The organism is Rhodovibrio sodomensis (genome assembly GCF_016583645.1).
Classification (GTDB): Bacteria; Pseudomonadota; Alphaproteobacteria; order Kiloniellales; family Rhodovibrionaceae; genus Rhodovibrio; species Rhodovibrio sodomensis.
Window position 1 is genome coordinate 1 of record NZ_NRRL01000071.1, and the last position, 40377, is coordinate 40377.

The following is a 40377-nucleotide window of genomic DNA, read 5'->3' on the forward strand; positions in this document are numbered from 1 at the left end:
TGGACACGCCCGCCGCCCCCCAGCCGGCCCCGCCGGCCGCGTTGATGTACGCGCTCCAGGAAGCCGGCGAAGCCAGGCGCCGTGGCGAGACGGTGTTGCTGACCCTGCTGGTGGTCGCCCCGCAGGACCTGAGCGATTGTCACCCGGCGGCGCTGGGCACGGCGGTGACGGCGCTGAAGCAGGTCGGGCTGGACGACGCGGCGCACACGCTGGCGGTGCAGGCGGCGATCTACCAGGGCGTCTGACAGCGGGCTAGAGCAAGATGAAGGTCGACGCGACCTTCATCGATTTTGCTCTAGCCCGCCCCCGCCCGCCATGGCTCCCTGTCCTGCGACGACACGGGGCCGGCGGCGGGCACGATCTTGGACCTTGGACGTGGCCGCTGGCGCCGGGTCTTTCTATATTGGGTGGGTGGGCCGAATTCGACGCGGCCCGGGTGTGGTGACGCGCCCGCCGACCGCCGCGGCCGGCCGGAGCGGCTCGGCAAGCCGGTGGCGGGCGCTCGTGATGGCTGGGATCGGCCATGACCAAGACGGCGAGCGATCGCCACGGCCCGGCGCAGACGATCCGATCGCGCGCTTACGGCCGGGAACGGGTGGAACTCGCGGTGACCCGCAACGGCTACCGGCGTGTCGACTGGCACGGCCGGCGCAGCTGGCTGGGCATCGATCCGGAGACCGCGCGGCAGACCTACCAGCGCTACTGCCTGCACGCCCTGGTCGTTCATGTCTCGCGCCAGGTCTGGCAGCGCGTCGCTGGCGATTAAGCGCGAATCGCTTGGCCCACACGCGCGCCGGGCGCATCGTTACGGTCGGCCGGGTTACGGTCGGCCGGAATGCCCCGTTCCGGCGCCCTGGAAGACGCTCCGACATGTCCGCCGACCTGCTGTCCCAGCGCGACCTGAACGCCGCCGACCGGTTCCTGGAGATGCTGGGCGGGGAGCGCGCGGCCGCGGAGAACACCCGCCTCGCCTACCTGCACGATCTGGGCACGCTGGCCGGGTTCCTGGGTCCGCGCGGCGAATGCCTGGAAACCGCGGGAGCGGACGACCTGCGCGCTTATCTGGGCTGGCTGGCGGCACAGCAGCTGTCGCCGCGCACGGTCGCCCGCCGCCTGTCGACTTTCCGGCAATTCTATCGTTTCCTGTTTTCCGAAGGGCGCCGGAGCGACGACCCGACCGAACCGCTGGACGGCCCGCGCCAGGGCCGCTCCCTGCCCAAGGTGCTGAGCGAGGCGGAGGTCGACGCCCTGCTGCAAGCCGCCGCGGCGCGAACCGGCGTCGAGGGCGTGCGCCTGACCGCGATGCTGGAACTGCTGTACGCCACCGGCCTCAGGGTCAGCGAACTGGTCGCCCTACCCGTCCATGCCGTCCGGCGCGACCCGCGCATGCTGGTGGTCCGCGGCAAGGGCGGACGGGAGCGCATGGTTCCGCTGAGCCAGCCGGCGCGCACGGCGGTCGGCGCCTGGCTGCCGGTGCGCGACGGCTGGCTGGGGACGCGCAAGAACGCCTACCTGTTCCCGGCGCGCCAGGGCGAGGGCCACCTGACCCGCGCCGCGTTCGCCCAGAAGTTGAAGAAGCTGGCCGGCACGGCCGGCGTGGATCCCGGCAAGGTGTCGCCGCACACCCTGCGCCACGCGTTCGCCACGCACCTGCTGGAACACGGCGCCGACCTGCGCTCGGTGCAGCAGATGCTGGGCCACGCCGACATCTCCACAACCCAGATCTATACCCATGTGCTGGACGCCCGGCTGAAGGCGCTGGTCGGCGCGCGCCATCCGCTGGCGGGCGTGCAGCTGGACGGCCTGCTGCAGGACTGACCGGCGCGCGGCGCGGCCGGGCCAGTCGGCGGCGCCCGCGGGCGACCGTCGCCGCGCCCGGCTTGCAAAGGTGCGGGCAAGGCGGCACGTTTTGCGCCCGCGAAAACCAGTTGGTCAGAGGGGTCCAGCATGAGCTTCAAGACGATCCACGAAGCCCCGGCGCGCCTGAACCGCAGCGAACTCGCCGTGCCCGGCAGCGCTGACAAGATGCTGCCCAAGGCGGCGGCGTCGGAGACGGACGTCGTGTTCCTCGACCTGGAGGACGCGGTCGCGCCGGACGACAAGCCGCAAGCGCGCAAGAACGTGATCCAGGCGCTTAACGAGCTCGACTTCGGCGACAAGACGGTGTCGGTGCGGATCAACGGCCTCGACACCCATTACATGTACCGCGACGTGGTCGACGTGCTGGAGAACGCGGGCGACCGGCTCGACCTGATCATGATCCCCAAGGTCGGCACGGCCGAGGACGTCTACGCGGTCGACATGCTGGTGACCCAGGTCGAGCAGGCGATGGGCCGCAAGAAGAAGCTCGGCTTCGAGCTGATCATCGAGACCGCGCTCGGCATGCAGAACATCCACGCGATCGCCGCCGCCAGCCCGCGCAACGAGAGCCTGCACTTCGGCGTCGCCGACTACGCCGCCTCGACCAAGGCGCGCACGACCGCGATCGGCGGGCCCAACCCGTACTACGGCGTGCTCACCGACACGCCGGAGGACGGCGGCGCGCGGGCCTACCACTGGGGCGACATGTGGCATTACGCGATCGCGCGCATGGTGGTGGCCGCGCGCGCCAACGGCCTGCGCCCGATCGACGGCCCGTTCGGCGACTTCTCCGACGCCGACGGCTTCCGCGCCCAGGCGAACCGCGCCTCCGTGCTCGGCTGCGAGGGCAAGTGGGCGATCCACCCCAGCCAGATCGCGCTCGCCAACGAGATCAACGCGCCCAGCGACAAGGACGTCGCGCAGGCCCGCGCGATCCTGGAGGCGATGGAGCAGGCGCAGAAGGAAGGCAAGGGCGCGGTCACGCTCAACGGCAAGCTGATCGACTTCGCCTCGATCCGGCAGGCCGGGCAGCTGGTCAAGAAGGCCGACATGATCGCCCGGAAGGGGTGAGCCGAGGGGGTTACGCTCGGCGCGGGCTTCTCATGCCGAGCGACCCTTCCCCTCTCCCTTGAGGGGAGAGGGAGGGACCCGCGCCCGACAGGGCGTGGGAGGGTGAGGGTGGGAGTCCCCGCCGGCCGCCGCGGAGTCCCACCTTCACCTACCCTCTCCCTTCAAGGGAGAGGGACCCGCCGCTAACGCCAGTTTCCACCGGTCCTGCACCTGTGCGTCTGTATTTCGAATAACGCGCCAGCGTCCCGAGTTCATTACAGAGGTTCCCGATGTCGCGCCTGTGCGCCAGCCTGCTCGCCGCCCTGCTGTTCAGCGCGCCGGCGGGCCATGCGACGAGCATCGAGGTGGACGCCTCGACCGCCCAGCTGCACGACGACCGGGACGTGACGTCGATCGGCGCACTGGCCTGGCGGGCGGGCTTTTCGCTGAGCTCCGACGCGCCGGCTTTCGGCGGGCTCAGCGACCTCGCTTTCACGCCCGACGGCCGGCTGCTGATCGCCGGCGACAAGGGGCACTGGTTCGACGCCCGGCCGGTGTTGGAGGACGGCCGGCTGGCCGGCCTCGCGGACGTGCGCATGGGGGCGTACCGCAAGCTGGACGGCGATCCGGTCACGGTCGGCCGGCACAAGGACGGCGAATCGCTCGCGCTGATCGACGGCGTGCCGGTGGTGGGCTTCGAACAGCTGCACCGCCTGCGCGCCTACCCGGACGGCCTCGAGGCCGCGGCTGTCCGTGTGCCCGAGCCCGGCGGCCTGGCGCGCGCCGGCGGCAACAAGGGCGCCGAGGCGTTGGTCCAGCTGGCCGACGGCCGCCTATTGCTGCTGGTCGAGGGACGCCTGGACGACGGCGACCGCGACTACACCGGCTGGCTGCGCGGGACCGATGGCCGCTGGCGCGCGCTGACCTTCGCCCGCCGGCCGGGCTACCAGCCGACCGGGGCGGCGCAGCTGCCGGACGGCGATCTCCTGGTCCTGACCCGCGCCTACAACCCGCTGGCCGGCGCGCGTGTACGCCTGCGGCACATCCCGCTGGAGACGGTCAAACCCGGCGCGCGGCTGGACGGGCCCGTGCTGGCGCACTTCCGCGCGCCCTATATCGTCGACAACTTCGAAGGGGTGGCGGCACGGACCGTGGCCGGGGAAACCCGCGTGTACCTGGTGTCCGACGACAACTTCAACTTCGTCCAGCGCACCCTGCTGCTGGAGTTCGCGCTGCGCCCGCGATAACGCGCCGACCAGCCGGACACACGCACAAGAATGGCCCGCGAGGGCGCACCCCGCGGGCCATCATGTCATCCAGGGAGGTGGCCTGGTTAGGCCGCGACGCCCTGCTGCTTGGCCTGGACCTTCTCGATCCGGCGCTTGATCTTCAGCGCGTCCGGGCCGAGGTCCTTGTCCTTCGAGGTCAGCAGGAACTGGTCGATCCCGCCGTTGTGCTCGATCGTCCGCAGGCCCTTCGCGGCGATGCGCACGCGCACCATCTCGTCCAGGGTGTCGCTGTACAGCGAGGTGACCTGCAGGTTCGGCAGGAACCGCTTCTTCGTCTTGTTGTTGGCGTGGCTGACGTTGTGGCCAACCTGAACCGCCTTGCCGGTGAAGCTGCAACGGCGTGCCATGGCGTTCGATCCCGCTTGCTTGCTCGTGGTGTGCGTGGTGCGTCGGCGGCCAGCGTCCAGGGCGCGGGTCGTGTCGCGCCAACCGGACGGCCCGGCTCCGGGCCCCAATACCTCAGCGGCCGGCACGCGTGCCAGCCAACGGACGCGGTTTCTAAGCGCTCGCGCGCGCGGCGTCAAGGCTGCAAGGCGTGGCGGTCATGCGGCGCCTTCCTGTCGATCGGTCCGGCCTTTTGCCGCGGCATCGTCCGTATCCGGCGCATGGCCGAGAAAGGTGCGGCGCAGCCGCCGCGCCGCCGCGGCGGCGGGCAGGTCGCCGGCTGTCACCGCGCGTTCCAGCTCCGGCAGGTCGCGGGCGACCTCCGGGTGCTTCTTGAACGCGGCGATCAGCGATTCCTCCAGCTCGTTCCACATCCAGGCGCGCGCCTGCCCCGCCCGGCGTTTGGCGAGGTCGCCGCTTGTGTCCATCGCCTGGCGGTACTCCCGAATCTTGGCCCAGACATCGTCGACGCCCCGGCCGGAGAGCCCAGCGGCGGTCAGCACCGGCGGCTGCCAGCTGTCGGAGGCGGGGCGCAGCATGCGCAGCGCGCTGCGGTATTCGCTGGCGGCCGCGTTGGCGGCGTTGGGATCTACGTCGGCCTTGTTGACGACCAGCAGGTCGGCGATCTCGGAGATGCCCTTCTTGATCCCCTGCAGCTCGTCGCCGCCGCCCGGCAGCAGCAGCAGCATGAACAGGTCGACCATGTCGGCCACGGCCGTCTCCGACTGACCGACGCCGACCGTTTCGATCAGCATGACGTCGAAACCGGCGGCCTCGCACAGCAGCATCACCTCGCGCGTCCGCCGCGCCACGCCGCCCAGCGTGCCGCCGGTGGGCGACGGCCGCACGAACGCGTGCCGGTGCCGGGACAGCTCCTGCATCCGGGTCTTGTCGCCCAGGATCGACCCGCCGGAGCGCGAGGACGTCGGATCGACCGCGAGCACGCCCACCCGGTGGCCCTGCTCGATCACATGCAGGCCGAAGGTCTCGATGAAGGTCGACTTGCCGACGCCCGGAACGCCCGAGATGCCGATGCGCGCCGAGCCGCCGGTAAGCGGCAGCAGGCGCTCCAGCAAATCCTCCGCCAGCTTGCGATGATCGTCGCGGGTGCTCTCCACCAGCGTGATCGCGCGAGCGAGCGCGCGCCGGTCGCCCTGGGGGATGCGCTCGGCCAGCGCCGCCGGGTCGTGCCGGCTCATCGCGTACTCCCGCCGCCGGGGGCACGGTGGCCGGCGCCCGCGTCGTCGTCGCCGTCGTCCTCCAGCGCCGGCGCGCCGGGGCCGAGCGGCTGGCCGTAGGAGAACTCGACGACGTTGCCGTCGGGATCGGTCAGGCAGACGAACCGGCCGACCGGATAGCCCTGGTCGACCGGCTCCATCATCAGGCAGCCACGCGCCCGGCCGACCTCCGCCATCTCGTCGACCGCCGCGGCGCGCTCGACCGCGAAGCCGATGTGCGAGAAATCGCCGGACGCGCGCTGGGCGCCCGGCCCGCCCGGCAGCAGCACGATCACGAAGCGGCCCTCCTGACCGCGCGCGGCCATCCAGACGACCCGGCCGTCATAGGACCCCGACGGCCGGGCGTGCACGATCCGCAGGCCGCAGACGTCCGCGTAGAACGCGATGCAGGCCTCAACGTCGGCGACGTGCAGGGCGATGTGGGTGATGCTTGGGGGCATGACGCCGATGAGCCTAGCGCGCGCCTGCGCGGCTGGCCAAGGGCGGCGGCGGGTCGGTTCCAGCGACGCGGGCGGCGCTAAACCTCGGCGGCCTTCTCGCTCGCCAGGTCGGCGAACTCGCGCAGGAAGACCGAGCCCTTGACCGTGCGCTGGACGAACACGCTGCGCTTGTCCGCCTCGTCCTTGCGCCGGCGCACGAAGCCCAGATCCTCCAGCCGGTCCACGGCGCGGGTGATCGCGGGCTTGGACACGCCCAGTGTCGCGGCCAGCCCGCGCACCGTGTGCGGCGGGTCGGCCATGAATACCTGCAGCAGCACCGCCATCTGCCGGGTGGTCAGGTCCGGCTGGCCGCGTGCCATGCCGGCCAGCACCACGGCGTGCCACAGCATCAACGCCTGTCTCGGATCCAACTGCACCGCTGCCACGACTCCCCCCTGGCTCCGCCACGACTCCGCCACCACTCCGCCCGCAACTCGTTACACGACCGCAACGATACTACCTGAGGTGGCGGGCGCTCGCCAGCGTCTTGGTTGGGCACGACCGACGTTTCGGCGGGTTCCCTCGACGCCATTGGAAGGTGGGAATAAGTCAGGACTGCCCTCCCACTGGAGGAGGACGGGGATACCTCGGGACTGCCGCCCCTATCCGACGTCGATTACCTTGCCCGGATTCATGATGTTCTGCGGGTCGAGGCTGCGCTTGAGGGTGCGCATCAGTTCGAGTTCGATCGGCGGCTTGAAGCGGGCGTTCTCGGCGACCTTCATCTGGCCGATGCCGTGTTCGGCGGAGATCGAGCCGCGGTACGACGCAACGATGTCGTGTACGGCGGCGTTCACCTCGTCCCAGCGGGCGAGGAACGCCTGCGTGTCGGCCCCCTTCGGCTGGGTCAGGTTGAAGTGCAGGTTGCCGTCGCCGAGGTGGCCGAACGGGACCGGGCGGACGCCGGGCACCAGCTCGTGCACCCGGGCGGTCGCCTCGGCCAGGAACGCCGGAACGCTGGACACCGGCACCGCGATGTCGTGCTTGATCGAGCCGCCCTCGTGGCGCTGAGCCTCGACCACCGCCTCGCGCAGGTGCCAGAAGGCTTGCGCCTGGCCGGCACTTTCCGCCGGGGCGGCGTCCAGCACCAGGCCATCCTCGTAGGCCTGCATCAGCGCGCTTTCCAGCGCGGCCTTGAGACCGCCGTCACCGTGGCCGCCCTTGGCCTCGACCAGGACGTACCAGTCGTATGCCCGGTCCAGCGGGTCGACGCTGCCGGCGACGTGCTGGAGCGACAGCTGGATGCCCAGGCGCGGGATCAGCTCGAACGAGGTCAGCGACTGCGCGGTCGCCTGCTGGCACCGGCCCAGCAGCGCCAGCGCGGCGTCGAGGTCGCGCACCGCGCAGACCGCGGTCGCGGTCTCCAGCGGCTGCGGCTGCAGCTTCAGCGTCGCCGCGGTGATGATCCCGAGGGTGCCTTCCGATCCCACGAACAGCTGCTTCAGGTCGTAGCCGGTGTTGTCCTTGCGCAGGGTGCGCAGCCCGTCCCAGACCCGGCCGTCGGGGAGCACGACCTCCAGCCCCAGCACCTGGTCGCGGGCGTTGCCGTAGCGCAGCACGTTCAGCCCGCCGGCGTTGGTCGCCAGGTTGCCGCCGATCCGGCAGGTCCCCTCCGCGGCCAGCGACAGCGGGAACAGCCGGTCGTGCCGCGCGGCCGCCGCCTGCAGGGTCTGCAGGATGCAGCCGGCCTCCACCGTCATGGTGTTGTTCAGCGGGTCGACGTCGCGAATCCGGGTCAGACGCTCGCTCGACAGGATCACCGCGCGGCCGTCCAGATCCGGCGTGCTGCCGCCGACCAGGCCGGTGTGGCCGCCCTGCGGGACGATCGGCGTGCCGGTATCGGCGCAGGCGCGCACCACCGCTGCGACCTCCGCCGTGGTGCCCGGCTTGACCAGCGCCTGCGCCGCGCCGGTATACTTGCGCCGCCAGTCGATCAGGCGCGGGGCCAGTTCATCCGCGTCCGTGACGATGTGACGCGGCTCCAGCACCTCACGCAGACGTGACAGGATTTCCGGCTGTAGCGACGGTTGAGCCATGCCCGGAACTTAGGCCACCCCCGCGGCGTTCGCCAGTAGGTGCACAATTGACATAGCTCGTGTGGCTATTAGGTCCGGCAGGCATCGACGCCTTCGCGCGGGCGCGCCCCTGCGCCGCCCCGCACCCCCTGCGCTGTTGCGACGCCAAAGCCGCACGACCCGGTCACCCCAACGTGCGAGGAGACCCCGTCCAACGATGGCCGAACGACGCCCATCCGCCGGTAAACGCGCCTTTAAAACGCTGCTGACCCTGCTGCTGATCGCAGGCGTCGGCGCGGGTGCGTTCTACGGCTACCGCGGCTACCTGCAACCGATGCTGGCCGGCGACCGCGCCCAGCAGGCCTCGGGCGGCGGCCGGCCGCCGCCCACCGTGACCGCATCGACGGCCGAGCGCAGCGCCTGGCAGCCCGCCCTGTCGGCGACTGGGACGCTGCGCGCCGAGCACAGCATCGCTGTCACCCCGGAGATCAACGGTGTCGTCGCCGAGGTCGGCATGAGATCGGGCGCGACGGTCGCCGAGGGCGACATGCTGGTGCGCATGCGGGCGCCGGAACTGAAGGCGCAGCTGGCGGCGCTGCGGGCGCAGCGCCGCCAGGCGCTGGCCGCGTACCGCCGGGCGGAACGGCTGTTCAAGCAGGGCAACACCTCGCAGGCCCGCCTGGACGAGACCCGCGCCCGCTATCAGAGCCTGGACGCACAGATCGCCGAGCAGCAGGCCCGGATCAACAAGAAGACGGTGCGCGCGCCGTTTGCCGGCCAGCTCGGGATCACCGAGGTCGATGTCGGCCAGTACCTGCAGGCGGGCCAGCCGCTGGTCACGCTGCAGGATCTGACCCCAATCAACGTCAACTTCAGCCTGCCGGAACAGACGCTGCCGCGGGTCAAGCCCGGCCAGACGGTTCAGGTGCGCGTCGACGCCTACCCCGAGACGCGTTTCACCGGCGAGGTCACGGCGATCGATCCGGCGATCAGCGAATCCACGCGCAATTACACCGTTCAGGCGGCGCTGGCGAATGAGGACCGCCGCCTGCGCCCGGGCATGTTCGCCCGCGTCAGCCTGCAGACGGGGGACCCGAAGCGGTTGGTCACGCTGCCGCAGACCGCGATCGTCACCAACCCCTACGGCTCCTCCGTCTTCGTCGTGCAGGACGGCGGCGCGGGGCCGCCGACGGTGACGCAGACGCGGGTTGAGACGGGCGGCCAGCGCGGCACTCAGATCGCCATCACCGAGGGCCTGAGCGGCGGCGAGACGGTGGTCACCAGCGGTCAGATCAAGCTGCGCGAAGGCGTGCCGGTACGCATCAAGGACGGGCCCTCGCCGATCGACGCCGCCGAGGTCCAGGTCGAGGAGCCGTAAGCGCCGTGCGATTCACCGACATCTTCATCAAGCGCCCGGTCCTGGCGACGGTCGTCAGCCTGCTGATCCTGGCGCTCGGCCTGCGCGCGCTGGCCCTGCTCAACGTGCGCGAGTACCCGGAGACGCAGAACGCCACGGTCACGGTCACGACCGCCTATCCCGGCGCCAGCGCGCAGCTGATCAAGGGCTTCATCACCACCCGGATCGAGCGCGCGATCTCGAGCGCGAGCGGGATCGACTACATCACCTCGACCTCGATCCAGGGGGTGAGCACGGTCCAGGCGCGCCTGCGCCTGAACTACGACCCGAACGAAGCGCTGACCCAAATCTCCGCCCAGATCGACAAGGTCCGCAGCGATCTGCCCGAGCGCGCCCAGGATCCGGCGATCAAGCTGTCGGTCGGCCAGACCACCGCGGCGATGTACATGGCCTTCTCGTCCGGCGAGATGGAAGGCAACCAGATCACCGACTACCTGCGGCGCGAGGTCCAGCCGAAGCTGGAAGCCGTGCCCGGGATCGAGGCGGCCAACGTGCTGGGCGGACGCACCTTCGCCATGCGGATCTGGCTCCAGCCCGACCAGATGGCCGCGCTCGACGTCACCCCGGCAGACGTCCGCCGGGTGCTGGCGGAGAACAACTATCTGGCCGGTGTGGGCAACACCAAGGGCCCGATGATCCGGGTGTCGTTGACCGCGGACACCAACGTTAGCGACCCCGAACAGTTCAGGCAGCTGGTGGTGAAGGAGCGCAACGGCACGGTGGTGCGCCTGTCCGACATCGCCAACGTGCAGCTGGGCGCGACCAACTACGACAGCGGCGCCCAGTACGACGGTAAGACCGCGACCTTCATCGGCCTGAACGTGCAGCCGGGCGCCAACCCGCTGACCGTGATCGGCGAGGTCAAGGACCGCTTCCCGGAGATCAAGCAGGCCTTCCCCGCTTCGCTGCAGGGCGCGATCGCCTACGATTCGACCGTCTACATCCAGGATTCAATCAATGAGGTGGTGAAGACCCTGGCGGAGGCGATCGCCATCGTCGTGGTGGTGATCTTCCTGTTCCTGGGCTCGATCCGCACCGTGGCGATCCCGGTGATCGCGATTCCGCTGTCGCTGATCGGCGCGTTCTTCATGATGTGGACGATGGGCTTCTCGCTGAACCTGCTCACGCTGCTCGCCATGGTGCTGGCGATCGGTCTTGTGGTGGATGACGCGATCATCGTGACCGAAAACATCCACCGCCACGTCGAGGAGGGGCTGAAGCCGTTCGACGCCGCGATCAAGGGGGCGCGCGAACTGGCGACGCCAGTGCTGGCGATGACCGGCACGCTGGCCGCGGTGTTCGCGCCGATCGGCTTCATGGGCGGCCTGACCGGCGCGCTGTTCAAGGAGTTCGTGTTCGCGCTCGCCGGGGCGGTGGTGATCTCCGGCATCGTCGCGCTGACGCTCTCGCCCATGCTGTGCTCCAAGATCCTGCGCCCGCACATCGGCAAGCAGGGGCTGGTGCACGGCCTGGATGTCGCGTTCAACAAGCTGAAGCAAGGCTACGAGAAGGTCTTGCACGTCGCGCTCAACGCACGCGTGCTGATCGTCCTGTTCGGCTTCGGCGTGCTGGTCGGCTGCTACTACATGTACACCAACCTGCCGTCCAAGCTGGCGCCGAAGGAGGACCAGGGGATCATCATCGCGCAGTCGACCGGCGCGCCGAACGCCTCGATCGGCCAGTTCCGGATGTGGACCGACCAAATCGTCCCAATCTTCAACCGGTTCGAGGCGACCGATCACATCTTCCAGCTGAACGGCCTGTCGGGCGGCACCTCCGCCGCGCCCAGCAACACCGGCATCGCCGGGCTGAACATGAAGCCGTGGACTGAGCGCGAGATCACCGCGATGGAGCTGAAGCCGAAGGTGCAGGCCGCGCTCGCAGAGATCCCAGGGATCCGCTCGGCCGCTTTCCTGCCGCCCCCGCTGCCCGGCTCCGGCGGGGGGCTGCCGGTGCAGTTCGTGATCGGCTCGATCCAGGACCCGGCGCAGATCTACGAGTTCTCGCAAGCGCTGACCGGGATCGCGCTGCAGAGCCCGCTGTTCGCCTTCGCGCAGTCCGACCTGAAGTTCGACCGGCCGAGCGTGAACGTGGAGATCGACCGCACCAAGGCGCGCGCGATGGGCATCGACATGGCCGAACTGGGCCAGACCCTGGCGGGCATGCTGGGCTCCAACTACGTCAACCGGTTCGCCCTACAGGGTCGCAGCTACAAGGTGATCCCGCAGGCCGAGCGGGAGGCACGGATCAACCCGCAGCAGCTGCTGGACTACCAGGTGCGCACCGGCTCCGGCGAGCTGGTGCCGCTGTCGACGGTGGTTTCGCTGAGCGAGCAACCGCGGCCGCGCAAGCTGAAGCGCTTCCAGCAGCTGAACGCGGCGACCATCTCGGCGATCCCTGCCCCCGGCGTGTCGATGGGCGAGGCCCTGTCGTTCCTGCGCGCGGAGGCGGAGGCGATTCTGCCGTCGTCCTACACGATCGGCTACAAGGGCGCGTCGCGGCAGTACGTCCAGGAGGGGCAGTCGCTGGTCTATACCTTCGGGTTCGCGCTGCTGACCATCTATCTGGTGCTGGCCGCGCAGTTCGAGAGCTTCCGCGATCCGCTGATCATGCTGGTCTCGGTGCCGATGTCGGTGGGCGGCGCGCTGCTCGCGATGACCTGGGCCGGGGTGTCGCTCAACATCTATACCCAGATCGGGATGGTCACCCTGATCGGCCTGATCGCCAAGCACGGCATCCTGATCGTGGAGTTCGCCAACCAGCTGCAGGTCGCGGGCTATTCCAAGCGCGAAGCGATCGAGGAAGCCGCGGGCGTGCGCCTGCGCCCGATCCTGATGACCACCGCCGCCACCGTGATGGGCGTGGTGCCGCTGATCTACGCCGTCGGCCCGGGCGCGGTCAGCCGGTTCCAGATGGGCCTGGTGATCGCCAGCGGGATCGGCATCGGCACGATCTTCACTCTGTTCGTGGTGCCGGCCTTCTACACCTACCTGGCCCGCCGCCACGAAGCCGAGCCCAGCAGCGCGGACGCCGTGCCGGCGGAGTAACCGCCGGCACCGGCTCTCCACTGTCGGGTTAAAAGCGTGCGGCTGCTTCGTCGAGAAACGCCGCGGCGTCTTCGGCCGTAGCTCGGCCGGCGGCGGAAGGCAGTTCCGCATCCATCTCCGCCAGGATCGCGCGAGCGTCGGCAATCATTTGCACGCCGGGGTCGGTGAAGACGATGGTACGCCGGTTACGCCGGCGTGCGTCCGGCCGCTCGGCGAGCAAGCCCAGTGCCGCCAGTTCCTTCACCTGCTTGTGCACCGCCTGGCGGGAGATCCCGGTGCGCCGGGCGATTTCGGCCGCGTGGTTCTCGCCGCACTCCAGTTCGGCCAAAAACGTCAAATGCCCAGCCGTGACACCGGGGTAGCCACGGTCGCGCAGACGCGCGACCAGCGTCTCGGTCAGCCGCTCCTGCAGCCGGCGGCAGGCCTGGAACAGCCGCAGCATCCGGCTATCGGCCATCGTCGGGGCGTGGCTCGCCCCGTCCGCCTCACGGTCGGCGCACGAATTCGTGTCCGCCGGCTTCGTCAACTTAGTTGACAACTTTTCTCCCGGGTGGAACGTCAACTCCGTTGACAATATAGGAGACTGATCGATGATCACCAACGTTTTGCGGGCCAACGCCGGCTCTTGTCTCGGCTTCGGGGCGCTGTTCCTCGCCTTGCCCGGCCCGGTCGCCGCCTTTCTGGGCAGCCCGCCGGTCTGGCCGGTCGCCGCGCTGGGCGCCGTGCTGCTGTTGAATGGGGCGCACCTGCTCTGGTCGGCGAAGCGCGGTCCAGGGCGCGTCGAGCTGCTTTACTTCGCCCTCGGCGACGCGGCCTGGGTGGCCGGGACGCTCGCGCTGATCGCGAGTGGCACCTGGATCACGACGGGCGCCGGCATCGCCGCAGCGCTCGCGGTCACGGCCCCAGTCGGCGTATTCGCCGTGCTGCAATGGAAAGCCGCCGGGCGACAGGCCATGCCGGCGGGCTGACGCGCGGCGGCGGGCCTTGGCGGCAATCCAGGATCTCATGCCAGCGGCCCCGTAGCGCGCGGAGCCGCAGCGCCCGAAGCGGGTCCCCTCTCCTCCACGTGGGAGGAGAGAGCCAGGGTGAGGTGGTCTGCACGGCATGGATGGCCGTGGTCCCACCTCCCCTAACCCCTCCTCCCACGTGGAGGAGGGGAATCGAGGCCCGTCCGACCTACCCTAGAAATCCAGATCCGCGTAGTGCGCCGGCGGCGGGAAGCCGGGGATGCTCTCGGCCAGGATGCCGCGCATCGAGGGCCGCGACTTGACCCGGGCGTACCAGTCCTTGGCGCCGGGGACGGCCTCCCAGGGCACATCGCCCAGGTAGTCGACGGCGGAGAGTTGCGCGGCGGCCGCGACGTCGGCCAGCGAGAAGCCGTCGCCGGCCAGCCAGGTGCGCCGGTCGCACAGCCAGGCGATGTATTCCAGGTGGTAGCCGACGTTGGCGTGGCCGCAGCGGATCGCCTGGCTGTCCGGCTGGCCGGAGCGCATCAGCCGCTTCAGGATCTTCTCGTCGACCAGGTTGCGCGTGACCTCCTCGTGGAACTTGGCGTCGAACCACCAGACCAGCCGGCGCGTTTCCGCCCGCGCGAACGGGTCGGCGCCCAGCAGGTCGGTCTCCGGGTACGCTTCCTCCAGGAACTCCGAGATCACCGGCGCCTCGGCGATCACGACGCTGTCCTCGACCAGCACCGGCACCTCGCCCGCCGGGTTCAGGCGCAGAAAGCCCTCCCGGCGCTGCCAGGTCTGCTCGGTCTTCAATTCGAACGCCAGGCCCTTCTCCTGCAGCTGCAGGCGGACCTTCCGGCATCCGGGGTGCAAGGGGGTGTGATAGAGCACGCGCATGGCGTCCGGTAGCCTACACGCTCGCGCCGCGCGGCGGAAGTGAGGGCGGCGCGCGACACATACCCGTTACAGGGTTGATATCGGCTTACGGCGAAATCGCTGCAGACCGCTTCGACGTTCAGCGTCACCTTCGCCGTCCTCTTGGCGTGCCCCCTGAAGGCAAGATCGCCGAAGGTGGCGCCACCGTCCGGCATCTGGTCTTAAAGCCCGCCGACCGCCCAGCCGAGCCCGGCCATCGCCAGGATCGAGCCGGCGACCGCGGAGATCACGGTCATCCGGCCGACTTCCGCGCGCGCCTCCGGGATCATCTCGGAGAAGGTCATCCAGAACATCGCGCCCGCCGCCAGGCCCAGGCCGACCGGCAGCAGCGGCTGGAACAGCCAGACGAAAATGAACGCCGGGATCGCCAGGATCGGCTGCGGCAGGGAGGAGAACACGCTCCACCAGCCGGCCATCAGGACCGACACGCCGCGCGGCACCAGCACGAGCGAGATCGCCAGCCCCTCGGGGACGTTGTGGATCGCGATCGCGATCGTCATCAACACGCCGAGGTCCTGGCCGCCGCCGAACGAGACGCCGACCCCGATGCCCTCCGCGGCGGAGTGCATGGTCATCACGCCCACGATCAGCAGCGCCTTGCGCGCGTCCGCCCCGGTCAGCTCGCCCAGCGTCAGGTCCTCGCGGGCGTGCATCAGCTTGTGGCTGTAGTACATGAAGACCGCCCCGAGCGCGATGCCGAGCAGGGTGCGCAGGGTCGACAGCTCGACGCCCGACTTCACCAGCCCGATCGAGGCGGCGATCATCAGCCCGGCGGCGACCGCGTTGCCGATCGCCTCCCAGCGGCGGGTCAGGTTGCGTACGAACAGGAACGGCAACGCGCCCAGCCCGGTCGCGATCGCCGTGATCAGGGCGGCGACGAAGACCGTCCAGACGCTGGTGTCGATCATGACGGGCGCGGCTCCGGGGGCTCTCGGCGATGACATGCGGCCGGCCCGCCTGACGGATGACTCGGCGCCGGACCGCCAGGGCGCACGGTGTAGCACAGACAGCCGCGCGGGCACGACTCCTATTTTAGAACGCTTCTAATCTCTATGGGCCATCGGACCCCGGCCGGTGTCGCGAATCCCTTAGAAACACCGCGCCACGGTTGCTATAGAGAGCGCCCGATCCTGGCCGGCCGTCCGCCCCGACGCGCCGGTCGCACGGGTACGCGGGCGTGGCGGAACCGGTAGACGCACGGGACTTAAAATCCCGGGGCCACAGGCCGTGGGGGTTCGAGTCCCCCCGCCCGCACCACGCGGATACTGCGGATTTTGCAGTTTGGACGGGTTGAACGAACGTCTGCCATGGTGCACTGGTGGTGCAACAGACAAGTGCAACAGACAAGAGCAGCACCGAGGCTGCAACATGGCGTCTATACAGAAGCTCAAGGATGGCGACGGACGAAACCGGTACAAGGTTCAAGTTCGGCGCAAGGGCGTTCGAACACAAACAGCTCGATTCGACCGAAAACGCGACGCTGAAGGGTGGGCCGCGCAACAAGAGGCGGCGATCCAGGAAAACCGGCACTTTCGGTCGGCTGAGGCGAAAAGGCGCACCGTCGCCGATCTGATCGATCGGTACGAGAAGTCGGTCCTTCCCCAAAAGCGATCCCAGGAACACCAGCGGCGACAACTGGAACGCTGGCGCGAGGAACTGGGCCATATCGTCCTCGCCGAACTGACGCCCGGAGCGGTAGCTGAAGCCCGCGACAACATCGCCGCCGACACCGTCCGCGGCGACCGGAAGAGAAGTCCGGGCAGCGTGAATCGTTATCTTGCGGCGCTGGGCCACGCTCTCAAAGTGGGTGCCGAAGAATGGGGGTGGCTCGAGCACTCGCCCATGAGCAGTGTGCGCAAGCTGAAAGAGCCTAAAGGGCGTGTTCGCTATCTCAACGAGACCGAGCGCGTCAGGCTACTGAACGCCTGCAAGGAGAGTCGCGAACCGCTCCTGTACCCGATCGTGCTGATCGCTATGCTAACCGGAATGCGGAAAGGCGAGCTGCTGTCCCTGACCTGGGACCAGGTGGACCTGGAACGCAGCCGGGTCATCCTCCATGATACGAAGAACGATGAGCGGCGGCCTGTTTCACTACCGCGGCCGGCTCGTGAGCAGCTCGAGCCGCTCCAGGCTGACGCCACCTCAGACGCTGTCTACGTTTTCCCGAACGCCGACGGGACCAAACCGATCGACATCCGGGCCGCTTGGGAGGCGGCTCGCGAATTGGCAGGCCTCCAGGACTTCAGATTCCATGACCTCAGGCACACCACCGCGTCGTATCTGGCGATGAACAACGCGTCAGTGGCCGAAATCGCCGCAGTTCTGGGACACAAGTCCCTCCAGATGACGCAGCGCTACGCACACCTCTCGGAGCAGCACGCAGCCGATGTCGTGGAACGGATGAGCCAGGAGGTCATGCCCACAGACAGAAACACGGAGGAGCTATGACCTCGCCGCTGTTTCTGGCGGCCTGGGCCACCGCGCCGACCTGGTCGTTACGCGAGGCCGCATTGCTGCTTCACGGGCACGATCCGGACCGTGAAGACGTGCCGATCGGGGAGAAGATCAAGACCCCAGTTTCCCAAACGTACTACTGGCTCAAAAAAGAATACATTACAGGTCAGCTTACGGCTGTAGCAGGGACTGACGACGAACCGCGCTTCGGCCCCGGCACAATCATCCGGCGCCGTCTTGCGAAGCGATACCACGTGAGTCCGAAACTACACGAGGCGTGGGAGAACGGTGGCCACCTCTCGGGAAACGCGTCCCAAGCTGAGATGGCTTTTTATCATTACAGGTTGGCAGCGCAGACGATCTGGCAGGACCATCCGGAGATCACGCTCGACGAGATGGCGCAACTCTTAGCACAGCTCCCCCACTATACCGGAACGGATGTTATCCCACCGCGTGCACCCGAAACGATTAAGGGTAAGTATTTGACGGGCATCAGCCCGCGTCATCGCGGCCGGCCGAGCAAGAAGGAACCGACCGGCGACATCAATCTGGCGGCCGTGGCCCAAAAAATAGCCGCGTAATATAGCCGGCGAAGTCTACGGTAGTTCATGAACCACCCTCCTCGGGTTTGATCTGATCCCACTGCAAATCATGGAAACGGAGAGACCAAGGAGGGTACTCATGAACAACCAGCAGAACGCCTCGCCGAAGCGCATCGTCCGCGCCACGCAGGTCCCGGAAACCCCGGGCTACAACTGGCTCTCGATGTCAGCGCTGCGCCACCTCATCCACGAGGCGCGGCCCCGGGTTAACAGCCGGGGCGAGACGATTCCCGGTAACGGGCTCGAAGAGGCTGGCGCCGTCGTCCGGGTTGGCCGGCGCGTGCTGATTGACCTCGACCAGCTGGATGCATGGATCGAGCGGCACCGCGGCTTGAAAAACGACAACAACAAGGCGGGCTGAGACAGACCCGAAGAGTCCAACCGGCTACGCCGCCCATTTGGCCGTGACCACCTCGGCCTGCTGCAGGACGGTCTGCACAGCAGCGTCCTGCAGGTCGGGCGGGTAGCCGTATTTCCTTAAAATCCTTTTGACGAGCACGCGCATCTGCGCTCGTGCCCCTTCGCGGTGCGCCCAATCCACAGTGACGTTCTTCTTGACCTGGTTCAGCAGTTCCTGGGCGATGACCTTCAACTGATCGTTACCCATCACCTCGACCGCGCTCTCGTTGTCGGCCAACGCGTCGTAGAACGCCACCTCATCGGGATCGAGCCCTTCTTCCGCGCCGCGTTCCTGCGCCGCGCGGATTTCCTTGGCCATGTCGATGAGTTCCTGGAGGACCTCGGCTGTCGTTACGGCGTTGCTGTGGTAGCGCGCGATCGCCTCGTCGAGACGTTCCGAGAAGCGCTTGCTCTCCACGACGTTGGTCTTGCTGCGCGACCGGATCTGATCGTTGACCAGCTTCCTCAGCGCCTCAAGGGCAAGGTTCTTCTGTTTCGTCTGCTGGATCTCCGCGAGGAAGTCGTCCGAGAGGATCGAGATATCCGGTCGGCTGATCCCCGCCGCCTCCATGATGTCGACGATGTCCGTCGACGCGACCGATCGGCTGACGATCTGCTGGACCGCCAGGTCGCGCTCGGCATCGGTCTTGCTGCCGCTCGAGGTGCTCTTGACGAGGGCTGCGCGGATCGCCTGGAAGAAGCCGATCTCGTCGCGGAGCTCGCGGGCCTTATCGGTCGCGCTCGCCAGAGCGTAAGCTTTCGAGAGGGCGAGCACCTCGTCGTTGAAACGTCGGCGGGCGCGCTTTTTCCCCTCCTCGCTCGTCTCCTGCGCGGCCCACTCCTGCTGCTTCTGCAGGATCCACTCGATCGCCTGCCCCATCACCTGGAGCCGCTGTTGCGATGTGCCGGTCAACGCGAGGCTGTAGTCGAAGCCGTGGAACATGCTCGACACGACTTCGTACTTCTCCTGAAGCAGTTCGACGGCCTCGGCTTCGTCGACACCGGCGTACTGCTGGTCCTTCTTGGAGTACTGCCCGAGCGCATTTTTCAGGTTTTGGGCGATGCCGATGTAATCGACGACGAGCCCGGCTGGCTTGTTCCGGAACACGCGGTTGACGCGCGCGATCGCCTGCATGAGGCCGTGGCCCTTCATGGGTTTGTCGACGTACATCGTGTGAAGACAGGGCACGTCGAAGCCGGTGAGCCACATGTCGCGCACGAGCACCATCTTCAGCGGATCCGACGGGTCCTTCATCCGGTTGGCGATGTAGTCGCGGCCGGCCTTGTTCCGCACGTGCGGCTGGAAGTCGGATGGATCGCTGGCAGCCCCGGTCATCACGACCTTGATCGCGCCGCCGTCGTCACTGTCGCTGTGCCAGTCTGGCCTGAGCTTTACGATCTCGTTGTAGAGCGCCACACAGATGCGCCGGCTCATGCACACCACGAGCGCTTTGCCGTCCAAGCCGGTGATCCGGGCTTCGAAGTGATCGACGATGTCCTGGGCCACGAGCCGGAGGCGCTCTTCCGCGCCCACCAAGGCCTCCGTCTGCGCCCACTTCCGTTTCTGCCGCTCGCGTTGGTCTTCCGGATCCTGCTCCGTCAGGGCCTCGATTTCGGCGTCGATCTCGGGCTTCTTGTCCTCCGGCAGCTGGATCCGAGCCAGACGGCTCTCGTAGTAAATCGGCACTGTGACGCCATCCTCGACGGCGCGGCTGATGTCGTAGACGTCGATGTAGGTGCCGAAGACCGCCGGCGTGTTCTTGTCTTCCTGCTCGATTGGCGTGCCGGTGAACCCGATGAACGAGGCGTTCGGGAGTGCGTCGCGCAGGTACTTCGCGAACCCGTAAGACACCTCGCCCGTGGCATCGGAAAACTTCGCGCTGAAGCCGTACTGACTGCGGTGCGCCTCGTCCGCGATCACGACCACGTTCCGCCGGTCGGTCAGGACCGGCACGTGGTCCTGCTCCGACGTTGGGGCGAACTTCTGGATCGTCGTGAAGATGACACCACCGGCCTGGCGGTTCAGCGCCTCCTGCAGGTCGGCGCGGCTCTCGGCCTGATACGGCGTCTGGCGGATCAGGTCCTTGCACATCGAGAAGGTCCCGAACAGCTGCCCGTCCAGGTCATTACGGTCGGTCAGAACGACCAGTGTCGGGTTCTCCATTGCCGGATGCTTGACGATCTTGCCGGCGTAAAAGGCCATCAGGAGGCTCTTGCCCGCGCCCTGCGTGTGCCAGATGACGCCGACGCGCCCATCCCCTTGCGGATCCGAGGCTTCGACGGTCTTCTCAACGGCCTTCTTGACGCCGTGGAACTGGTGGTAGCCGGCGACGATTTTGGCGGTCTCAGAGCCGGTGTCACCGAAAACCGTGAAGTCCCGAAGCAGATCCAGGAAACGCGAGGGCTCGAAGATCCCCTGAATCACCGTGCCGAGTTCCGGTGAGCCTTTGGGTGCCAGATCACTGCCATCCGTCGTACGCCACGGCATGAAGCGCTCGAGATCGGCCGTCAGCGACCCGACCCGCGCCTCCAGGCCATCGGATGTGACGTTGATGACGTTGGTCCGGAAGAGGGACGGGATATCGGTCTTGTAGGTCTGCAGCTGGTTGAAGGCCGCCTCCAGGGTGGCGTGCTCGCCTCCAGGGTTCTTCAGCTCGAGCACCGCGAGGGGCAAACCGTTCACGAAAACGACAACGTCCGCGCGCCGGTTCTTTTGATTCTCAACGACCGTGACCTGGTTTACAGCGAGCCAGTCATTGTTAGCAGGATCGTCAAAATCCAAAAGCCTGGCCGTTTCGGTTGCCAGGCTCCCGTCTTCCCGCGTGATTTCGACGTTTACGCTTTCGGCCAAAAGCCCGTGTATCCGCCTGTTCTCAGGGATCAGCGCAGGACTCTCCATGCGCCGTACGGTTGCCTCGACGTTCTCAAGGGCATCCCTGGAAAGATGAGGGTTTAGCCGATTAAGAGTGTCCCGGAACCGTTGGCCGAGAATGACATTGTCATAACTCAGTCGCTCAGGTCTACTGCCTTCTGGCCCGATTTCTGGACTGTGTTCGACCCCGTAACCGAGCTCAGAAAACCATGAGAGCGCTGCGTCCTCGACTGCGTTTTCACCAACCGCCGTCAAGCCGCATCTCCTGAACCAATCTCCGCATCCCTAATTTCGGCCTCGCCAGAAATAAGTCGTGGCAACAGAATATCTCTCATTTGCCTTAATTTTTGATTCTCGAAAACGTTTTGGCGTATCCGTTCATCGAACGGTTCACACAACTTTTCAAATTCACTCACAAGATTGTCCGATGGTCTCATAGCGCTCAAAGACCGGAATTGTTTTTTGTTTATTGAACCAAAAACAGTTCCCGTATCCTCAAAAACTCGGATTTGCTCCTGTATCTGCTTCACCGCTTGGTACGTATACGACCTCCCACCGAGTCGATGGCGAACGGCTGCCACACCCCGTCCGATACAACATTTTTCCGGTGCCATATTTATTTCACCAACCGGGGCACGAACGCTAACCAACGTATCATCTCTGTAAGCTAGACGAGTTGGCTGCGTACAAAACATCCTAATCGTCGGGTATCTCGGCCCAAAATCAGTTCGCCCCTGGAAGAACGGGACACCGATATGATTAGCGTTATAGCTATCGCCAGGCGGAGCTTGGCCCATGGTTAACGTGAATTCGTCGCCAACGACAGACGTGTACCACCCCTCCGGCTTCCCTTCATCATCCAAGCGCGCAGGAAACAGATCCCAGATCTCAGGGCTCAGATAGGGTTCGCGCCCTTCCATCTTCGCACGGACCGGACCGAAATCGACGAACCAGTCCTTGAAGATGGCGCGCGCCATCGCTTCGAGTGTTTCATTCATCCGCAAACTTAAGTTGATTTTATCATCAAGAGCGCCAAGAACATGAGAGATTTGTTGTTGCACAAATAATGAAGGGAGCGGAATTTTTAGTCTTCCAAGGTCTTTTGGCGCTCTGACGCTTCAAATGGATTTCGAGATATCGCCGATCGGGGCTGCGAGCAGGTAGATCATGGCGATGAAGGTGGCCGGGCTGCTGTAGCCACGTGCCCGGTGGCGGGCAGCCTGGAAGATCGAGTTCAGGCCCTCCAGGCGGGCGTTGGAATGGGTTGAGTACCAGCGCTGGATGATCCGGTCGATCTGCTGCCGGACGGTGGCGATCGCCTTGCGGACGGGTGCCAGCGCTTCGTCGCCGGCGGCCATCTCCTCGGCATGGTTCAGGAAGCGTGTCAGCCGCCAGCGGGCGGCCTGCGGGGTCGCGGCTTTCCGAACCCAGCGTAGCTTCTCCTTGATCTTGTACGCCTCCCCGGTGGCCAGGCCGAGGCGTTCGAGCTCGGCGAGCGCGTCGCGATCCCGGTCCTTCAGCGGGCCATCCCCGCCTTTCACGGTCGCCCACCGGGCGCCCTTGGGCATCTTGGTCTGCTTGGCCTCACTACGGCGCACGCTCTCCACCGCATCGGTGAACAGCTGAACGACGTGGAACCAGTCGACCGTCTGGCTGGCGTTCTCGAAGGTCTCGTCGACCGCGTTTTGGAAGGCGGCGGACATGTCGCAGACCACTTCAGCGATCGCCGCGCCGTCGCCGCCGTGGGCCTCCAGGAAGCGCCGGAACTGCCGCACGCAGTCCTTGCCCTTGCCCGGTGTGGCGAACAGCACAGGCTCGTCCTTACGGTCGAGGTCGATGAACACGGTGATGTAGCGATGCCCGCGCTTGGCGGCGGTCTCGTCGAACGCGACCGCACGCACCGCGCTCAGGTCCATGCGGGCGACCGCCCGGTGGACGTAGAACAGCACCACCCGCCACAGGCGCTTGTCGGTGACCGCCATCTGCCGGGCCGCCGCCGCGACCGGCATCTCGCGCACCAGCGCCAGGGCGGCCTGCTCGAACAGCAGCGTGAAGCTGCTGCCCTCGCGCGCCCAGGGCACCTGGATCCGTTTGACGCCGTGGTCAGGGCAACTCACCCGCGGCACCGGGGCGGTGAGGTAGCAGTGATGCTGGAAAAAGTTCAGATGCCGCCAGGTCATCTCCTTGAAGTCGTGCGCCTTGCACGACCGCCCGCACGTCGGACACGGGAACTGCGCCCCGCGGCGCGTGCCCACGCGCAGGTGCAGCTCGTGCGGCTGCTTGCTGGTGTCGAGGTGCTGATCGAGGAGCGTCCAGGGCTCCTCCAGACCGAGACCGAGGGCGAAGATGTCCTGGCTGCTGCTCACCGGAGCCTCCCGACCGCTGCTGCCGTTGGCCGCCGCGGCTGGCGGGCTCCGCCTTATGGAGGGGCTCCGCCCGCCAGCCGCGGCTCTACCCGTTCAACTCGGGGACCAACCTGCCGTGCAGCCGGGGCGAAGCGCCACCCGAAATCCATTCGCAGCGTCGAGGAGCCGGTCTTTTTGTGTAATAAGCGGGTTTGCGGCTCCACGATTCATACCGGCTGCTTCACCGATGACATTCTGAAGAGCATATCTAAGATAATGAGGGTATATACAGTCTTGATTAGGTCGTACTACAAGAGCGTTGTCGGACGGCCAGCAAGGCTCAGACGCGACAAAAAGCTTGCCAAGCGTGCCGACACGGCCCGTGATCAACACACCTGGGTCGAATAGTGCCGCATCTGTGAACCCGGATGGTCCGCCACCGCCAATAATTGGGACCGAGCAGCTCGCGGAGGGCGTGTTAGACACGATATTAGGACGCTTACCGCTGGTTATACGGGCCACTTCTGCCAAGGACGTTTCAGGCCACTCAGCCATCGAGATTCACCCTATCTAAATTTTTGCGAATTCTCGCGTTTAAATTCTCACTCTCCGACAAATAATCCTCAAGAGAAGCTCTAAATTCAGAAAACTTTTCCAAGAACGGCATATCATCGTCGCCCGTCTTCTCGGATTCAACATATCGTCCGGGCGTAAGGACGCCACTGTGCTCTTGGATTTCATGAAGCCTAACAGCTTTGCAAAAACCCGGAACGTCTTCGTAGTTTGAAGCGCCAGGCTCGCCGCGCCAAGCATGATACGCCTTTGCGATTCTTGCGATTTCATCTTCGCTGAATTCTCGCCGTGTACGATCTACTAGGTACCCAAGTTCGCGAGCATCTATAAAGAGAACTTCGCCGCGTCTGTCTCGCCAATCTTCCCCCGGATTTTTATTCCGGGTCAGGAACCACAGGCAGGCCGGGATCTGCGTCGAGTAGAAGAGTTGCTGCGGCAGCGCGACCATGCAGTCCACCACGTCGTCCTCGACCATCGCCTGGCGGATCGCCCCCTCGCCTGACTGCATCGAGGACATGGACCCGTTGGCCAGCACCACGCCGGCGGTCCCTTTTGGAGCCAAATGGTGGATGATGTGCTGGAGCCATGCGTAGTTGGCGTTGCTGGCCGGCGGCACACCATACTTCCAGCGCGCGTCGTCGCGCAGCCGGTCACCGCCCCAGTCGGAGTCGTTGAACGGCGGATTGGCCAAGATGTAGTCCGCGCGGAGGTCCTTTAGCTCGTCTTTGTGGAGCGTCCCTTCGTTGTTCCAGCGGATGTCCGAGTCGATCGCGCGGAGGGCAAGGTTCATCTTGCACAGCCGCCACGTGGTCGGGTTGCTCTCCTGGCCGTAGATGGCGATGTCGCCGATCCGCCCGCCGTGGCGCTCGACGAACTTCTCGGACTGGACGAACATACCGCCCGATCCGCAGCAGGGGTCGTAGATCCGCCCCTGATAGGGTTCGAGCATCTCCACGAGCACCTTCACCACGGATCGCGGCGTGTAGAACTCGCCGCCTCGCTTGCCTTCCGCGCTGGCGAAGCCGCCCAGGAAGTACTCGTAGACGCGCCCGAGCACGTCCTTGGACCGGGCCTCGTCGCCGCCGACATCGATGTTGGAAACCAGGTCGATGAGCTCGCCCAGCATGATCGAGCTCAGCGCCGGGCGCGCGTAGTTCTTCGGCAGCACGCCCTTGAGCGAGCGGTTGTAGTCCTCGATGGCGTCCAGCGCGTCGTCGATCCGCTTGCCGACGTCCGACTGGCGCGCGTTCGCCTTGAGGTTCGACCAGCGCGCGGCCTGTGGCACCCAGAAGACGTTCGCGGCCCGGTATTCCTCCGGGTCCTCGGGATCGGCGTAATCCTCGTGCTGCAGCTCCGCCTGCTTCGCTTCGAAAGCGTCCGAGATGTACTTCAGGAAGATGAGGCCGAGAGCGATGTGCTTGTACTCGGCCGGATCGACGTTCCCGCGGAGCTTGTCCGCGGTCTTGAAGAGCTCAGCCTCGAATCCGAGGTTTGCGCCGTTCTGGTTCTTCTTCGGCTTCGCCATGATAGGTCCGTTGTCCTGTGAATCGTGGCGCCGAAGGGCCTCGGCGTGCTGATCGGCCGCGCGTGCCCCAGGCGTAGCCCCTAGCGAGCCGTGGCTATTCTAGCCCAACTGATATGCGAGTCGCCTGACGTCTGCAACCTGCAGAATATGAGCGCCTATCGACAACGCGCGCGCAGAGCGCTCACGCTGCTGGCTCCACAAACCTTTTCGGAACCTGCGCAAGGAGGCGCTGTGTCCGTCACGATCCATAAGGCCAAACCGAGCAAGAAGGATCATACCAAGGCTGACGAGCGGCAACTCTCCGTCAGGCTGCCCAAGCATGTATTCCAAGCGCTGAAGCAGCGGGCATCCGAGGAAGAGACCACGCTCCGGGCTCTCGTTCTGGATGCCGTCGTCCAGCACTACGGTCTCGAGGTCGCCCCGTCGGAAAAGAAAGACCGTCGACCTGAAGCCCGCAAGCTCCAGGCCCAGCTCTACCAGAAATACAAGAAGGGCGAGATCGACCCTGGCTCGTGATCTGGCCCGAGGCCGCTCAGACATCTAACAGTCTCACAGCCTATGAAATCGATTGCACACGCGTGCCGTGCAAGCGAAAGTTTATGGGGAACATGTCTAGCACGCGGATGGGACGAGACATTGGACGATCGACCCCAGACACCGGAAGCGGGGCGTAACGCCCAGGACCGCTGGTACCATCCGGGACGCTACACAACGACGTCCGCAGCCTGGGCGCGCACACAAGCTCAAGAGGCTCTGGCCCGAGCGCCCGAAGCCCAGGAATGGGTCAATGCGCAGGCCCGTGCCCTTGCGGAGCGTTTCAGTCCAAGCCCCCAAAAAGACGCGGTTGTGCGCCTTGAACACGCGCTAACGGATGTCGTTGCAGCAATCCAACAAACTTCAAACAAGCAGGCCCGCCGGATTGTCAGTGTCCTTGTGGGCAAGGCCAGTGCTGTAGCCGCCGTGAGTGGGATCACGGGGCTCATCTCGATATTTGGCACAGCCTCCACCGGGACCGCCATCGCCGGCCTCTCTGGGGCCGCCGCGACGACCGCGCAGTTGTACTGGGTCGGATCGCTGTTCACCTTGGGCGTCGCCGGGGGTGGCGCCATTTTGGGAGGTGCCGGGCTAGGCGTCGGTTTTGTTGCGATGCGTGGTGTACGTCGCAGTGTTTTCGGTCGGCAACGACCGGTCGAAGAGTTGCAGGACCACGAGCGGGTGATGCTCGAATCCTGCACCCCGGTGATCAAGGCGCTGCAGGAGCAGGCCTCCACCGGCGAAAAGCCCTCGCGTGATGAGATGCGCGTGGTCGCCGAGCAGGTCCTGATCCCGCTCGTGCACCACATCGACCTGCACTGGGACAACCATAGCCTCGCCGAAGAGGGCATCAGCGGAGCGGCCCCCTTCGTCTCGACCCTGGCCCCGTTGAACCGGCGTAAACTGCGCAAGGCCACTGACGAGATCAGCCGCATCGCTGTCGGAGCTATGCGATGACCGGCCGCGCGACCCGATCGGCCGCCGTTGTCCTGGCCGTCACGCTTCAGCGGCTCGTGGAAGATGCCACTCGGTTCTGGTCGGTCGAGGAGCAGTTGGTGCTGGACGCGCTCCGGCGCTCGGCCAACGCCTTGAACCACGCCTCTCCGACCGAACTCAAAGCCTACGTGGTGAGCCTCGAGCCGGAAGCGCTCCAGGCCGCACTGCGCAACGTGAAGGGCATCTACCACGAGTTACTGTTTGCCTATGCGGAGAACGTCGACGGTGACGAGGTCGCCGCGCAGCTGTTCCAGGCGACGAACCACGCCGGGGCCGACCTGGAGTTCTACGTCGACGGTGACAGCGTCGGCCTCGTCCAGCTCAAGGCCGTCGAGTCAGCCAGCCACATCACCGAGCACCTGACCAAGTACCCCGACATCGCGGTCCGCGCGACCGATGAAGTGGCGAGCGCACTACCCGGCATCGAGAGCAGCGGCTTCGCCAACGCTGCGCTCACCAGCACGGTCGCGGATACGACGGCCGATCTCCGCGGGGATAGCATCGTTACGGAAGCCGTCGAGGGCGTGGCCAGTTCAGCTCTCGTAACCGCGGCGTTCACCGCGGGTGAGACCCTGCGGCGCGGAACCGTGTCCAGGACCCAGCTGAAAATGGCGCTTGGTGATACGGCAACTGCCGGTTTCGCGGCGATCGTTCTGGACGTGCTGATCGGCGACGTTGTCTGAACAGCTACCTTCCGATTATTCACGAGGATCAAGCGCATGACGTTACCGACGAAAGAAATAATACATATACTGAAATCGCACAACATCAACCCGACAAACTATCTAGCCGATACCCAAACCGAGGAGATCGATCTACCTGATATCGGCCATATCGGCGACAATGAAACCGTTTATGCCACATCAATTGAATCTATTTTTGGTTTTGTCCCCGACGATGACTTCGAAGGTTTTCCGATTGATCTAGACGATCCCAGGATCCAAGAGTGGTGGGCACAAGTTCAGGAAATTATGTATGGTCGGAACAAAAATATTCCGACCGGCATTTTCCAGATTTCTCGCCAAGAGGCACCAGGACCACACTGCGCATGGTATTGCCCTATACATTTCTTCGGATATGATTGGGGCATTTACATTCGCGAGAGCTGCGTTCTCGACTATGCCTTGGGCGTAGCCTCCTATGTTAATTGGTCGAGGGTCAGTATCCCACGGGCCAACATTCCAAAGCACCTACTCCGCTGCGGGTTTTATGCCTTCTTCCTTCATGAACAGTTCCATCATAAAGTGGAAAGCCTTGGTTTTCGCCTGCTAGTCGCGACTAGACAAGACCGTTATCGCCCCTACAAACGCAACGTGTATCGCAAAACGTTCTTGACCTCTGCTTGTATCGAAGAAGGCCTCGCGAACGCCGACAGCTACCGACGCCTAGCCGAATCACGATATAAAAAGCGCTTAGATCCTGCTATTTTGTTTGGCTTCCGCGAATTCTTGGATGAGTCTATCCGAGCTCAACCGGCTGGCTACAATCTAGGTATGACGTATTCCGCAGACCCAGAGTATCATAATCGACTTCATGAATTACAATCGCAAGTTCTGGACGGGAAGGCATCGCCAGTAACACCACCTAGAAATTGGTCGATCTCCCCGAAAGTCATAACATCTTTGGCTCCCATCTCCGCCGAGATCTACATGGTTCTTCCTCGAGGCGCGCGCCCAATTTTTAACCCAACTACCGTAGATCCCGGGGTTAGCGCCTCAACCGAGGCGGTGATCAAAGCCCTGACGAGGCATTATGGCTACACATGCAGCAGGGGCGCCAAAGGATCACACGTTAAACTCGAGAAAGCCGGCGCTCCAACGATCGTTCTGCCAGGCAACCGCAAGACCCTCACACCCGGGGCGATGAAGCATGCACTCGATGCGGTCGGCGGACACCCGATCTCGCGTTTACCCGATCTCCTGAAGGGACGCCTCCCGGTATCTGCTTAGCCAAGGAATTTGGCCTAGAGCCAGTTCTGCGGCGCAACGAAATCTGATCTCTGCGTTCAGCTTTAGATCCAGTCTGCAATCGATTGCAGTCGTGGCTGTCTGACGTCTCACAGTTCGGCATAGATTACAAACGCGTCCGCGCAGGCCGGCCGCAGACCCCTAAGCGCGTTGTGCGCTACTTCCGATCTTGGCCACCGGACAGCTGTTGACAGCACCGGACAGGGGTGCACGGGGTATCCGTAGCGCCAACCAAGGAGGACGCTGGCGACGGTCATGTGGGACACGCCCAACATCCGGGATAAGGCGACCGGGGTCGCGGGCACGCTGCCCAACGTCGCCCCCGCAGGCCTCCTGCGCGCCGCGGATGCCGCGGCCGCGCAGCTTGAGAGCGTGGAGGATGCGGCGGTGCATGGCCGACAGCGGGCTGCACGTGGCCGGGCCTACACCTATCTCGCCAGTTACGCCGCCAAGAAGGTCGCCTTGGCCCGTGCCGCCGCCCGCAAGCACAAGGCCATCACGGAGGGCGAGCTCGACCGCGAGGCCCAGCGCCTCTCACCATGGCGCGACTGCGGCGAGCCGATCGGCTACTACGAGAAACCCAAGCCCGAGGGTGGGACCCGCCCCATCACCACCTTCGGCTACCGCCGTACCGCCCTGCAGATCCTCGTCGACGACGCCCTGAAGGCGCTGGGCCGCCGCACCGCGTTCGACTTCGCCCGCTCCGGCGGCGGCCCCATGGCCGTCTACAACGAGGTCGCCGACTTGCACGCCCAGGGCTACATCTGGTTCGTTACCGCTGACATCGCGGATTGCTTCGGTTCGCTCGGCCACGACGGCCTGAAGCGGGTCCTCCCGTTACCGAACACAGTCGTTGAGACTGTGATCGGGAACGGAAGACAGGGCTCCGCACACTCCCCAGATACAGGGGGAGATACAGGCGCGCATCGCGACCGGCCGGGTCGCGGGATCCCGCAGGGTGCCGTCTGCTCGAGCGAGGTGGCCGGGATCGCGATCGGGAGGGTCGTTGAAAAGGTTGCGCCGTGTGGCCGGGCGTTGCTCTACGGCGACGACCTCCTGATCCCGACCGCCTCGAAGAGCCAGGCCAAGGTCACGCGCAAGGCACTGGCGCAGGCGCTTGCGGAAGATCCTGTCGGCCCGGTCGGGTTGCGCTCGGCACACGTCAAGGATCTGCAGATCAAGGGCGTGGACTTCATCGGGCGAAGATACGAGCAGGCCTCGGAGTTCTGGGGTGGTTTCTTCCGCTGCCGCCCATCCAACAAGGCGTTTCACCGGTTCATGGATCGTGCAGCGAGGCTTGGCGCTAACGCCCACCCCGAACCACGCGATGAAAAGATTGATATATATGCCAGCCGGTGGGGCAAGTCTTTCCCGAACTGGCACAAGCCTCTACCAGCGGATGCGATGTTTGTCGTCACGATTCAACGCGCCAAAGAAAAAGCTGACAACCTTGCGCATCAGGGCACATGATAAACACAGGCAAGGGCCATGGTACCGGACCATTTTAGTCGCGACGTCGTGCAGAGGTGTCGCATACTGCTCGATGGGCTATACCCCATAGTGTCCAGCAGGCACTACGGTTCGCACACGGTTGAACACGGGTACGCAGCAGGTCCATTCACAACGACACTGTTGCTTTCAATGTCTATGCCGATGCTTTTCCTGCCGCTTGAGCGAATTTATCAACCAAACCTCCGTCGGCAGACCGTCAATGATCGGCATAGGTCCGAGGAACTGGCGAACCATATAGATCGCGCCTTGGGCGACGACCAAGCGTTCGGCGCTGCTCCGTTCAACGCTGACGTGACTTGGTACCATGCTGCGGGTGTCCCAGCACCGGATCCATCAGCTGGACTGGGCCGACGCCAGACTGATCGACTAAACGGAGCGGAGGCTCAATGTGACGCCGCGAAGGCCCTTACGCGAGACGCGCTACGGGATCTTCGTAACGCGCTCGCACATGGCGCGATACATTATCTAGATGCCGATGGGCATCCAACCGAAGGTAGTTTCGTACAACAACTTGCCTTCGTGAACCGCCATCAAAATAGCCAAACCTGCCGTATCTGGAAGGTCAAAGAAGAAGATTTCCACCAGTTTCTTCAGCAGTGGGCACAATGGCTCCAACTACACGGTTTGGACAAAGAAATCGCCGACGCCGCGTGATCAGTGTATTGTTACGCCATCCATGACCCTGCCCGTCGAATCGCGCGTTGATAGCCTGAGAAACAGTTTCGGCTTCAGCGAATTTTTCTATGTAAAAAATCGACCTACGGTTGCTGATTTCTTCAAGAGGGGCGAACACCCAGGGCTATATATCCTAGCTTTTGCCGATGGCGCCTACTATGCCGGTCGTACCAAAGACCTCAAACAGCGCTTTGTGGCTCATCACAGGACGCATGGCGACATTGAATATTTCGCTTTCAAGCCCTTAAGCATCCCAAAACAATCCCACGAAGAGCAAGCGCTTATCCAACAATTAGAAGCCACGGGTGTGACGCTCCGAAACATCGAGCACATGAGTTGGCCTGCCTCGGCTGCAGATTTCGACGCCGTGGTGCCGCAGCCCGATCAAGATAACTTCTTGTCGGGCCAGGACATTCAGGATCAAAGCGCCCGTATAGTGGACCCGAACCAGCGAGCCCGATACGAAAGGAGCCACGCTACCATTGCTGAAAAGTCCTTTTACGGAGAACTCGTGAACTTTCTTCGGACCTATGTATCACTTGCTATCCCCGCGCCGCGGGCGACAGAGATGAGCTTCTGGGCCCTGACCGTGTGGCCTTCGCCTTCTGCTTATGTATCTCGTAGGCAAAACCGGGAATGGGCCCGGATTAACCTAGCTACATGTGAGGTGCTCACAGTCGGGCATCGGTGTACCAAGCCAAGCGCCCCTATTGACGCAGACGTACCTTTTGTCGCGTTTCATGTCGCCCGTTCTCCGATCGCTCCGGATGAAGACGCCGCGTTCGCCGAGCTAAGCAAGATTGCGCCATCCGTGATAGATGCGGAGCGTAAGTATGACGTCCTTGGGGGCGATCAGATTGGCTTCTTGGTGTTCGGCCTCGAGGAAGCTCAGCGTCTGCTGGAAGACCCCCGTGTCATAGGGGCAGCGCGGCGAGCCAATATCGCCATGATGCGGAAGCGTGCCTGTTTCTACGCGCGGTACCACTGTCCCCAGCTCGCCGATGACATCCTCGAGACGCCGGTGTAGCGGGTGCACATCTCCACCAACGCCGCGTTGACTGACGGCGAAGAACAATTACGGGGCGAGCCTGACCGGCAGAAAGACTTTGCGTCGAAAGGAGGCGGTCATGGCGAGCCCCACTGGCAACAGCGAAAAGCTGCTCTCGGTAACTGACGTCGCGCGCACCCTCAACGTCTCCGAACGCCAAGTTAGGAGGTGGGTCGCTGCTGGCGACATTCCAGCATTCAAACTCGGGAGTCGGGTTCGCGTAGCGCCGTCAGCGCTACATCGATTTCTCAAGGATCAGGCGCTGGATGTCGCCACAGACATGCCCCGTGTTCCATTTTCCTAGACAAAAATCGGTTTCGTGAGAACGCGACCTAATAATCGGCCGTGTTTTGTTAGCATCCGCTTTCACGAAACGGGACGCCTGTCACGCGGTGTCTTACCTAGGACACTGCTGTCAGGCGCACTGGCGTCACGAGGACCACGAGGAGGCGCAAGATGAGCGCACCGAATACGCTGGCCGACGTGCTGGCCGCAATCAAGTCCGATACGGAGCTTAGTCAGCGCGAACAGCAGGACATGGCCTGGGCCATCCGCCACGTCGGCCGTACGCTGGGCGTCGCGTTGAGCGACATCTCGGCGAGCCCACCCGTTCTGACGAACCGCCTTAAGGCAGTCGAACCCGCTGCGGCCGGCGTGAGTGGCCGCACCTGGTCGAACGTCCGCTCACAACTCAGGAAGGCCCTGCGGCATACGGGCGCCTTCATCGAACCCGGCCGGCACAAGGGCCAGCTCACGTCTGACTGGCAACAGCTGCTCGACGCGATCGACGTCCCGTGGCTGCGATATGGGCTCTCGCGCTTCGCTCACTTCGCCTCCGACAACGGCTGGGCGCCAGGGGAGATCGGCGACGCCCACTTCGCCGTGTTTCGCGACGCCCTGGAGAACCACTCGATCTGCCGGACCCCCGAGCGTGCCGCGCATCGGGCCATGATCAACTGGAACAAGGCTGCTCGCGAGGTGCCCGGCTGGCCGCCGACCGAAATCACAATTCGCACCAGGGATCCCGGCTACACCTTCGACTGGGATGCCTTCCCGCCCCAACTTCTCTCGGAGGTCGACGACTACTTCCGCGAACGCAGCGGGAGCGACCCGTTCGGGACCACCGGCCTCAAACCGCTCGCCGAGGTCTCGGCCCAGACCCAGAAATTCCAACTACGCCAGCTCGCGTCGGCAATGGTGCACCGCGAGGCGGCCACCTGCGACGAACTCGTCAGCCTGGCCGCGCTCGTCGAACCCGATCGCTACAAAGCAGGCCTCCGCTTCTTCTATGAACGCCAGTGCCAGCAACGTTCCACCCAGTTGACCCAAATCGCGAACGCCGGGCTCGGCGCCGCCCGTTACCTCGTCCAGCGCGGGGCCATCGACCAATCAGAATTCGACGCCGTACACCACGCCTACAAGCGGGTCGAATACCGCGGGAGTGGCATGTCGGAGCGAAACCGCGAGCGCCTGCGCCCGTTCGCCGACCCTGATAACGTCGCTGCGCTCATCACCCTCCCCGACCGGCTCGCGAAGAGGTGCGGATCAACCGCCACGGTGCGCGACGCCTACCGCATGCGCACCGCGCTGGCCATCGAGCTGTTGCTGATCTTCCCGATGCGGGTGCGCAACCTCGCGACGTTGAACCTGGACCAGCATGTCACCCGCACTCAAGCCAACGGCAAAGGCCGAACCTTCCTTCACCTCCCTGGCATGGAGGTCAAAAACCGCGAGACGCTCCAGGTGGAACTACCGTCGCGAACAGCGAAGCTGCTGGACAGCTACGTTCATTCCTACCGCCCGCTGCTGGTCCGGGATAACGGCGCCTGGCTCTTCCCCGGCCGTGAAGGCAGCCATCAGCACATCGCCGCGTTCGGCACGTACCTCAAGACCGCGATCAAACGCGAGACGGGCCTGACGGTGCATCCGCACCTTTTCCGCCACCTGGCTGCGAAGCTGTACCTCGACGCCAATCCCGGCCAGTTCGAGGTCGTCCGCCAGGTGCTCGGCCACCGCTCGCTGAAGACGACCGTTGAAACCTACGCGGAGTTCGACAGTCAGCAGGCCGTGGAGATGTACGACCAGCACATTCTAGCCCTGCAAACGAAGCTGGTCGGCAGCGTGGAGGACACTGACCATGGCTGAGGTGAAGTCTCTGCCGCTAACCGCCTGGCCACAGGCGGATCGCGATGCCTGGGCCGCCGTGCGGTCCGCTGGCGACATCTTCGATGACGGAGGGGGCGCGGCACACTGGCGCTCATCGACCGTGAAAAACTTCGAGCAAGACTACGGGTTATGGCTTGGGTGGCTTGCTGCGCACGGGATGCTCTCGGGAGCGCCGGGCGAGCGCGTCACGCAAGCCAACGTTGAAGCTTACGTGACCGACTTGCGCGAGCGACAGGCCGCCGTCTCTGTCGCCAACCAGGTACGCCGCCTTTACCGAGCCATGCAGCTCTTCGCCCCACAACACGACTGGAAGTGGCTGAAGGATCTCAAGGCTCGGCTTCGCCGGGACGCGGAGCCAAGCAAGCCGAAACCCGACGCACTCACGCATCCGGCCGAACTCTACACGTTGGGCATGCGGTTGATGGACGAGGCCGAGACCGACGGCACCTTAAAAGCAAGGCGTGCTGCCGTCGCATACAGGGACGGGTTGATCATCGCCATCCTGGCCGCGCGGGCACCTCGCCGTCAGGAGTTCACCGATATGCGACTCGACGTTAACCTACGTCACGATGGCGGCGCGTACTGGCTCGTATTCTCAGCCGCGGAGACCAAGCAGAAGCGCGCCAGTGAGCACCGACTGCCCGACGACCTCACGGCACGCGTCGATCGCTATCTCGAGCATCACCGCGAGGTGCTCGCCGCGGGCCCGCGCAACGCCGAGCCTCGCGAGGCCCTCTGGCTAACCGAGTTCGGTGATGCCCTCAGTGCGATGGCTGTCAACGTGGTCGTCCGAAAGCACACGGCCGCGAGACTGGGCATACCCATCCCACCTCACCGATTCCGCGATTGCCTAGCCACCGCATGGGCGCTCGACCTGCCAGAACACGTTCGGATGGCCGGAACCATGCTCGACCATCACGACCCGAGTATGACCGAAGCCCACTACAACCAAGCTCAGCGGCACCGAGCGCTCAGAGCCCACGCTTCGACCATCAGTCGTCTACGCGATCACCACAAGGCAGGGTGCTGAGCCGATGACTGAAGGTGTCTGGAAACCCGCCTAACCCTTCTGATTATGCGTCGGCACATGATGGCCCGAAGCGGCCTAATGCTTCAAAAACAGTATAGCTAGCCCCCATTTGTCAAATGATTCTCGTGTTTTCTCATGATATTTTGGAAAAGCCTTGGTGCCCCGATTATACCACGAGATGTCTCCGGAATATCAACGGCGTCAATATTCCCGGATTTTTCAAACGTCTGCACTTCGTTATGCACATAACGCATGACACTCAAAAGTTCGTGCGTTTCTTTATGGCGAATAGCAGCAAAACGTGGTAGCTCCTCAAGCGTTACTATATCCACGGGGGTTATGAAGCGCCGTTTGTACGAGCCCTGCCAGTAACAGCGTATGTGTCCAGCTCTTTGGACACGCATATCACCATCTTCAACCGAAAAGAAAGCCTCGAAAAGCGGACTATTTAACACAAGGACTGGGAACGCGACAACACTTGAGTAAAGGATTTCACCCTCATCACTGAATTGCATGTTATGAATCTCAGTGATAGACGTAACAAGATCACAAAGAGATTGTAATGCATTATAGCAAGCATCACTTCCTGACGATTGAAACTCCCGCGCATTGAATCCAGGGCGAGTCCACGCTTTAAAAATGTCAAGACCTTGAACGTACTCACTGCCAGCAAGTACCCATAAAAGTGCTTCTGCTCCAAGACTCGAAGGTGCCTGTGCAATCGCACCCGATGACGCCATACGCGAATATGGGCTAGTAAAAATAACCCAAGGCTTAGACGGTTTCTTGCATTCGAATACGTGATTTATCCTTAGCAAAAAATTACCCATGTGCTCATCACAATTTGTTATTACATCAATTTCTCGCATTTTATCCCGTTCAACGTCTGGTACGTGCAGCCCCTGTGTTACCGCATACCCTTGATTTCTCAATATTTTTGCAGTTTGAAATTCCGTTGGATAACCTTCCTTCGAGAGCCATTTCTTTACGCGGTTATCTAGGCTTTCTCGATTGCTCTCGTTTTCTTTTTCCGACATTATAATATTTCGCTCCAGGTACGTCTGATGTTTCGTACTTAGAAGTGTCAAAAATCGCCGCCTTTCGAGTCAAGTCTATCCACTAAAGCTGGAAGCCCGCCTGACTTATTTACACGGATAAGATCCATGGCCGATATGCTATGTCTGATTCTGGCCCGAGGCCGCTGCGATGCCTGGGGCGGAGCGTGGCGGCTCCGCCCTCAGGTTCAGACGTCGACCTTCTCCGCGATGGCGAGGGCGTCGTCGACCTCCACGCCCAGGTAGCGGACCGTGCTCTCGATCTTCGTGTGGCCGAGCAAGAGCTGCACCGCACGCAGGTTGCCGGTTCGCCGGTAGATCAGCGTCGCCTTCGTGCGACGCAACGAGTGCGTACCAAACAGCGCCGGGTCGAGACCCGCGAGCCCGATCCAGTCGCAGACGAGCCGCGCGTACTGGCGCGTGGACAAGTGCCGGCCCTGACCGCCGCGACCGTCAAAAAGGTAGTCGCCTCCTGTCTTGCCGGACCGCCGAACGTGGACATCGACGGCCTCGCGGGTCTGGTCCGTCAGTTCGAACTTCACCGGGCGACCGGTTTTCCGCTGGCGGATCGTGGCACGGTCGAGGGCGTAGCCGTGGGGCGCGACGTCGGCGACCTTGATCGCCACCACATCGCAGCCGCGTAGCTTACTGTCGATCGCCAGGTTGAACAGGGCGAGGTCGCGAGGTTTGCCGGCGAGCTGGAGGTGCGTTCGGATGGCCCAGACATGCTTGGCTTGAAGCGGCGGCTTCGGCCCGATGAGCTTACCCGAGTTCCAGGCTGTTCCCTTTACTGGCTTTGAGGGCGTCGTGGACATCGTCTCGTCTCCTTGTTCGAGGTTTCTCAAGGAGCGCAACGTGCCAGCTTATCGCCGGAGGGTGCCGCTTTCGGTGGGCGCCCGGGCCGCGGCATCGCGGTCACTGTGCATGCTTGGGTCTGTTTGCGTTGTAATGTCGTTGACGGTTCGCGTTTATGTTGCATCATCGGTTGTATGAAGCAGAAATCCTACGACTCGGCTCTTGCCAGTGTCCTGCGCCGAAAGCGCGCCGAGGCTGGCTTGTCGCAGAATCAGGCCGGAAGACGCGTCGGTGTTACGTTCCAGCAGCTACAGAAGTACGAGAAGGGCACCAACCGTGTGTTTTTCTCGCGGTTTGTCGAGCTTGCGAGCGTCTACGGGACCACGCCCGAACAGATCATAGCCGAGGTCCGGGAGGTGCTCGACGCGAAAGCGCCCGAGACCGAGGTGTCTGATAGCCGTCAGACGACGGAGCTGATCCGGCTCGCGCATGCGGTTCCGCGTTCCACGTTGCAGGGCGTTCTCGACCTCCTCCGCTCAATCGCGAAGTCGGCGCCGGATGAGCGTCCGTCGTAGGGCTCAGGCGATTGCCGCGGTAGGCACGGTCGTAGCCGTCGCCATCGCAAGCCCGGCGGCCGCCCAGAGCGTGACCGGCCGAGCGAGCGTCACGGACGGCGACACGTTGGAGATCCGAGATGTCGATATCCGATTGCACGGGATCGACGCGCCGGAAGGCGCCCAGACCTGCATCGCGGGTGGTCAGCGGTGGCCGTGTGGGCGCCGAAGCGCCAACGCGTTGGATGCGAAGATCGATCGCCGCACCGTTCGCTGCGAGGGCCGTGACCGGGACCGCTACGGCCGGCTGATCGCCGTGTGCTACCTGGGCTCAACCGACCTGAATGCCTGGCTCGTGCGGAACGGCTGGGCGCTCGCCTATCGCCGCTACTCCCGAGACTACGTGCCCGAAGAACGACGTGCCGAAGCTGACGAGGTGGGCATCTGGCGGGGCCAGTTCGTGCCACCCTGGGATTGGCGTCAGGGCGAGCGACTAGGCGGCCAGGGTTCCGGTGGCTCGTCCTCGTCCCGCGACCGCGACTGCGGCGACTTCGCGACCCAGGCCGAGGCCCAGGCGTTTTACGAGGAAGCCGGTCCTGGCGATCCGCACCGGCTCGATGGTGACGGTGATGGGCGTGCCTGCGAAAGCCTGCCGTAAGTTGGGGGCGCCGGACGGTCCAAACCGAGACGCTCGCCGCGGGTGCCCCGATGGCACCAGAGCGATGGCGATTGATGGCTCGAAACCAGCCGACGCTATGAAGACATGCTGCCGCAGGAGGTGACCCTAAGCGGTCTTGTGGACGAGGGGTGATCTATTTAGAGTTCTGGGTAGCGATCTATACATTTAAGATAAGTCGTTCTCTAAGGGGTTATTTACCTGGGACATCTTGAAAACACTCAGTGGTAAGCAGCCAGTCTGGCGGGATATGGTCTCTAAAGAACAGCCCGCAGTCCAGTTGACGTTGCCGGGCACAGTAGGCTGGATCAGCCAGCGCGTAGCTCCAGACCTCAAGAAACTCTCGAACAATGTTTGGGACTTCGCCACGTTCGCGCATCATTGTCACGTCGAAGAAGGGATGCCCGGCGAGCAATGCGTCAGGACCTGGAACGCCGAACTTAAACAGGACTGGTTTGCCATCGTTGGCCAAAAGCTCAACCCCGTCAGGGCCGAGCAAATCATAAGCAACCCGTTGATCAAATTCCGAGCCGTAGTTGAGATAGTGATTGAAGCTGTTAACAAGACCCGCACGAGACAGCGTTAGGTGCGCTTGCCCTTCCCGCTTGCCTACTCGTGCATCTGGACCGTAAGCCTTGATTAGGGCATCGACTCTGTGATGCTGATTAGACCAATCCGGATGGTGGGAAAGTGCTCGGCTGATGCGAGCATGCCGGGCTCCCGCCTCTAACGGGAGAAGCCCGGTCTCTTGGACAGATCTGATCTCGGTGTCAGTGAGCCGAGTCCCGTGGTAGCCGAAAATCGTGTGGGACCTCAGCCATTCAAGCGTAACATCAATAATTGGCTCTCGGTTGCCGAGCTCGAAGACGATGCTCAACGCATCTTCTAGAAACTCGGGCTCGTAGCGGGCAATCTGGTCTACAAAATCTGATGGAAGGTGGTCCTTTAAGACCAAAGTCAGGGACGGTGCCCATTCGTCGTTTCGGTCGAAATCTATCACGCTCGCTGTTGCTCCGCTTCCGAAAGTTGCACGTCTAGACCTCTCGAAAATATCACGCAGAAGGGGCTGCGACACCGATTGATACCGAAAAGCCGGGCGATGGACGCGCACACCATGGCGGCAGGTCTTGGCCCGACCCGGCCGACGTCCCGGATCAGCGAGGCGGCAGGTCCACCCTCGAAACCCGCCGTCATAATCCACGGAGAGATCGACCGGCGCTGGCTGAACCCGGGCGCATTGACCTGGGGCCTAGGCGGATTCGACCAGTCTTGGGCCGGCCCGTCGTGGTGCACTCATGGTGCACCAAACGGCAAAAAACCCGGATGCGTGCAGATACGCGCGGATGATTTCTCATAGTTAACCCGTTGATAAAACGGCCTTAATTTATCCTGGTGTTTCGCGGAGGCTCTAATTCGGAGGACTTAAAATCCCGGGGCCACAGGCCGTGGGGGTTCGAGTCCCCCCGCCCGCACCAAGGCTATCTGATCAACTCCAGCAAACGCGTCCGGCGCATGATCCGCGCCGGCGATATGCCTAGCCGATCGTTACCCCCGACTCGCGACCGAACGGATGGTCACGCCCGGACGGAACAATAGGACGCCGGGCCCGGCACACCGCCGCCGGTCTCGATCGGCTCGCTGGCGGGAAGGGCGATCGTGACCCGTGTCCCCCGTCCGGGGGTGCTGTCGACCTGGATGTCGCCCTGGGCAACCTCGACAAGGCGTGTCTGGACGCCCCCACAGATGCAAGCCCTTTTTCCTCGGGTCCGGTGTAGGCATGCGGTCAGGTGCAGTCGTGTCTTCGGCCTCTCGATGCGGCCGTTACACGCCGCGGGCCTGTATGGAGATACGCGGACCGGGTCCAATACGCTTACTCGCACTGTAGCGTGCAGCGCCTTCGTGCTGGTTTTCCCGACCCCGTCTCGATGACCGTT

General features: G+C 64.2%; 39 protein-coding genes and 1 tRNA gene. 24 read left to right on the plus strand and 16 right to left on the minus strand.

Translation table 11 applies throughout. The features are described 5' to 3' along the window. The 5 genes from CKO28_RS18750 to CKO28_RS18770 all read left to right on the plus strand — a co-directional run. On the plus strand, positions 1-245 hold a 245-nt coding region (locus CKO28_RS18750), incomplete at its 5' end, for a hypothetical protein (protein WP_200342343.1). 278 nt (positions 246-523) lie between these two features. Further along, the gene (locus tag CKO28_RS18755) at positions 524-766 is read left to right on the plus strand and encodes a hypothetical protein (RefSeq protein WP_200342344.1); all 243 of its coding nucleotides are present in this window, start codon (positions 524-526) and stop codon (positions 764-766) included. Positions 767-870: 104 nt separating this feature from the next. Further along, positions 871-1818: a site-specific tyrosine recombinase XerD gene (locus CKO28_RS18760; RefSeq protein WP_200342345.1), complete on the plus strand. Its 948-nt coding sequence runs from the start codon at positions 871-873 to the stop codon at positions 1816-1818. A 129-nt stretch (positions 1819-1947) separates the two neighbouring features. Beyond that, entirely contained in the window at positions 1948-2931 is a 984-nt protein-coding gene (locus CKO28_RS18765; RefSeq protein ID WP_200342346.1) for an HpcH/HpaI aldolase/citrate lyase family protein, read from the plus strand. Positions 2932-3200: 269 nt separating this feature from the next. After that, positions 3201-4157, plus strand: coding sequence for an esterase-like activity of phytase family protein (locus tag CKO28_RS18770; RefSeq protein ID WP_200342347.1), 957 nt, complete (start codon positions 3201-3203; stop codon positions 4155-4157). 86 nt (positions 4158-4243) lie between these two features. On the opposite strand, the gene rpmB is transcribed toward CKO28_RS18770, so the two are convergent. The 5 genes from rpmB to CKO28_RS18795 all read right to left on the minus strand — a co-directional run bounded on the left by rpmB (position 4244) and on the right by CKO28_RS18795 (position 8336). Then, positions 4244-4546: a 50S ribosomal protein L28 gene (rpmB, locus tag CKO28_RS18775; protein WP_200342348.1), complete on the minus strand. Its 303-nt coding sequence runs from the start codon at positions 4544-4546 to the stop codon at positions 4244-4246. Between the two features lie 195 nt (positions 4547-4741). Continuing rightward, complete coding sequence (gene meaB, locus CKO28_RS18780) at positions 4742-5782, minus strand: methylmalonyl Co-A mutase-associated GTPase MeaB (protein WP_200342349.1); 1041 nt, start codon at positions 5780-5782, stop codon at positions 4742-4744. Next, positions 5779-6261 carry a VOC family protein gene (locus CKO28_RS18785; protein WP_200342350.1) on the minus strand — a complete coding sequence of 161 codons (483 nt, stop codon included), beginning with the start codon at positions 6259-6261 and terminating at the stop codon, positions 5779-5781. The genes meaB and CKO28_RS18785 overlap by 4 nt, the downstream gene beginning before the upstream one ends. A 77-nt stretch (positions 6262-6338) precedes the next feature. Next, entirely contained in the window at positions 6339-6650 is a 312-nt protein-coding gene (locus CKO28_RS18790; protein WP_200342381.1) for a MarR family transcriptional regulator, read from the minus strand. Positions 6651-6902: 252 nt separating this feature from the next. After that, complete coding sequence (locus tag CKO28_RS18795; RefSeq protein WP_200342351.1) at positions 6903-8336, minus strand: FAD-binding oxidoreductase; 1434 nt, start codon at positions 8334-8336, stop codon at positions 6903-6905. A 196-nt stretch (positions 8337-8532) separates the two neighbouring features. Here CKO28_RS18795 and CKO28_RS18800 point away from each other — a divergent pair, with 196 nt between their 5' ends. Further along, complete coding sequence (locus CKO28_RS18800; protein ID WP_200342352.1) at positions 8533-9693, plus strand: efflux RND transporter periplasmic adaptor subunit; 1161 nt, start codon at positions 8533-8535, stop codon at positions 9691-9693. 5 nt (positions 9694-9698) lie between these two features. Further along, positions 9699-12779 carry an efflux RND transporter permease subunit gene (locus tag CKO28_RS18805; RefSeq protein ID WP_200342353.1) on the plus strand — a complete coding sequence of 1027 codons (3081 nt, stop codon included), beginning with the start codon at positions 9699-9701 and terminating at the stop codon, positions 12777-12779. Between the two features lie 28 nt (positions 12780-12807). Here the strand turns inward: CKO28_RS18805 and CKO28_RS18810 are convergent, their stop codons facing one another. Further along, positions 12808-13236 carry a MarR family transcriptional regulator gene (locus CKO28_RS18810; RefSeq protein WP_200342354.1) on the minus strand — a complete coding sequence of 143 codons (429 nt, stop codon included), beginning with the start codon at positions 13234-13236 and terminating at the stop codon, positions 12808-12810. A gap of 133 nt (positions 13237-13369) precedes the next feature. On the opposite strand from CKO28_RS18810, the gene CKO28_RS18815 reads away from it, so the two are divergent. Continuing rightward, the gene (locus CKO28_RS18815) at positions 13370-13747 is read left to right on the plus strand and encodes a hypothetical protein (RefSeq protein ID WP_200342355.1); all 378 of its coding nucleotides are present in this window, start codon (positions 13370-13372) and stop codon (positions 13745-13747) included. 213 nt (positions 13748-13960) lie between these two features. Here CKO28_RS18815 and CKO28_RS18820 read toward each other — a convergent pair whose 3' ends face one another. Both CKO28_RS18820 and CKO28_RS18825 read right to left on the minus strand, forming a co-directional pair. Then, complete coding sequence (locus CKO28_RS18820; RefSeq protein WP_200342356.1) at positions 13961-14626, minus strand: glutathione S-transferase family protein; 666 nt, start codon at positions 14624-14626, stop codon at positions 13961-13963. Positions 14627-14826: 200 nt separating this feature from the next. After that, on the minus strand, positions 14827-15573 hold the full coding sequence (locus tag CKO28_RS18825; protein WP_200342357.1) for a ZIP family metal transporter: 747 nt from the start codon (positions 15571-15573) through the stop codon (positions 14827-14829). A 263-nt stretch (positions 15574-15836) separates the two neighbouring features. On the opposite strand from CKO28_RS18825, the gene CKO28_RS18830 reads away from it, so the two are divergent. The 4 genes from CKO28_RS18830 (at position 15837) to CKO28_RS18845 (ending at position 18082) form a co-directional block, all read left to right on the plus strand. Next, positions 15837-15922 (plus strand) — tRNA-Leu (locus CKO28_RS18830). A gap of 111 nt (positions 15923-16033) precedes the next feature. Further along, a complete protein-coding gene (locus CKO28_RS18835) occupies positions 16034-17113 on the plus strand; it encodes a tyrosine-type recombinase/integrase (RefSeq protein ID WP_200342358.1) in 1080 nt (359 codons plus the stop codon). Then, the gene (locus CKO28_RS18840; protein ID WP_200342359.1) at positions 17110-17700 is read left to right on the plus strand and encodes a hypothetical protein; all 591 of its coding nucleotides are present in this window, start codon (positions 17110-17112) and stop codon (positions 17698-17700) included. The genes CKO28_RS18835 and CKO28_RS18840 overlap by 4 nt, the downstream gene beginning before the upstream one ends. Positions 17701-17800: 100 nt before the next feature. Further along, positions 17801-18082, plus strand: a complete 282-nt coding sequence (locus CKO28_RS18845; protein WP_200342360.1) for a DUF6462 family protein — start codon at positions 17801-17803, stop codon at positions 18080-18082. Positions 18083-18106: 24 nt separating this feature from the next. Here the strand turns inward: CKO28_RS18845 and CKO28_RS18850 are convergent, their stop codons facing one another. The 5 genes from CKO28_RS18850 to CKO28_RS18870 form a co-directional block, all read right to left on the minus strand. Next, complete coding sequence (locus CKO28_RS18850) at positions 18107-21247, minus strand: type I restriction endonuclease subunit R (RefSeq protein WP_200342361.1); 3141 nt, start codon at positions 21245-21247, stop codon at positions 18107-18109. Beyond that, the gene (locus CKO28_RS18855) at positions 21244-22053 is read right to left on the minus strand and encodes a restriction endonuclease subunit S (protein ID WP_200342362.1); all 810 of its coding nucleotides are present in this window, start codon (positions 22051-22053) and stop codon (positions 21244-21246) included. The genes CKO28_RS18850 and CKO28_RS18855 overlap by 4 nt, the downstream gene beginning before the upstream one ends. A 57-nt stretch (positions 22054-22110) precedes the next feature. After that, complete coding sequence (locus CKO28_RS18860; protein WP_200342363.1) at positions 22111-23358, minus strand: ISL3 family transposase; 1248 nt, start codon at positions 23356-23358, stop codon at positions 22111-22113. A 93-nt stretch (positions 23359-23451) separates the two neighbouring features. Beyond that, positions 23452-23892: a restriction endonuclease subunit S gene (locus CKO28_RS29375; RefSeq protein WP_200342364.1), complete on the minus strand. Its 441-nt coding sequence runs from the start codon at positions 23890-23892 to the stop codon at positions 23452-23454. Further along, positions 23885-25435 (minus strand): class I SAM-dependent DNA methyltransferase, encoded by a 1551-nt coding sequence (locus tag CKO28_RS18870; protein WP_200342365.1) that lies wholly within the window; start codon positions 25433-25435, stop codon positions 23885-23887. Before CKO28_RS18870 ends, CKO28_RS29375 begins: the two co-directional genes overlap by 8 nt. A 231-nt stretch (positions 25436-25666) precedes the next feature. Here CKO28_RS18870 and CKO28_RS18875 point away from each other — a divergent pair, with 231 nt between their 5' ends. The 10 genes from CKO28_RS18875 (at position 25667) to CKO28_RS18920 (ending at position 35363) form a co-directional block, all read left to right on the plus strand. Further along, positions 25667-25951 carry a hypothetical protein gene (locus CKO28_RS18875; RefSeq protein WP_200342366.1) on the plus strand — a complete coding sequence of 95 codons (285 nt, stop codon included), beginning with the start codon at positions 25667-25669 and terminating at the stop codon, positions 25949-25951. A gap of 120 nt (positions 25952-26071) precedes the next feature. Beyond that, positions 26072-26926, plus strand: a complete 855-nt coding sequence (locus CKO28_RS18880) for a hypothetical protein (protein WP_200342367.1) — start codon at positions 26072-26074, stop codon at positions 26924-26926. Further along, on the plus strand, positions 26923-27648 hold the full coding sequence (locus tag CKO28_RS18885) for a hypothetical protein (RefSeq protein ID WP_200342368.1): 726 nt from the start codon (positions 26923-26925) through the stop codon (positions 27646-27648). The genes CKO28_RS18880 and CKO28_RS18885 overlap by 4 nt, the downstream gene beginning before the upstream one ends. A gap of 36 nt (positions 27649-27684) precedes the next feature. Further along, positions 27685-28914, plus strand: coding sequence for a type II toxin-antitoxin system HicA family toxin (locus CKO28_RS18890; RefSeq protein WP_200342369.1), 1230 nt, complete (start codon positions 27685-27687; stop codon positions 28912-28914). Positions 28915-29187: 273 nt separating this feature from the next. Beyond that, positions 29188-30402 (plus strand): reverse transcriptase domain-containing protein, encoded by a 1215-nt coding sequence (locus tag CKO28_RS18895; RefSeq protein WP_200342370.1) that lies wholly within the window; start codon positions 29188-29190, stop codon positions 30400-30402. 18 nt (positions 30403-30420) lie between these two features. Continuing rightward, on the plus strand, positions 30421-31098 hold the full coding sequence (locus CKO28_RS18900; RefSeq protein ID WP_496196156.1) for a HEPN family nuclease: 678 nt from the start codon (positions 30421-30423) through the stop codon (positions 31096-31098). A 22-nt stretch (positions 31099-31120) separates the two neighbouring features. Then, complete coding sequence (locus CKO28_RS18905; RefSeq protein WP_200342372.1) at positions 31121-32146, plus strand: GIY-YIG nuclease family protein; 1026 nt, start codon at positions 31121-31123, stop codon at positions 32144-32146. 100 nt (positions 32147-32246) lie between these two features. Then, positions 32247-32471, plus strand: coding sequence for a helix-turn-helix domain-containing protein (locus CKO28_RS29380; RefSeq protein ID WP_200342373.1), 225 nt, complete (start codon positions 32247-32249; stop codon positions 32469-32471). 152 nt (positions 32472-32623) lie between these two features. Continuing rightward, positions 32624-34312: a tyrosine-type recombinase/integrase gene (locus CKO28_RS18915; RefSeq protein WP_200342374.1), complete on the plus strand. Its 1689-nt coding sequence runs from the start codon at positions 32624-32626 to the stop codon at positions 34310-34312. After that, positions 34305-35363, plus strand: a complete 1059-nt coding sequence (locus CKO28_RS18920) for a tyrosine-type recombinase/integrase (RefSeq protein ID WP_200342375.1) — start codon at positions 34305-34307, stop codon at positions 35361-35363. The genes CKO28_RS18915 and CKO28_RS18920 overlap by 8 nt, the downstream gene beginning before the upstream one ends. A gap of 98 nt (positions 35364-35461) precedes the next feature. Here CKO28_RS18920 and CKO28_RS18925 read toward each other — a convergent pair whose 3' ends face one another. Both CKO28_RS18925 and CKO28_RS18930 read right to left on the minus strand, forming a co-directional pair. After that, positions 35462-36400, minus strand: coding sequence for a hypothetical protein (locus CKO28_RS18925; RefSeq protein ID WP_200342376.1), 939 nt, complete (start codon positions 36398-36400; stop codon positions 35462-35464). Positions 36401-36606: 206 nt separating this feature from the next. Then, on the minus strand, positions 36607-37233 hold the full coding sequence (locus tag CKO28_RS18930) for a tyrosine-type recombinase/integrase (protein WP_200342377.1): 627 nt from the start codon (positions 37231-37233) through the stop codon (positions 36607-36609). 174 nt (positions 37234-37407) lie between these two features. On the opposite strand from CKO28_RS18930, the gene CKO28_RS18935 reads away from it, so the two are divergent. Then, complete coding sequence (locus CKO28_RS18935) at positions 37408-37788, plus strand: helix-turn-helix domain-containing protein (RefSeq protein WP_200342378.1); 381 nt, start codon at positions 37408-37410, stop codon at positions 37786-37788. Then, positions 37772-38425, plus strand: a complete 654-nt coding sequence (locus CKO28_RS18940) for a thermonuclease family protein (protein ID WP_207168871.1) — start codon at positions 37772-37774, stop codon at positions 38423-38425. The genes CKO28_RS18935 and CKO28_RS18940 overlap by 17 nt, the downstream gene beginning before the upstream one ends. Before the next feature lie 211 nt (positions 38426-38636). On the opposite strand, the gene CKO28_RS18945 is transcribed toward CKO28_RS18940, so the two are convergent. Continuing rightward, complete coding sequence (locus CKO28_RS18945; protein WP_200342380.1) at positions 38637-39443, minus strand: hypothetical protein; 807 nt, start codon at positions 39441-39443, stop codon at positions 38637-38639. Positions 39444-40377 lie beyond the last annotated feature (934 nt).

What these genes read in the sequence shown, in the direction of transcription:
- CKO28_RS18755 (WP_200342344.1), top strand. Translation starts at nt 524, where the DNA reads ATGACCAAGACGGCGAGCGATCGCCACGGCCCGGCGCAGACGATCCGA.
- CKO28_RS18760 (WP_200342345.1), top strand. Translation starts at nt 871, where the DNA reads ATGTCCGCCGACCTGCTGTCCCAGCGCGACCTGAACGCCGCCGACCGG.
- CKO28_RS18765 (WP_200342346.1), top strand. Translation starts at nt 1,948, where the DNA reads ATGAGCTTCAAGACGATCCACGAAGCCCCGGCGCGCCTGAACCGCAGC.
- CKO28_RS18770 (WP_200342347.1), top strand. Translation starts at nt 3,201, where the DNA reads ATGTCGCGCCTGTGCGCCAGCCTGCTCGCCGCCCTGCTGTTCAGCGCG.
- rpmB (WP_200342348.1), bottom strand. Translation starts at nt 4,546, where the DNA reads ATGGCACGCCGTTGCAGCTTCACCGGCAAGGCGGTTCAGGTTGGCCAC.
- meaB (WP_200342349.1), bottom strand. Translation starts at nt 5,782, where the DNA reads ATGAGCCGGCACGACCCGGCGGCGCTGGCCGAGCGCATCCCCCAGGGC.
- CKO28_RS18785 (WP_200342350.1), bottom strand. Translation starts at nt 6,261, where the DNA reads ATGCCCCCAAGCATCACCCACATCGCCCTGCACGTCGCCGACGTTGAG.
- CKO28_RS18790 (WP_200342381.1), bottom strand. Translation starts at nt 6,650, where the DNA reads ATGCTGTGGCACGCCGTGGTGCTGGCCGGCATGGCACGCGGCCAGCCG.
- CKO28_RS18795 (WP_200342351.1), bottom strand. Translation starts at nt 8,336, where the DNA reads ATGGCTCAACCGTCGCTACAGCCGGAAATCCTGTCACGTCTGCGTGAG.
- CKO28_RS18800 (WP_200342352.1), top strand. Translation starts at nt 8,533, where the DNA reads ATGGCCGAACGACGCCCATCCGCCGGTAAACGCGCCTTTAAAACGCTG.
- CKO28_RS18810 (WP_200342354.1), bottom strand. Translation starts at nt 13,236, where the DNA reads ATGGCCGATAGCCGGATGCTGCGGCTGTTCCAGGCCTGCCGCCGGCTG.
- CKO28_RS18815 (WP_200342355.1), top strand. Translation starts at nt 13,370, where the DNA reads ATGATCACCAACGTTTTGCGGGCCAACGCCGGCTCTTGTCTCGGCTTC.
- CKO28_RS18820 (WP_200342356.1), bottom strand. Translation starts at nt 14,626, where the DNA reads ATGCGCGTGCTCTATCACACCCCCTTGCACCCCGGATGCCGGAAGGTC.
- CKO28_RS18825 (WP_200342357.1), bottom strand. Translation starts at nt 15,573, where the DNA reads ATGATCGACACCAGCGTCTGGACGGTCTTCGTCGCCGCCCTGATCACG.
- CKO28_RS18835 (WP_200342358.1), top strand. Translation starts at nt 16,034, where the DNA reads ATGGCGTCTATACAGAAGCTCAAGGATGGCGACGGACGAAACCGGTAC.
- CKO28_RS18840 (WP_200342359.1), top strand. Translation starts at nt 17,110, where the DNA reads ATGACCTCGCCGCTGTTTCTGGCGGCCTGGGCCACCGCGCCGACCTGG.
- CKO28_RS18845 (WP_200342360.1), top strand. Translation starts at nt 17,801, where the DNA reads ATGAACAACCAGCAGAACGCCTCGCCGAAGCGCATCGTCCGCGCCACG.
- CKO28_RS29375 (WP_200342364.1), bottom strand. Translation starts at nt 23,892, where the DNA reads ATGGCTGAGTGGCCTGAAACGTCCTTGGCAGAAGTGGCCCGTATAACC.
- CKO28_RS18870 (WP_200342365.1), bottom strand. Translation starts at nt 25,435, where the DNA reads ATGGCGAAGCCGAAGAAGAACCAGAACGGCGCAAACCTCGGATTCGAG.
- CKO28_RS18885 (WP_200342368.1), top strand. Translation starts at nt 26,923, where the DNA reads ATGACCGGCCGCGCGACCCGATCGGCCGCCGTTGTCCTGGCCGTCACG.
- CKO28_RS18890 (WP_200342369.1), top strand. Translation starts at nt 27,685, where the DNA reads ATGACGTTACCGACGAAAGAAATAATACATATACTGAAATCGCACAAC.
- CKO28_RS18895 (WP_200342370.1), top strand. Translation starts at nt 29,188, where the DNA reads ATGTGGGACACGCCCAACATCCGGGATAAGGCGACCGGGGTCGCGGGC.
- CKO28_RS18900 (WP_496196156.1), top strand. Translation starts at nt 30,421, where the DNA reads ATGGTACCGGACCATTTTAGTCGCGACGTCGTGCAGAGGTGTCGCATA.
- CKO28_RS18905 (WP_200342372.1), top strand. Translation starts at nt 31,121, where the DNA reads ATGACCCTGCCCGTCGAATCGCGCGTTGATAGCCTGAGAAACAGTTTC.
- CKO28_RS29380 (WP_200342373.1), top strand. Translation starts at nt 32,247, where the DNA reads ATGGCGAGCCCCACTGGCAACAGCGAAAAGCTGCTCTCGGTAACTGAC.
- CKO28_RS18915 (WP_200342374.1), top strand. Translation starts at nt 32,624, where the DNA reads ATGAGCGCACCGAATACGCTGGCCGACGTGCTGGCCGCAATCAAGTCC.
- CKO28_RS18920 (WP_200342375.1), top strand. Translation starts at nt 34,305, where the DNA reads ATGGCTGAGGTGAAGTCTCTGCCGCTAACCGCCTGGCCACAGGCGGAT.
- CKO28_RS18925 (WP_200342376.1), bottom strand. Translation starts at nt 36,400, where the DNA reads ATGTCGGAAAAAGAAAACGAGAGCAATCGAGAAAGCCTAGATAACCGC.
- CKO28_RS18930 (WP_200342377.1), bottom strand. Translation starts at nt 37,233, where the DNA reads ATGTCCACGACGCCCTCAAAGCCAGTAAAGGGAACAGCCTGGAACTCG.
- CKO28_RS18935 (WP_200342378.1), top strand. Translation starts at nt 37,408, where the DNA reads ATGAAGCAGAAATCCTACGACTCGGCTCTTGCCAGTGTCCTGCGCCGA.
- CKO28_RS18940 (WP_207168871.1), top strand. Translation starts at nt 37,772, where the DNA reads ATGAGCGTCCGTCGTAGGGCTCAGGCGATTGCCGCGGTAGGCACGGTC.